Origin of the sequence: Streptomyces sp. NPDC058632, assembly GCF_042717095.1 — a bacterium.
In the GTDB taxonomy this organism is placed as follows: Bacteria; Actinomycetota; Actinomycetes; order Streptomycetales; family Streptomycetaceae; genus Streptomyces.
The window spans coordinates 1-48,900 of the sequence record NZ_JBHXQZ010000001.1 but is presented as its reverse complement, the minus strand read 5'-3'; the positions used below and the strand labels follow the sequence as shown (position 1 = coordinate 48,900).

Here is a 48,900-nt window from a genome sequence, read left to right as displayed (position 1 = left end):
GGTTCTGGGCGCGCTGGGGGGCAAACACCTCTTAAATTTTTTTATACACTCTCTCCCCCGTTCGGGGGGGGGTGGGCCCTACCTCCCCACCCGCGCCCGACGACACGCCGACGACAGGCCCCTATAGTTCCCCCATGCGCGATCTTGGGGTGGGTTTCCGGTATCTCCTGAAGGGCCAGCGATGGGTGGCCCGGCACGGCAAGCAGTACGGTTTCGGCCTGCTGCCGGGGCTGGTCACGCTGGTGCTCTACGCGGCGGCGCTGGTCGCGCTGGCCCTGTGGGGGCCGGACTTCGTCGGCTGGGCGACACCGTTCGCGGACGACTGGTCCAGTCCCTGGCCCGGTCTGTTCCGCGGCCTGCTCACCGTTCTCCTCTTCGCGCTCGGCCTGCTGCTCTCCGTCATCACCTTCACCGCGGTGACGCTGCTCATCGGCCAGCCCTTCTACGAGAGCCTCTCCGAGAAGGTCGACCGGGACGTCTCGCCCGACGGCACCGCCCCCGAGTCCGGTCTGCCGCTGTGGCGGGAGCTGTGGATCTCCGGCCGGGACAGCCTCCGTATCGTCGTACGGGCCCTGCTCTGGGCGGTGCTGCTCTTCGCGCTCGGGTTCGTCCCGTTCGTCGGGCAGACCGTCGTACCGGTGATCGGGTTCATGGTCACCGGGTTCTTCCTCACCGAGGAGCTGACGGCGGTGGCCCTGCAGCGGCGCGGGGTCGAGCTGCGGGCGCGGCTGGCCCTGCTGCGGGGCCGCAGGACCCTCGTCTGGGGCTTCGGCACGCCGCTGGGGCTGGCCTTCCTCGTTCCCTTCGTCGCCGTGTTCCTGATGCCGGGCGCGGTCGCCGGCGCCACCCTCATGGCGCGGGACCTGCTCGGCGAGGAGACCGGGGACGACGACGGAACCAAGGCGCCCGTAACGCCGGTGGCGTCGTCGCAGCCGCCTCCGCCGATCCGCCGGGACGGGTACTGAGCGCGGGGCGTGGTGACCACATCGTGGTCCTTTGTGAAGGGTTCGTACGAACCCCTGACCGAGTGCCCGATCGCGGACCGCGGGATCACCGCGACGATTACCGTCTGAACCGGGGTAGTTCCCGCAGGCCGGGGTATTCCTCCGCATGAGCAGCCCCGGTCCGGGACCCTGACCCCGGACCGGGGCTCATGTGTGTCACCCCGAGGCCCGCTAGCGCCGCACCGCGAAGCCGTACACCGTCTCCGAGCGGAACGTCCCGCCCGGCCGCAGGACCGTGCTCGGGAAGTCCGGCCGGTTCGGGGAGTCGGGGAAGTGCTGCGTCTCCAGCGCGATGCCGGCGCCGGGAGCGAAGGGCTCCCCGATGTGGTCGGCGGTGTAGAGCTGCATCCCGGGTTCGGTGGTCGCCACCGTGAGCACCCGCCCGGACGCCGGGTCGTACAGTTCGGCGACCTCCACCGGCGTCGGCGTCACACCCTTGTCGAGCACGAGATTGTGGTCGTACCCGGTGCCGGTCCTGCGCGCCTCGCGGAAGTCGAAGCGGGTCCCGGTCACCTCCTGGTGGTCGCCGGCCGGGATCAGGTCCGCGTCGACGGGCGTGAACCGGGAGGCGGCGATCCGCAGTTCGTGCCCGGCCGCGCTGCCGGAGCCGGCCAGGTTCCAGTACGAGTGGTTCGTCGGGTTGACGACCGTCGGCGCGTCGGTCACCGCCTCGTACGCGATCCCCAGGGCGCCCCGCTCGTCCAGCGTGTACGTCACCGACATCTCCAGGCGGCCCGGGAAGCCCTCCTCGCCGTGCGCGGAGACCAGGGTGAGGCGCAGACCGTGCGTGACCGGCGCCACGTCCCACACGCGCTTGTCGAAGCCGCGCTCACCGCCGTGCAGCGAGTTCGGCCCGTTGTTCGCCGCGAGCGTGTGGACCCGGCCGTCCAGCGGGAAACGGGCGCCCGCGACGCGGTTGGCGTACCGCCCGACCAGGGCGCCCAGGTACGGCTCCGGATGGGCGAGATAGCCGTCCAGGCCGGGGAAGCCCAGCACCACGTTCCCGGACCGCCCCTGACGGTCCGGTACCTCGACGGACTGCACGATCCCGCCGTACGACAGCACCCGCACCCGTACGCCGGCCCGTTCCAGGGTCCAGCGGTGCACCGGAGTGCCGTCGGAAAGTGTGCCGAAGAGTTCGTTCATGTGCGAAACAATAAGTCACGGCTTCGCCGCCGTGACCGTACGGTGGGCGATCTCCGCCAGCCGGGCCTGACCGTCGACGCTGGGGTGGAACCAGTCCCAGCGGCTCAACTGCGCGGTGCCGAACCTGTACTCGTACACCGCGCCACCGTCGTAGCGGCACCGCTCGTCCGCGGCGCAGACCTCCTCCAGCGCCTTGTTGTACTCCTCCACCCGGCCCCGCACCGTCTCGCGCCGCTCGTTCGCCGCCGCGTCCAGGGCGTCCGGATCGCCCAGCATCGACGGGCAGATGCCGAGCTTCCACACCTCCTTGCCCATCGCGCTGGTCCGCCCCTGCGACCACAGCCGCTTCAGGTCCGGCACGCTCGCCACGTACACCTGGGTCTTGGGCAGCGACGTGCGCAGGGTGCGTATCGCGTCCTCGAAGTCCGCGCGGAAGTCGGCCACCGGCGTCATCGCCGACGCCGTGGCCCGGCAGGCGTCGTTCGCCCCGGCCATCACCGCCACCAACTCCGGTGCGCGGCCCACCGCCCGGGCCATCTGACCGGGCAGATCCGCCATCCGCGCCCCGGTGACCGCGTAGTTCCAGCTCCGCTCGGCCGCCCCCGCCGGGCCCAGCAGCCGCACCGCCAGACTGTCGACCTTCTCGCTGCCGCCCGTCGCCCACGACACCTCGGGGCAGTCCGCCAGCACCGAGCACGCGTCGAAACCGGTCGTGATCGAATCGCCCACGGCGGCCACGGAGGCGGGGCTGGTGTCCCAGACCGGCGTGGGCGACGGAGCCGGCGCGGACTTCTTCGCCCCGGTGCCGGACGGAGCGGCCTCGTCACCGCCGACGGCGTCACAGCCCGCGACCCCCAGCACGGTGGCGGCCGCCACGGAGGCGAGCACGGCTCGCGACCGGCCGCCCCGCGCGGACCGCACCCTCCACCGCGTCCCCTGGTCCATCCCGCAGCCTCCCCGCACATCGTCGTCACCGTCCCCCATGCATAACAACGCACGGGAGTTCCCGCCTGCCCGGGACGACCGGCCGCCCGCCCGGAACGGCTCATGCGGAACGGCTCGGACGGAACGTCACCCGTGGACCGGCTCACACGATCCGGAGCCGCCCCCCGGGGTTGTCGTCCTGCCGGGTGAATGACGGAAGTTTCCGGGTACCGGGACGGACGGTACGTCACACTCCTTCCCCCACCACACGGTAGCCTCGGCCACGACGGGGCCCTCCCGGCCACCCGCTGATCGGCCCTTTCCGACCTGTCCAGCTCTGCCCGGAGGTTCCGGTGACGACACGTGGAGTCCTGTACGTGCACTCCGCGCCGCGCGCGCTGTGCCCACACGTCGAGTGGGCCGTCGCGGGGGTGCTCGGCGTGCGCGTCGGCCTGGACTGGATCCGGCAGCCCGCCGCCCCCGGCACCTGGCGCTCGGAGTTCTCCTGGAAGGGACAGGCAGGCACCGCGTCCAAGCTCGCCTCCGCGCTGCGCGGCTGGCAGCTGCTGCGCTTCGAGGTCACCTCGGAGCCCTGCCCCACCGCCGAGGGCGAGCGCTACAGCTGCACCCCCGACCTCGGCATCTTCCACGCCGTCACCGGCATCCACGGCGACATCATGATCCCCGAGGACCGGCTGCGCGCCGCCCTGGTCAGGTCCCAGCACGGCGAGACCGACCTGGAGGCCGAGATCGCCAAGCTCCTCGGCAAGCCCTGGGACGACGAACTGGAACCCTTCCGCCACGCGGGCGAGGGCGCCCCGGTCCGCTGGCTCCACCAGGTCGTCTGACCACCGCCGTCCCGTGTAGTACCGCGCACCCCCCGACACGCCGAAGGGGCCCCACCTCGTGAGGTGGGGCCCCTTCTCACGTACGCACGTGGCGCACCGGCGCCGGTCAGACCGACCGGAACGCCAGCACCACGTTGTGCCCGCCGAACCCGAACGAGTCGTTGAGGGCGGCGATGCGGCCCTCGACGGGCAGCTTGCGCGCCTCGCCGCGGACCACGTCCGCGTTCGCCTCGGCCTCGGGGTCGATGGCGGCGACGTTGATGGTCGGCGGAGCCACCCGGTGGTGCAGCGCGAGCACCGTCGCCACCGACTCCACGCCGCCGGCACCGCCGAGCAGGTGCCCGGTCATCGACTTGGTCGCGGAGACCGCCATGTGGTCGACGTCGTCGCCGAACACCTTGCGCAGTGCCTTCAGCTCGGCGATGTCACCGGCCGGCGTCGAGGTGGCGTGCGCGTTGACGTGCACGATCTCGGACGGCGCCAGGTCGGTGGCGTCCAGCAGGTTCTGCAGGGCGTGCGAGATGCCGCGGCCCTCCGGCTCCGGCTGCACGATGTCGTGGCCGTCGGCCGAGATGCCCTGGCCGACCGCCTCCGCGTAGACGCGGGCGCCGCGCGCGGCGGCGTGCTCGGCGGACTCCAGGACGATCACACCCGCGCCCTCGCCGAGGACGAAGCCGTCCCGGCCGACGTCGTACGGACGCGAGGCGCCCTGCGGGTCGTCGTTGTTCTTGGACATCGCCATCATGTTGCCGAACGCGGCGATCGGCAGCGGGTGGATCGCCGCCTCCGTGCCCCCCGCGACGACGACGTCGGCGCGGCCGGAACGGATCATCTCGATGGCGTAGCCGATGGCCTCCGCGCCCGAGGCGCAGGCCGAGACGGGCGTGTGCACGCCCGCCTGGGCGCCCACGAGCAGGCCGACGTTGGCCGAGGGGCCGTTCGGCATCAGCATGGGGACGGTGTGCGGGGAGACGCGCCGGACGCCCTTCTCCCTCAGCACGTCGTACTGGTCGAGCAGGGTCGTCACGCCACCGATGCCGGAGGCGATGACCGTGCCGAGCCGCTCCGGGGCGACCCGCGGGTCCTCACCGGCCCTGCCCTCGTAGCCGGCGTCGGCCCACGCCTCCTTGGCCGCGACCAGCGCGAACTGCGCCGAGCGGTCCAGGCGGCGGGCCTGCGGCCTCGGCAGGGTCTCGGTGGGCTCCACGGCCACGCGGGCCGCGATACGGACCGCCTGGTCGGCGGCCCACTCCTCTGTCAGGGCCTTGACACCGGAGCGTCCGGCGACCAGACCCTCCCAGGTCGAGGCCGCGTCGCCACCCAGCGGTGTGGTTGCGCCGATACCGGTGACGACCACGGTGCGATTGGTCGAGCTCATCGGAATTCTTTCTCCAACGGATTACGAGGATTCATACGGCGCCACCGCCGGGTGGCGGGGCCGGGGCTCCCGGCCCGAGCGTTGCTCAGGCCTGGTGCTTGAGGATGTACTCGGTCGCGTCCCCGACCGTCTTGAGGTTCTTGACGTCGTCGTCCGGGATCTTGACGTCGAAGCGCTCTTCGGCGGCGACGACGACCTCGACCATGGACAGCGAGTCGACGTCCAGGTCGTCGGTGAAGGACTTGTCCAGCTGGACGTCCTCAACCGGGATGCCGGCGATCTCGTTCACGATCTCCGCGAGACCGGCGACGATCTCTTCCTGAGTGGCGGCCATGATGGCTCCTTCGCTGTGATTCATGAGGGTGTGGCGCCTGCCGCGACAGCGGCAGGTGGTGCGGTTCCCGTACCGGACCGTGGTGATCCGGCACGGAGTGCCTAGGGGAGAGTAACGACCGTTGCGGCGTAGACGAGACCCGCCCCGAAGCCGATGACGAGCGCGGTGTCGCCGCTCTTCGCCTCGCCGGTCGCCAGGAGCCGCTCCATCGCGAGCGGGATCGAGGCGGCCGAGGTGTTGCCGGTGGTACGGATGTCACGGGCGACCGTGACATGCTCCGGCAGTTTGAGGGTCTTCACCATCGAGTCGATGATCCGCACATTGGCCTGGTGCGGGATGAAGACGTCCAGCTCGTCCGAGGTGATCCCGGCCGCGTCCAGCGCCTGCTGGGCGACCTTCGCCATCTCGAACACGGCCCAGCGGAACACCGCCTGGCCCTCCTGGGTGATCGCGGGGAACTTCCCGACCTCGCCGTCACGGTAGTCCGTCCACGGCACGGTCTGCTTGATGACCTCGGACTTGTCGCCCTCCGAGCCCCACACGGTCGGGCCGATCGCGGGCTCCTCGGACGGGCCGACGACGACCGCGCCCGCGCCGTCACCGAACAGGAAGGCGGTGGCCCGGTCCTCCAGGTCGGTCAGGTCGCTCAGCCGCTCCACGCCGATGACGAGCACGTACTCGGCGGAACCCTCCACCACCATGCCCTTGGCGAGGGTGAGGCCGTAGCCGAAGCCCGCGCAGCCGGCCGAGATGTCGAAGGCGGCGGCCCTGTCCGTGCCCAGCAGGTCGGCGATCTCGGTCGCCACGGCCGGGGTCTGCTTGAAGTGCGACACGGTCGAGACGACCACGGCGCCGATCCGCCCGGCGTCGATGCCCGCGTCCGCGATCGCCTTGCCCGACGCCTCGACGGACATCGCCGCGACGGTCTCCTCGGGCGACGCCCAGTGCCGGGTCTCGATGCCGGAACGCGAGCGGATCCACTCGTCGGACGAGTCGATCGTCTCCAGGATCACCTCGTTCGGCACGACCCGGGTGGGCCGGTATCCGCCCACACCCAGGATGCGGGCGTACGGAGCGCCCTTGGCGGGCTTGATCTTCGCCATGCGGATTCTGCTCCTAGGGCGTCAGGCGTGCTCGGCTACGAGCGTGCGGGCGGCGTCGAGGTCGGCGGGGGTCTTCAGGGCCAGCGTCTTCACGCCGGGCAGCGCACGCTTGGCGAGGCCGGTCAGGGTCCCCCCGGGGCACACCTCGATCAGCGCGGTCACCCCGAGCTCCTTGAACGTCTCCATGCACAGGTCCCAGCGGACCGGGTTCGCCACCTGGCCGACCAGGCGCTCCAGGACCCCGGCACCGGTCGCGACCGCCGCGCCGTCCTTGTTCGACACGTAGACGGCCTTCGGGTCGCCCGGCGTCAGGTCCTCGGCCGCCTTCGCCAGCGTGTCGACCGCGGGAGACATGTGGTGGGTGTGGAAGGCGCCGGCCACCTTGAGCGCGACGACCTTGCGCACGCCCTCGGGCTTGTCCGCCTCCAGCGCCGCCAGCTGCTCCCTGGTGCCGGCCGCCACGATCTGGCCCGCGCCGTTGACGTTCGCCGGGGTCAGCCCCAGCTTCTCCAGGTGCGCCACGGTGACGTCCGGGTCGCCGCCGAGCAGCGCCGCCATGCCGGTCTCGGTGACCGCGGCGGCGTCGGCCATGGCCAGGCCCCGCTTGCGGACCAGGCTCAGCGCGGCCGTGTCGTCGAGGACCCCCGCGAACGCGGCCGCGGTGAACTCGCCGACGCTGTGACCGGCGACCGCGCCGGGCGCGACCTGGGCGACCGCCGAGGCGGCGTCGGCCGCACCGGCACCCAGTGCCGAGACGGACAGCAGTCCCGCCGCGACCAGCAGCGGCTGGGCGACGGCCGTGTCACGGATCGCGTCCGCGTCGGCCTCGGTGCCGTAGTGGGCGAGGTCGAGTCCGATGGCGTCGGACCAGGCGGCGACGCGGTCCGCGGCACCGGGAAGGTCGAGCCATTCAGTCAGGAAGCCGGGCGCCTGAGCACCCTGGCCGGGAGCGACGAGTACGAGCACTCTCACACTCTCTCTTGACGACGGCCGAAGCCGCCCGTGGGGACAGGGACGAAGAACACGAGGGGGTTTTGTGGAACCCCGACAAGAAGCTAGAGCTGAAGATCGCCGTCGACCAGACGCCCCAGGATCAGAGCGATCCGCAGTGTGAACGCAGAGCGTACATCGGAGGGTGACCATCCGGTGACGTCTGTCACACGTCGGAGCCGGTAACGCACGGTATTGGGGTGCACGAACAGCATCCGTGCGGCCCCCTCGAGACTGCTCGCCTGCTCCAGATAGACGCTGAGCGTCTCCAGCAGTGCGGCCCCGGCCTCCTCCAGCGGTCTGTAGATCTCCTCCACCAACTGTTCGCGGGCCGCGGGATCACCGGCGATCGCCCGCTCCGGCAGCAGATCGTCGGCCAGCACCGGACGCGGCGCGTCCTCCCAGGCGGAACACGCCTTCAGACCCGCCGCGGCGGCCTGCGCGGACCGGGTCGCCGCCTGGAGGTCCGGCACCACCGGCCCCGCCACCACCGGCCCCTGCGCGTACGGTCCGATCAGGGACTTGGCGACGGCCAGCGGGTTGTCGCTGCCGCCCGCGATCACCACCAGCCGGTCCCCGAGCACCCCCGTCAGCACCTGGAGCTTGGCGTGCCGGGCGGCCCGCCGGATCGCCTCCACGGTCAGTTCCGAGTCGCCGTTGGGCGCGGTGCCGAGCAGCACGCACACGTGCTCCGGCGAGTTCCATCCCAGGGCGGCGGCCCGGGACACGGCACCCTCGTCGGCCTCGCCGCTGAGCACCGCGTTCACGACCAGCGACTCCAGCCGCGCGTCCCAGGCACCCCGTGCCTCGGCGGCCTGCGCGTACACCTGCGCGGTGGCGAACGCGATCTCCCGCGCGTACACCAGCAGTGCCTCGCGCAGCACCGACTCGTCGCCCGGCGCGGCCACCTCGTCGATGGCGGTCTCCATGACCTCGATGGTGGTGCGCACCATCTCCACGGTCTGCCGCAGCGTGATGGCCCGGGTCAGCTCGCGCGGCGCGGTCCCGAAGACGTCGGTGGAGATGGCCTGCGGCGCGTCCGGGCGCCGGAACCACTCGGTGAAGGCGGCGATGCCCGCCTGGGCGACCAACCCGATCCAGGAACGATTCTCCGGGGGCATCGCCCGGTACCAGGGCAGTGTCTCGTCCATCCGCAGGATCGCCTGCGCGGCGAGGTGGCCGGACGACCTCTCCAGCCGCTTCAGCGTCGCGGCGTGCGGGTGGGCGGGGCCTGCGGCGGCTTCGGGCATGCTGGTCTCGGGTTCGGGCACGGGGACAAGACTGCCTTATCCGGACGGGTGAACGGGCCGCCGGGTCCACGGGGCAGGTCTACGGTGGACCGGTGATGCACGTACGGCGCGCGCACGAGCGCTATCAGGGCGGCGATCCGGCGGCCGGAATCGAGACCCGGCACGCCTTCTCCTTCGGCCCCCACTACGACCCCGACCACCTCCGCTTCGGCGCGGTGATCGCCTGCAACGAGGAGCGGCTCGCCCCCGGCGCCGGCTTCGACGAGCATCCGCACAGCCACACCGAGATCGTGACGTGGGTGGTGGAGGGCGAACTGACCCACCGCGACTCCACCGGCCACGAGAGCGTGGTCCGCCCCGGCGACGTGCAGCGCCTGAGCGCCGCGTCCGGCGTGCGGCACGTGGAACGCAACGACGGCCCCGGGCCCCTGACCTTCCTCCAGATGTGGCTGGCTCCGCTGGAACCCGGCGGCCACCCCTTCCACGAGGTCGTCCGCGGCATCGCCGACTCCACCCCGTACGCCCTCCCCGGGGCGGGCGCCATGCTCCACGTCCGCCGGCTGACGCCGGGGGAGCGGACCGCCGTACCGGACGCGGCGTACGTGTACGCCCATGTGGTGCGCGGTGAGGTCCTGCTGGACGACACCCGGTTGGGTCCGGGGGACGCGGCCCGTCTCACGGACACGAAGGACACCGAGGCGGTCGCGGTGACCGGGGCCGAACTGCTGCTGTGGGAGATGCGCGGTGTGTGACTAGTGCGCGGGCACCGTACTGGGTGAGTGTCTCTGCCCTGCGGATGAACGACTCTGATTGATCTCGCTGGTTCAGCGCGATTGTCAGAGGCATGAAGTACACCTGTGTCCATGGGGACCGACGCATACAAGTTGAACGAGGACGAGACCTGCAAGCGATTCGTCCTTCCTGCTCTGCGGGCAGCGGGGTGGAGCGAGAAGCAGATCCGTCCGCAGTACCGGATCAATGATGGTCGGTTGGTGCCGACGCGTAGGCGCCACAAGCGGGGGGTGGCCCTGGCCGCCGACTATGTGCTCGAATACATCCCCGATGTGCCGATCGCCGTGGTGGAGGCCAAGCGCTACCGGCTCAGCGAGGAGAACGGGGTGGAACAGGCTCGCCGTTACGCGCGCAAGCTGGGCCTGTCCTTCGCGTACGCCACCAACGGCCGCAACATCGTGGAGATCGACTTCAGCGGGGACAAGCCGGCCATCCGGCCTGTCGACCGGTTTCCGTCGCCCGCCGACCTCTGGGCGCGCTTCCTGCGTGATCAGGGAGTCCGTGGCACCGAGGCGGGCGAGGAGCTGATGTCGGCTCCGTACGACTACACCCTCCGGAACACCGACAACTCGGTGAAGCGCCCGCGTTACTACCAGCGGGTCGCCATCACCCGGGCACTCGCGGCGCTTGCCCGTGACGAGCGCCGCATCCTGCTCGTGCTGGCCACCGGTACGGGCAAGACCATGCTCGCTCTCCAACTGGTGGCCCGGCTCTCCAAGGTTCCCGGAGCGTTCGGAGGGCGCAAGCCCCGGGTGCTCTACCTCGCGGACCGCAACATGCTGGTCGACGACCCCAAGGACCGTTACTTCCTGCCGGTGTTCGGCGAGGACGACGTCCACAAGATCGGTGGCGGTGAGGCCAAGCGCGGCCGGAAGATCTACTTCGCGCTCTATCAGTCTCTGGAGCAGGGGGAGGTGCAGACCGAGCTGTTCCGGGAGTACCCGCCGGACTACTTCGACATCGTCATCGTCGATGAGTGCCACCGGGGCAGTGCGAGCAGCGACTCGCGGTGGCGCAAGGTGCTGGAGCACTTCTCGCCCGCTGCGCAGATCGGGCTGACTGCCACGCCGGTCAGGGACAGCGGAAAGAAGACCGACACCTTCGACTACTTCGGCAACCCCGTCTACACGTACTCGCTCCGGGACGGTATCGAGGACGGTTTCCTCTCGCCCTACCGGGTGCGCAGGGTCCGGTTGAACGTGGATGTGGAAGGTTACCGACCCGATCCGGGCAAGAAGGATGTCTACGGCCGCGAGATCCCCGACGATCTGTACGGCCCGAAGGAGTTCGAGCGGGTCATGGTGATCCTGGAGAGGACCGAGACGGCGGCTCAGTACCTCATCGACTACCTTCGCAAGAACGCCGAGGAGGGACGGCTGGGCAAGACGCTCGTGTTCTGCGAGAACAATGACCACGCCGGCCGGATGCGTACCGCTCTGCACAACATCGCCTCCGACGAGGTCGCCGTCCTTCCGGACTTCGTCAAGCGGATCACCAGCGCGGACTGGCCCCATGTCGGTGAGTCCCTGGAGGAGTTCCGGAAGGCGGATTCCAGCCAGCCGGTCATCGCGGTGACGTCCAAGTTGCTGTCCACGGGTGTGGATCTGCCCGCGGTGCGCAACGTGGTGCTGTTCCGGCGGATGGCCTCCATGCCGGAGTTCAAGCAGGTCATCGGGCGTGGCACCCGGCTGTGTCCGGAGATCGGCAAGGAGTCGTTCGACATCATCGACTTCGTGGAGGCGACCCGGCTCTTCGAGGACAAGGCGTTCGACGGCCCGCCGTTGAAGCTGCTCCAGGAGACGGCCGATGAGCAGGGCGAGCTGGTGGATGTCGAGGACATCACTCCGCCGGCCGAGGAGGCGGACGACCGTGACGGAGAGTCGGTCGCCGAGCCGCAGGCGGAGTACGAGCAGCAGGACGGCGGCTCGTTCGACCTGGACGGAGGCGACGGCGACACGGTCACCGACCAGGACGAGGTCGATCGCATCCAGGCGCGCGGCAAGCGCTACCGGGTGCGTGGTGTGGACGTCTACAAGCTGGGCGAGCGGCGTTATCAGCTCGCTGACGACGGCGTGACCATGCGGCTGGTGAGCGTCGAGCAGTGGGTGCACAACCAGGTGCTCGAACTGGACCTGGATCCAGCACAGTTGCGTACCCAGTGGGCGCGGGCCAAGAGCCGTGCCGTCCTGATGGAAGCCCTCCGGGAGGCCGACATCGATGTGGAGGAACTGCCCGAGGAACTGGGCAAGCCCGACGTGGACCCGGTGGACCTGCTGGTGAGCGCGGCCTGGGAAGGGCTCGCCGTGGTGAGCCGGGACGAGCGGCTGACCTGGTTCCGCCGGGAGCACGGAGAGTTCCTGGACTCCTTCGGGGAGCAGGCCCGGGAAGTGCTGGAGGCGATGCTGGTGAAGTTCGCCGAGGCGGGGTCCCCGCAACTGAAGGTGGACACATTGAAGGTGCCGCCCTTCGACTCGATGGGCCGCGTGGTCGACCTGACCCGGCGGTTCGGTGGCCCCCGCGAGGCGCATGAGGCCATAGACCAGTTGGCGGCCCGCCTTCTGTCGGCTGTGTAGGCGGCACGCTCGGGAAACAACAAAAATACTTTAGTTCTGCGTCAACATTTCTCGTCAAACTGAAGTGGTGTTTGAGTTATGTGATACTGCTAGGGTGGCATGGTGCTCAGAGACCGTACGGACAGCCGCGCAGCCCTCTGGCGGACCGCCGCCGGACAGCGCGGCTACTTCACCGCCGCGCAGGCGCTGGAAGCCGGCTACTCGTACCAGGCTCAGCGTTATCACGCCCAGCACGGCAACTGGCTGGTGATCGACCGGGCTCTCTACAGGTTCCGGGAGTTCAGCGATCTGCCGGGTGAGGGGGATGAGCAGCTGGTGCGCTGGTCGCTCTGGAGCAAGGGGAGGGCGGTCGTGTCGCACGCGACCGCCCTCGCCGTCCATGACCTCGGTACGGCCAACCCGTCTCGCATCCACCTCACCGTGCCGCGTCGCTTCCGGCAGAAGTCGGACGTGGTGATCTTGCACCGTGCGGAGCTGGTGGATTCGGACGTCGAGGACCGGGCGGGCTACCGGGTGACGGTCCCGTCTCGTGCGATCGCCGAGTGTGCGGCGGACGATGACGACCAGGACGTGATCGACGGTGCAGTGGCCGATGCGCTGGAGCAGGGGATCGTGACCCGCCGGAGACTGCTGCATGCGGCACAGCTGCTGGGCGCACGTGCCGAACTGGGTGTGGAGCGAGCTTTGGGGGCACTGTCGTGACCGGCCGCTACCGCGACGCCACGGACCTGCGCCGGGCGCTGGAGGCGCGGTTGAAGCAGGACGCGGACGTATCCGGCACCGATCTGAGCCGCCGCCGTCGCCTTGTCGTCTTCGACCGGATGGCGGCGCGTCTCGCGGAGGACCCGGTCGGCGGCTGGGTCCTCAAGGGCGGTGCGGCGATGGAGTTCCGGCTGACCGGCCGCGCTCGCACCACCAAGGACTTGGACCTGGCGCTGCGGCCCGAGGACGGTTCGGGCGCCGACGGCGACGAGGTCCGGGAGCTGCTGATCGAAGCCCTGTCCGCCGACCTCGACGGGGACTGGTTCCGCTTCCGTGTCGGTGCGCCCGTCCCGCTGACCGCGGACACGGCAGGGCGGGGAGGCTGGCGGTTCTCCGTCGAGGCGCATCTCGGGGGAAAGCTCTTCGCGGGCGTCCGCGTGGACGTGGTGGACCGGGGTGAGGAGATCGCCCGGACCGAGCGCCTTCCACTCCCCCACGCCCTTGCTTTCGCCGGCATGCCACAGCGGACGATAGAGGCGGTGGACCGCCGCCAGCACTTCGCGGAGAAGCTGCACGCTTTCACCCGCGACTACGGCGGCCGGCCCAATACGCGCGTCAAGGACCTCGCGGACCTCGTCCTGCTGGCCGAGGACGGCCTGCCCGGGGACGCGGCGCTGGTCACGGCGGTGCGGCATGTCTTCACCGTCCGGGGCACCCACGACGTCCCGCACGAGCTCCCCGACCCGCCGCCCCGGTGGCGCGACAGCTACCCGGAGCTGGCGCAGGAGCTGACCACGGGTATCCCGCCGACGCTGGACGCGGCACTCGCGCTGGTGCGCGGACTGTGGGCGGCGGCCCTCGCCGATGAAGCACGTTGACGAACCATCTACCTCTTCCCGACCCGAACAGAGAGACCGGCTGAGCTGACATGGCAGCGACCACGAAGAAAACGGCGGAGAAGTCCCCGGGCACATCCCAGGCACGTCTCGCCTCCCTGATCAAGTCCGCGCGCGACACGATGCGCAAGGACGCCGGGATGAACGGCGACCTGGACCGGCTGCCCCAGCTCTCCTGGCTGCTCTTCCTCAAGGCGTTCGACGAGCGCGTGGAGCAGGAGGGCGAGGCGCTGGACCCGGACGGCTACCGGCGGGCGATTGAGGAGCCGTACCACTGGGAGGGCTGGGCGACCGACCCGGACTTCAGCGGTGACGAACTGAAGTCGTTCGTCAACGAGAAGCTCATCCCGTACCTGGCGGGGCTGGTCGGCGATGACGCGGAGGACCCGCGCAACGTCATCTCGACCATTTTCAAGGACGTCGTCAACCGCATGCAGTCGGGCACGCTGCTGCGGGATCTGGTCAACATCGTCAACCAGATCCACTTCGTCTCGACCGACGACATCCACACCATGGCGTTCGTCTACGAGTCGATCCTCAAGGAGATGCGGGACGCGGCCGGCGACTCGGGCGAGTTCTACACCCCGCGTCCGGTCAACCGCTTCATGGTGCAGCAGTCCTTCCTCGAACTGGGCGAGTCGATCCTCGACCCGGCCAGCGGCACCGGCGGGTTCCTGGTCCAGGCGTACGAGCAACTGAAGGGCCAGGTCAAGACGGACACCCAGCGCAGGCGTCTGCACAGGGACATCCGGGGCATCGAGAAGAAGCCGCTGCCGTACCTGCTGGGGTCGATGAACCTGCTGCTGCACGGCATCGACGCACCGCATGTGCGGCGCGGCAACTCGCTGCTGGAGATGCGGAACTCCAACGCCGCCGACAAGGTGAACGTGGTCCTCACCAACCCGCCCTTCGGCGGGGAGGAGGAAGCGACGGTCGTCAAGGCGTTCCCGGACGGCTTCCGCACCCAGGAGACGGCCTGGCTCTTCCTCTACTCGATCCTCGACCAGCTCAAGCTGGGTGGCCGGTGCGCGATCGTCCTGCCCAACGGCAGTCTCTTCGCGACGAGGGAGAACTCCATCGGCGCGAAGATCAAGAAGAAGCTGATGAAGGACTGCAACCTGCACACCGTCGTCCGCCTCCCGCAGGGCGTCTTCGCTCCCTACACGCAGATCCCGTCCAACATCCTCTTCTTCGAGAAGACCGGACCGACGCAGGAGGTCTGGTTCTACGAGGTCCCGCTCCCGGAGGGGCGCCGGGGCTACACCAAGACGAAGCCGATGCGGTTCGAGGAGTTCGAGCCGTGTGTCGAATGGTGGGGCGGCAAGGAGCGCGCGGGGCGCGAGGTGGGCGAGCAGGCGTGGGTCGTTCCCGCGTCGGACATCGTCGCCTCAGGCTTCAACCTGGACATCGCCAACCCGCACGTCGGCGACGACTTGCAGCACCGGACACCGGAAGAGCTGGTGGGCGAGCTGGTGAAGACGGAGACGGAGATTCTGGGACTGCTGAAGGAACTGCGTGCGGGGCTGGGGGAGCAGCGATGACTCTCACCGAGTACGCCGTGGACGACGTGATCACCCTGGTTCGGCGTCCTGTCCTCCCGGAAGGGGACAAGGAGTACCGCGAGATCGGTATTCGTTCGTTCGGTAACGGGATCTTCCACAAAGAGCCCGTCGCTGGTCACGAGATCGCCACTAAGAAGGTTTTCATTATTGAACCCGGCGACCTTGTTTTCAGTAACGTCTTTGCGTGGGAGGGTGCAGTTGCGCTTGCGTCCGACAGCGAGGAGGGAATGATCGGTTCGCACCGCTTCATGACGTACCGCGTTAATGAAGAAATTGCCGATGTGCGGTATCTGCTCCCGTACTTCTATGGAGGGCCGGGGGTTGATGTGATCCGCCAGGCGTCTCCGGGGTCGGCAGGGCGTAACCGGACGCTCGGCATCAAGGTATTCGGTGGTAAGCGTGTAGCTCTGCCTGATCTGGCTGAGCAGCGGCGCGTTGCTGACAAACTCGACACTGCCATGAGTCGGATTGCGCAAGTGGTTCACATGAAAAATACGTCGACTGCGTTGAATCTTCAATACTCCGACGTCCTGTTTCGTGCCATTGAGCGGACTGCGCCGTTGGCTGAGGCTCTGCTTGTGGACAACGATTTTATTGATGTCGAGCCGAACTCTAGTTACCCCATTACTGGAATCTATAGTTTCGGGCGTGGCTTGATCGAGCGACCGGCTATTCAGGGGAGTGATACGGCGTACACGCGCTTTGCGCGTATTCGGTCGGGTCAGATTGTCATGAGTAAGCTGAATGCTTGGGAGGGAGCGCTTGCTGTGGTCGGTAAAGAATTCGCCGACACGTATGTCTCGCCTGAGTATCCTGTCTTCAGTTTGATCGAAGAAGCAGCTGACAGTGAGTACATGGAGCATCTGCTGGCGTGGCCCGAACTGTGGGCCAGACTGACGCCACGCGGGTCCATGGTCCGACGCAAGCGGACTACTCCCTCCACGCTGCTGGCAACCGAGGTCCCGCTTCCGAGCCTCTCCGAGCAGCGACGCATCGCGAAACAGCTCACCCTCGCCCGCAGGGTGGCTGACGGCGGCGCGGCGCAGGTGGAGCAGCTTGCTGCGCTTCGGCGGGCGTTGCTCGACGCCGCTTTCTCCGGGCGGCTGTAGCCAGAGACACGCTTCACTCGGGCGACACCCTTCGCCACGCCCCGTCCGTGACCACCACGTGGTCCAGGAAACGCAGGCCGACCGCCGCAGCCCCCGCCGCCAGGCGAGTTGTGGCGAGGCGGTCGGCCGCGCTGGGGTCGGTGCAACCCGTGGGGTGGTTGTGGGCCACGCCGAAGGATGTGCCGCCCGCCGCGAGAACCAGGGCCAGGACATCGCGGACCGGGATCAGGCTGCGGTCCGTCGCGCCCTCCGTGAGGACGGTCGTGCGCAGGACCGAACCCGACCCGTCGCAGACGACCACGACGACGCGTTCGTGCCGCAGGCCGTGGAGGAGGGGAGCCGCGATTATCGCCAAGTCGGCGGATCCACGTACCTGTTGCCGGGCCGAAGGCGATGGCGGCGCGGCCCGACGGCCCAGCTGGAACGCCGCAGCGACCCGTGCCGCCTTCGCCGAGCCGATTCCGGGCAGGCCGGCTGCCAGCTCGTGCGCGGGGAGCCGGGACAGCGCGTACAGGCCGCCGTGCCGGTGGATCAGCCGCCCGGCCAGTTCCACCGCGTCCTGGCCGGGGACTCCCGCGCCCAGCAACAACGCGAGCAGTTCACGGTCGGACAACGCCTCCGCGCCCCGGGCCAACAACCGTTCGCGCGGCCGGTCCCGGGCCGGAACGTCCCGCATGCGCACCATCGCCCCGCACCTCCTCAGTCCACCGAGTCCCGGTCGAGGGGCTCTGAGCCGGCGGCTACCGGCGGGTCGGACTCCAGGTCGGGCGAAGGAGCGAACACGTCTCCGTCTCCGCTGCTTCCCGCCGCCGAGCCGATGAGCTCCATGAGCCGCCGATGCAGCGTCTTTGACCGGGCCCGCAGGAAAGCGTCGTAGTCGTCACGCAGTGCGGCCTGGTAGGCGTCCTCTTCGATCAGGCAGGTGCGCAGGCGCTCCCGCAGGACGTCCTCGCCGTGCCAGACGGCGAGGTCCCTGAGGTAGGCGGAGGGGCGGCGGTCGGAGATCCAGTTGTTGGTGATCGCGCTGAGCATGATCAGGTTGCCGCAGACGTTGTCCTTCCCCGATTTCACCCCTTCCTTCTTCAGGTACGCGCGCGGGAAGAAGTGGTGGAACTGCTTACCGTTCTGCCAGGACAGCGCGTCGGCCACGTCGATGACGAGGCCCGTGTTCAGGTCGACCGGCTTCTCGTACGACATCAGCAGCACCAGAAGCTTGCTGGGGGCGTTCTGCCGGGAGAACTGCGCACGCTGCCAGAGGAGGGCTCGGGGAAGGGCGGCTGCCGTCTCGACCTCCGCCGAGCGCCCCGCCGCGAACTCGGTGACGGCCGACAGGTCCGGCCCCATCTGCGACTCCCGCCACCCCTTGAAGTACTCGCTGCTCGCCGTCAGCCAGAACCAGCGCGTCACGGCCTCGTACTGGGCCGCCGTCGGCTTGGGCAGCTGCCTGAACAGCTCGACCAGGACGGCGAACTGGTTGTAGTAGGGCAGTGCTTCGGCCTGCGGTGTGCGGATCTGGGTGGAGAGGAAGTCCACGGCTCGTGCGGCCGCCTTCCCCGCGTCGGCGACGGCGGCCTGGAGCTGCTGACGGCTGAGGCCGCGCAGCTCGTGGATGGACTTGGTGGAGAAGCCGAAGCCCGCCGCCGCCGAGATCGTCCGCAGCATGGTCTTGGCGTCGACCCGGCCGTACTTCTTGGCGTCGAGCACTTGGAGAAGCTGCTCGATCTCGTCCTTGAGGTCGAACTCCTTCGACCAGGTGCCGGCCCGGATCAGGTCGACGATGTCCATGGACGTGCCCGTGCTGTTGATCCGCTCGAAGATCCGGGCCGAGTCCTCCTCGGAGACATCGAGCAGCGTCACCATCGGCACCTGGTAGTGCGCGAACTGCTCACTCAGTGCTTGGGCACGGCGTTGAAGCTCGCTGCTGGGGTTGTACCGCTGAATCCACGCGAGGATCGCGCCGACCGAGGTGAGGTCCCGGACCGGGAGGATGTGCGGCCCGGTCGGGGCCTCCTCCGTGAGGTGCAGGAACTCCTCGCGCTCCAGGTCGTACGCGATCTCCCATATCGCCCCGGAACCGTGCAGCGCGCCGACCAGGCTGGCCAGCCGCTGCTGCCCGTCGAGGACGTAGTGCACCGGGGCGCCCTCGTGCTGGGGCACGGTGTCCAGGCCCGCGATCTCATGCCCGCTGGCCAGCTTGGCCGTCGTACGCCACATGAGAAGGCTGCCGATGGGGTAGTTCCGGCGCACCGAGTCGAGCAGGTACAGGATCTGCTGCGGGGTCCACACGAACGCCCGTTGGAACTTGGGTAAAACGATGTCGCCCGACAGAACCCGCGAAGCGAGTGAGGTGATGGGCGCGATCGTGGGCTCGGGCGCGCGCACCCGAGCCGCAGACGTCGATGACGTTCCCAACGTGTTTCCCCCTACCTGATGGCCTCCGCCGCACGAGCGACCACGCAGTCGAGAGTAGGGGGTGCCACTGACAGTCGAACGGGTCTGTGGATTACCGCAGACCGTCGACGAATGCTCGCCAGGCGTCGACGCCGACGGTGACGACCGGGCCGGACGGGTCCTTGCTGTCGCGGACGGGGACGGCGCCGGTGGGGCAGCCGTCGGCGACCTCGACGCAGTCGCCGCCAGTGTTGCCGCTGTAGCTGGACTTACGCCACTGGTTGTTCCTCGGGCTGGGGGCGGTCTCCATAGCGGTCCTCCATCAGGCGGGCGATCAGTTCCGCCGAGTCCTCCACGGAGAGGGCAGCGGCCTGCACGCGAGCGTAACGGAGCGCGGCCTCTTTGATGGTTTCGGAGTTGGCCGTCATGTGGCCGGAGATGACGTCCTCTGTGTAGACCACATCCGGATCTTCTTCGAAGCGGAGGAAGTTGAACGAGCCAGCGAGGCTGGCGTGTTCGCCAGCCTTGTTCGGCAACACCTGCACATGCACCCATCGATGACCGGTGAACCTCAACAAGTGAGCCAGTTGGCGTCGCATGACACCAGTGCCGCCGATCGGCCGGTGCAGCACCGCCTCATCCAGGACCACCCAGACCAGCGGCGGCTGTTCTCGTTCCAAGATGCGCTGGCGTTCCATCCGGGCGGTCACCAGACCTTCCAGATCGTCCGGCGCTCCGGTGGCGAGCACCGCCCGCGCGTACTCCTCCGTCTGCAACAGCCCGTACACCACCTGCGCCTGATACGTGGAAATGTACGCCGCCTTCGCCTCCATCTCCGCGTACGGCTGGAACCACGTGGGCAGTTGGCTGCGCAGGACCAGGCCGATCAGGCGGGAGAAGAGACCGTCCGTGCCGAGGGCCGCGTCCACGCGTTCGGAGAAGTCGCGGGTGGGAACCTTCTTCGTGGTCTCGATCTGGCAGATCAGCGAGCCCGTACAGAAGATGATCTCGCCGAGCTGTCCCTGCTTGAGGCCGTGGGCCTCGCGTTGGCGGCGCAGTTCCCAGCCGTAGTAGTCGAGTGGGGACGCCGTGGGGTCGAGCGTCTGGATGTTGGCCACGGTGGTGCCTCCGGCCTGAAACGCCTCTCGGCGTTGATTTCTTTGCGTAGCCGATCGTATGCGCTGCGTTGCAATCTGGTGATGTGAATCACGCAACTGGTCCGCGTATGACGGACTTCGAGACGCACTATCGGGCCGAGTTCGCGTTGGGTGAGCACTCGGTCCGGCATCTGCGCCGCATCCTGCGGCTCTATCTCAAGGGTTCGGGCCTGCTGGAGGTGGCCGACGCGGCCGAACTCGCGGTGTCGGAACTCCTCGCCAACGTCGTCCGGCACGTACCCGGCCGTCGTTGTGGCATCTGCTTCCTTCTGCTGCCCGGCGTGGTGCGGGTGGAGGTCTCCGACAGTTGCCCGCGACTGCCCGTTCCGACGGCGGGGGACACGCTTGCCGACGGTGGGCGCGGGCTGCTGCTCGTCCAGGCGGTGACCGACAGGTGGGGCGTTACGCCATCTCCGGCCGGTGCCGGCAAGACCGTGTGGTTCGAGTGCGACGTCAAGCCGACGTTTGGGACGGCAGTGTCGCGCGAGCATTGCCGTACTCTGCCGGGATGACGCAGCACCCCGTGCCGGACCCGCGGCGGCCCGCGAACGACGGGCCGAAGGCCGCCGCCCGCAACCGTGCCGCGCTGGTCACCGCCGCCCGGGAGATCTACGCGGAGCACGGTCTGGACGCCCCGCTGTCCGCGATCGCGCGCCGCGCCGGGGTCGGGCAGGGCGTCCTGTACCGGCACTTCCCCGACCGGAGCGCGGTGACGACCGCCGTACTGGAGGAGAACGTCCGGGAGGTCGAACAGGCGGCCGCGGCCGAGGACGCGACCCTCGCCGGTGTGCTCGGTGTGCTGACCTGGCACCTGAAGGAGTCGGCGGCGTTCATCGGTCTCCTGCACGCCGACGGATCGGACAGCCGTTCCGCCGTCCGCACGCACGCCCTCGCCCTGGCCCTGTCCCGGCGGGTCGAACACGCCCTGCGCGCACACCTGCCGGACGCCGGCCACCGGCTGGCCACGGCGGACGACCTCATGCTCGCCGTCGCCATGGTCTCCGGCGCCGTCACCGGCCCCTCCCACGAGGAGCGGGAGCGCAGGGCGCTGGCGGCCTGGCGGCTCCTCGGCGTCGAAGTGGGTCCGGTGCGGCCCTTCTACGGGTAGAGGGTCTTTCCGGCCGGGAGCGTCAGCCGCCGTTGGACTGCCGGGTGCCTTCCGCCAGCGCGTCGAAGGCGTAGAGGTACCCGCCCGCGGGCCCGCTGACGGTCATGTAGGCCCTGGTCCCGCCGGGCGTGATCGCCACGTTCGTCGCCGACTCGAGGCCCGCGGCGGCGCGCGCGGGCACCTCGACCGTCGCCAGCCGCTCACCGTGCCGGTCGTACACGGCCATCGCGGGCCGGCCGTGCAGCCCCTGGTAGAGGTTGCCGTCCGCGTCCACGGCGATCGAGTCGGTCTGCGCGATCCCGCCGTCGACCCGGATCGCGGTGTGCCGGGCGGTGACCCCGCCCTCGCGGCCGACGGGGAGGTAGGAGATCCGGTTCTCCGTCAGTTCGCTGAACCACAGCCCGCGGTACTCCGCGTCGAAGGAGATCCCGTTCGTCGCGGCCAGTCCGTCGGCCAGGACGGTGGCCTGCCCGCCGTCGCGGTCGATCCGCACCACACGGCCGAGCGCCCTGCCCTCGGTCAGGCCGCGCGAGTCGCTGACGTACAGGTGGCCGTCCTCGTCGAAGGCGAGGTCGTCGGGGTTCATCGGGGCTCCGTCGACCTCACCGGAGAAGAAGGTCCGCAGGTCGCTGCCGTCCGGGTTCAGGCTGACCACCTCTCCGTGCGCGAAGTCGGTCAGGTAGAGCCGCCCGTCGTACGGGCTGAACTGCGCGGAGGTGTACGCCCCGCGCCCGTCGGTGTGGACCGCCCGCTTCGTCTTCCTCCGGACATCGACCCGCATCACCTTCGGCTCGCCCTCGGGCGCGGTGACGTCGACGACGAACAGACCGCCGTCCGCGCCGAAGACCGGCCCCTCCAGCAGCGTCATCCCGGTCTGCTCGTGCACCTCGGTCAGTTGCATCACCTGCTGCGCGCGAAGGGTCCGGCCGCCCGCACCGGGGGCCCCGGCCGTCTGCTCGCCGACGTCACCCGTCTGCGTACCGCATCCGGTGAGGGCGAGGGCGCCGACGGTGGCGAGCACGGCGAGGGAACGGAGGGGGAGTCGTCGCATGGGGGTCACTCTTCCTGTCGGCTGTCGGCTGTCGGCTGTCGGCTGTGGGGGTGGGGCGGGAGGTGCCGGCGGCAGTGAGGCGGAGACGGGTCAGTACGCGCCACTGCGCGTCCGAATCTCAACCGGACAGTGTTGTCCGGTAGTTGCTACCGTAGCGGAGCCGACGGCCGCACAGGTCGATGCGGCCGGAACAACAGAGGATTGAGGCAGGCCCCCCACATGACGATCCCTCGCACGATGTCCCACCAGGCGCCCTCCTCCGAAGAACTGGAGGCGCTGAGGCGGCGCTACCACGCCGAGCGCGAGCGACGCGTACGCCCGGACGGTGCCGCCCAGTACCAGGCCACCGAAGCAGAGTTCGGCTACTACGCCGCCGACCCGTACGTCGGTGAAACCGCCGAGCGCGAGCCGCTGCACGACACGGTCGACGTCGCCGTGGTCGGCGGCGGATTCGGCGGCATCCTCGCCGGGGCGCGGCTGCGGCAGCAGGGTGTGCGGTCCGTCCGCGTCGTCGAGACGGGCGGCGACTTCGGGGGCACCTGGTACTGGAACCGGTACCCGGGCATCCACTGCGACATCGAGGCGCACGTGTACCTGCCGATGCTCGACGAGACCGGATACGTCCCGGAGTGGAAGTACGCCCCGGGGGAGGAGATCCGCCGCCACGCGGTGCGCGTCGCCCGGCAGTTCGACCTCTACGAGCACGCCCTGTTCTCGACCTCGGTCACCTCGCTGACCTGGGAGGAGGCATCCGGGACGTGGATCGTGGCCACCGATCGCGGTGACGCCTTCCACGCCACGTACGTCGTCACCTCCACCGGCACCCTCTCCACGCCGAAGCTTCCCGGGATCCCCGGCATCCAGGACTTCGAGGGGCACACCTTCCACACCTCGCGGTGGGACTACGCCTACACCGGCGGAACCCCGGACGGCGGGATGACCGGCCTCGCGGACAAGCGGGTGGGCGTCGTCGGCACCGGCGCCACCGGCATCCAGGTCATCCCGATGCTGGCCGAGGACGCCGCCCACGTCCACGTCTTCCAGCGCACCCCGTCCACCGTGGACGTGCGCGCCAACCGCCGCACCACCGCCCGGGACGTCGGCGCCGACCGCGACGGCTGGGCGGCCGAGCGCCGTGACAACTACCTCCGCATCGTCTCCGGCGAACCCGCCGACGAGGATCTCGTCGCCGACCGCTGGACCGAGTCGGCCGGCCTCCTGGAAAAGCTCCTGCCGAGCTTCCGCCGCCAGGGCGACCGGGCAGCCTTCGAAGCCGCCTACGAGGCCGCCGACGCCGCGAAGATGAACGAACTCCGTGCCCGCGTGGAGGAGACGGTCACCGACCCGGACACGGCGGAGAAGCTCAAGCCCTGGTACCGGTACGCCTGCAAGCGCCCCACCTTCTCCGACCGGTACTACCAGGCGTTCAACCGCGACAACGTCACCCTGGTCGACACCGCGGACACCCACGGCATCGAGCGCGTCACCGAGAACGGCGTCGTGGTCGGCGGCGTCACGTACGAACTCGACTGCCTGATCTTCGCCACGGGCTTCTCCGTCGGAACCTCGGGCGTCCTCTCCGGCAAGCTCCCCGTCCACGGCCGCGGCGGCACCCAGCTCCTGCACGCGTGGGCGCAGCAGGGTCCGCGCACCCTGCACGGCTTCACCAGCAACGGTTTCCCGAACCTCATCCAGATGGGATCCCTGCAGAACGCCAGCAGCGTCAACTTCACCCACATCCTGGACGAACAGGCCGTCCACGCCGCCGCTCTCGTCGCCGCCGCCGAAGCCGGGGGCGCCCTCGTCGAACCGCCCCGCGAGCTCGAGGACGCCTGGCTCGCCACCCTGGCGAAGGACGCCCCCGACCACGAGTGGTTCCACGCCGACTGCACCCCCGGCTACTACAACCGCGAAGGCCGGGGCCGGCCCAACGGCCCCACCGCCTATCCCCACGGCGCCCACGCCTTCCACCAACTCCTCAAGCAGTGGCGCGAGGACTCCCTCGACGACATCCTCCGACCGAGGACGCCGGCCCGGGACCGGTGAGCCGACGGGTGGGGGGACGCTATGAAGTACGCCGGTTCGTGCGCCCCGCGGCGCGTGCGGCGCGGTAGGCCCGGGCCGGGTCGGCGGACGGGCCGGGGACGGGCTGCCAGACGCCGTACGGGGCGCGGTAGGGGTGCCAGCGCCCGTCCGGCCCGTACCTGAGCTGGATGCCGGCGGCGTCGTCGGTGAGCCGGTTGTGCTCGCACCCGATGGGAGCCGTGGCGGCGGGGCGCAGCGGCTGGATGCGGGCCTGGGCGTCGGCGAGGACGTCGTGGTCGACGGTGAACGGCTCGAGGTAGGCGGCTGCTCCGCCCGGTCCGCCGTGGGTGTGGGCGAGTTGGTAGTGACCGAGGCCGATGAGGTCGAGGCCGAGACGGTCCATGGCGGCCTGCCGGAACGGCGCCCCGTGCGGCAGGGCCAGGAAGCGCGCGATGTCGCTGCCGGGGTCGGTGCCGGGGCCGCTGCCGGGGCCGGCCGGGAGTTCCTGCCCCTCGGGGAGGGCGCCGTCGAGAAGGGCTCCGGCGCGGTGGGCCGCGTCCGTCGCCAGCGCGTCCAGGGCCTCGGCCGCGGGCAGCGGGGCAGGGGGCTCGGGGAGTGAACCGGTCGGCACCGGGCGTGCTCCCGTGAGGTCGAGGTCGACCGGGTCGGGGACCTGCGGGGCGGGCGGGCCCGGCGGGTCCGGCTCGGTGGCCTGGGCCGGGACCAGGGTCGGGGCCGTGGCGGCGGGTGGCGCCCCGGACACCGGGGTCCCGGCCTGCCCGGAGTCCGCGCCGTTCGAGCGCAGGCGCTTCTTCACGTACTGGTGGGGGCGGCCGCGCAGCGTGAACAGCGGGGCGGGCGTGGTGCGCAGCCGTTCGGCGAGGAGCATGCCGAGGGCGACGGAGTGCGGACACGCGGCGTTCGCGGCGTCGAGGGCGCAGGTGCAGGTGTGGGAGATGTCCTGCGGGCCGGGGACGAGGGCGACGCCGCCGGTGTGTGCCGGGTCGGTGAGCCGGTCGCTGACGGCGGCGGTTCCGGCGACGGCCGCGGCGTCGGGACGTGCGCGGATCGCGGTCTCGACACGGTCCCATTCGGCGTCCGTGAGTTCGGCGACGAGCAGCCGGGGCCGGGCGACGCGACCGCCGGGCAGGGGGAACTTGGTCGTGGCGAAGCCCCGGTTGACGTTGAGCGGGCCCGCCTCGTCGGTGAGGAGCAGGCGCCGTGCCGCGTCCAGGAGCGCGGGGTCCCCGGCGGCCCGGGCGAGGGCGGCGGTCAGGGCGTGGGCCCATCCGGCGGTGGTGTGCGGGACGCTCATCGGCGTTCCCCCAGGGCCACGAGGTCGGCCGGTTTCCGGTTGGTGAGCCGGGTGGGTGCTTGGTGCCCGCCGGTCGGGGCGGCGGTGGGGGCGTGGGCCCATTCGGCGGTGGTGTGCGGGACGCTCATCGGCGTTCCCCCAGGGCCACGAGGTCGGCCAGCTCCCGGTCGGTGAGCCCGGTGAGCGCCCGGTCCCCGCCGGTCAGGACGGCGGAGGCCAGGGCGCGCTTACGGGTGAGGAGCTCGTCGATGCGGTCCTCGACGGTGTGCCTGGTGATCAGACGGTGCACGGTGACGGTCCGGTGCTGGCCGATGCGGTGGGCGCGGTCGGTGGCCTGGTCCTCGACGGCGGCGTTCCAGCTGCGGTCGTAGTGGACGACGTGGGCGGCACGGGTGAGGGTCAGACCGGTCCCGGCCGCTCTGAGGGACAGGACCATCACCGGGTGCCGGCCGGCCTGGAAGGCGTCGACCATACGCGTCCGTTCGGCCAGGGGCGTCGCCCCGTGCAGGAAGAGCGGGTCGTGGCCGAGATGGGTGAGGTGGGCGGTGAGCAGGTGGCCCATGGCGACGTAGCTGGTGAAGAGCAGTGCGGCCTCGCCGCTCGCCCGGATCGTCTCCAACAGGTCGACGAGGGCCGCGGTCTTGGCCGAGCGTGCCGTGAACGCGGGTGACTCGCCGCTGGTGGGCGGCTGTTCACGCAGGTAGTGGGCGGGGTGGTTGGTGATCTGCTTCAGCGCGGTCAGGAGCTTGAAGACCAGGCCGTTGCGTTCGATGCCGCGGGCGTCCTCGATCTGCTGCAGGGTCTCGCGGACGACCGCCTCGTACAGACCGGCCTGCTCGGTGGTCAGCTGCACCGGGCGCGGCCGGTCGATCTTCGCCGGGAGCTCGGGGGCGATGCCGGGATCGGTCTTGCGGCGCCGGAGCAGGAACGGGGCGACGACCCGGCCCAGTTCGGCGGCCTCTGCGCCGTCGGGGTTCTTCTCCGCGGCGTTCGCCCACCGGGACCGGAACGCCGTCAGCGGGCCGAACAGGCCAGGGTTGGTCCAGTCGAGCAGCGCCCACAGCTCGGACAGGTTGTTCTCCACCGGGGTGCCGGTCAGTGCCAGGCGGGTGGTGGAGGGCAGGGCGCGCAGCCGGCGGGCGGTGGCGGAGGCGGGGTTCTTCGCGTGCTGGGCCTCGTCGGCGATGACCAGGGCCCAGTGCCGCTCGGCGAGGCGGGCGGCGTCGCGGCGCAGCAGGTCGTAGGTGGTGACCACCAGCGTGGTGTCGGTGACCGTTTCCAGCGTGCGTTCGGCGCCGTGGTAGGCGACGGCCGGCAGGTGGGGGGCGAAGCGGGCGGCCTCGCGGCACCAGGTGGCCACCAGGGAGGCAGGGCAGACCACCAGTGCCGGGCCCGGACCGTACCGCTGGTGGTGCAGGGTGAAGGCGAGCGCGGTGAGGGTCTTGCCCAGCCCCATGTCGTCGGCGAGGACGGCGCCGAACCCGAGGCGTGTGGTGTGCGCGAGCCAGGTCAGGGCCCGTTGCTGGTAGCCGCGCAGGGCGGCCGTCAGCCCGGCGGGGACGGGCACCGCCTCGGGATGGTGTTCGCCCCGACGCAGCACACCGATCATGTCGGCGAGCGGTCCGGCGGGCCGGCAGGCAACCGTGTCGTCGGCGACGGTGACGGTGCCCGTCAGGGCGGCGGTCAGCGCCTGCGTCCCGGGCAGCCGGCCCAGGAGCCGGTGGCGGGCACGGCGCCGGAGCACCGGGTCGGCCAGCACCCACTGTCCGCGGACGCGTACGAGCGACCGGGCCGCTTCGGCGAGGGCGTCCATCTCCTCCTCGCTGAGGTCGGCGCCGTCGAGAGCGACCTGCCAGCGGAAGTCGAGCAGCGCCGTCACGCTGAACCGCGGCCGTTCCCCGGACACCCGGCCGGGCCCGCCTTCCTCCTCCCCGTCCGGCGTGCCGACGACCGCGGCCGCCGACAGGGCGGTGCGCAGCCGTTCGGGCCACACCACCCGTACACCCGCTCCGATGAGTCCGGCCTCCTGCTCCAGCAGCGCGGCGATGCCGCCGGAACGCAGGACGCACTGCCGCGGGTTCTCCTCACCGGCCAGTGCGGCCAGCGCGGCCAGTGCCGGATTCAGCCGCGCGGCCCGGCGCAGGACCCGCCGTACCCGCGGCCGGACCGTATCGGCGCCTTCTCCGCCGACGCGCGCGGCGCCGGCCCACACCTGGGCGGCGGCCACCTCGTCCGGTGTGCCTGGGGCGGAGTCCGCGGAGGTGCAGGCCGCCGGGGCCAGGTACAGGTCGGCGGTGAGCCGGCCCGCGGCGGCCTGCTCACCGCCGGGCGGCCGGATCCGCAGGACCAGCCGCGGGGCCGGGCCGCCGTCGGCCAGGTCCTCCACCCCGTCCAGCCAGCCGCGCACCGCCCCCTGCGCCCCGGCGGTGACCGGGCCCGGTACGGGCGCCGTCCAGGGGCCGGCCCCGCACAGGACGGCAGCCGGGGTGCGTACCAGCGCGTCGGCCACCGCGTCGCAGCAGGCGAGGATGGCCTGGCGCGCGCTCATACCGGACCCGGGACCGGGGGGACCGGACGACAGGACGGCGCCGGGCGGCGCCGCGGCGGCGAGCGCCGTCAACGCGGCCTCGGCGTCCGCCGGGACCGGACCCACGCGCCATACCGCGTGCCCATGCTCGTCGAGTGCGGGATGGACGAGCCGGGCGCGGACGAGCTGCAGGGCGATGTGCACCGCCCGCTGCCAGAACACCGCGGTCGGGTCCGCTCCGGCACCGGCCCGGTGCACCGCGGGCAGGCCGTCGGCGAGCCCTACCCGCCACCCGGCGGCGGGCGGGGCGGACAGGCCGGTCACCGGCAGCGCACGGGAGCCACCGTCCCGCACCCACCACACCGCCGGGCCCGCGCCCCGGGCGGGCACGAACGACACCGGGCAGCCCGCGGCAACCGCCTCGTGCAGCCGGGCCGGCGAGGGGGCGGCGGGCGGCGTGGCCGCGGGGCCCGGCCCCGGGGAACGCCGGTCATCCGCGCCACCGGGGCCGCCGAGGGTGCCTACGGCGTCGGCGGCGTCGACGGAGGCGAGCTTGCGCAGCAGTTTCAGCGCCGCGGCTCCGCGTGCCGCGTTCTTGTCCGGGCCGACCGCGGTGGCCTGGACCCGCAGGCCACTGGCGCGGTGGCGGCAACGGTAGGTGCACTCCACACGCGATCCCAGGACCCGCAGCGTCGACTCGGGCTTGGTGATCGCCTCCCGCTGACAGTGCTTGTTGAGCGTCTTGACCGGGTCCTGGCCCTGCGCGGGGACCGTGATGCGTACGGTCCCGGCCCGCTCGTCCTCGACCTGCGGGGCGGGTTCCGGCAGGCCGGCCAGTTCGGCGAGCAGCGCGCAGCAGGCGTAGTGCTTGGCCGTCCGACGTGACCGGGCGGTCCGTTCCGGTCCGGTCCGGGTGCGTTCCGCCCGCAGTAGGGCCCGCACGCGGTGGCGGCCTCCGGCGGGGTCCGGCTCCTCCTCGTAGGACAGGCAGTCCCCATCACCCCCGCCGTGCTGTTCGGCGTACCAGTGCAGCAACCGGGCCGGAGCCGGAGGCATCGCCGCGGCACGCCGAAGTGCCGCCGTACGCGTCTTCGTCCACTCCTTGCCCCGGGCGGTGAGGAGCAGCAGGTACAGGTCGCGGTGGCGCAGCCGTCCCGTGCCGGCCCGGCGCAGGGCTTCCTCCTCCAGCTCCGGACCGGGCCCCCGCCCGGCCGACAGGGCGCGCAGCAGGCGGTGTTCGAAGACTTCCGTCAGCATGCCCGGCAGGACAAGGCGCCCGGCCGCTCCGTCCCGGCCCGGCTCCCGGCCCGGCTCCCGGCCCGGCTCCCGGCCCGGCGGTTCGACGCCGGCCAGAGCTGCCAGCAGGGCGAGCGCCGCCCGGTCCTTCGCCTCCCGGCCGGTACGGGCCTGCCGGGCGGGCCCGGTGACCTGTGCGCCCGCGGGACCGACCACGGCCGCGAACGCGGCACCGGTGCCGCCGCGTTCCGGTGGGACCTCTTCGTACCGAGGGGGCGGCAACACCTCGACCTGGGTGTGGGTGAGAAGAACGTGCCGCGCCGACTCCACGTCGTCGGCCAGGACGTCGATCACGGCTCGGCGCACCGGCTGCCAACCCGGCAGGTGCGCCGTCCCCAGGAGCACCAACCGCATGTCACGCGCCGTCAACAGCCCGGCGCGGAGACGCCGCACCGCCTCGTCGGCCACCGCGGGGTCGTCCCCCGCCGACCCGACGAATCTCCCGAGTGTCTCGTGCCACGGGTCGGCGTCCGGCGACCTCACGTCCCGACCGGTCGACGCCGCCTCCACGCGCGAACCGGCTGCAGCCGTAGAACCCACTCCCACTCCCCATCGCCCCGGCCTGGCAGCACCGGACCCGATCACTTTAAGCGAGTGGCTCGTTACCGTGAGCCAGATCGCCGACACTGTCGCGCCCGACACCGCCCCCGCCTCCGGCACCGGCCGGGCCGGGCCGGTGGGGGACCGCAGCCGTGTCCATGGCTTCGCGTCCGTGTCTGACGCGGCGGTGTGCCAGAGCGGGTGGGCGGTACGGTGAGGCGCCCACGTGCCCGAGGGGATGCCGAACTCGCCGACGACCACATGCGCCACGGCCAGGGGCATGCCTGTCTGACGGTCAACCGCCACCCCTTCGTGCTCCCGCCGAAGCTCGCCCGCCTCATGGGCGAGCAGCTCCAGCGCGGCCCCCGCCCGGCGCGGCAACACGGCCGGGCGCAGATGCCTCTTGCCCGGTCACAGCCCTGGACGTCCGCGCAACCCCCTCGGCCACGCCGGCCCTCTGAGACGCCACGGTCTGCCCGCCCGCGCAGCACGGAGCACCGCCATGACGGACGGCCCTGGTGGACCTGCCGCCCATGGTCGTCGCCGACCTGCTCGGCATCCACCCCGAGCCGGCCGAACGCGGGGCCACCCTCGTCGGCGGGGACCGGTCCGAATGCTGGGCGGTGCTACGGGCCGCACCGCGGGGCCGGCTGGGCAGGGCGCATGGTTTCTCCGTCTGGCCGCAGGTCGGCGTGGCGGAGTCCGGCGAGTGCCACAGCCAGGGCGCGCCGCCACCGGTGGGGGGCGTGTTGCCGTGAGGCGTCCATCACGGCGCCCACCATGAGGTGGACGGTCTCGAGGTCGCCGGGGGTCACTCCGGGCGGCAACCGGCCGGCGCGGACCGCGCGTTCGACGAGCTGTGCGACCAGTTCCGCGATGCGGGCGCAGCCCTGCGCCAGGTGGGCGGTCCCCTGCTGTCCGCCGCGCAGCAGTTCACCCAGGGCGCGGTTGTCGGCTTCGAGTTCGAACTGCCGCTCCATGAACCAGGTGAGGCCGCTCCAGGGGTCGTCGGTCCGGCACGCCTGCTGGGCAAGGGCGACCACGGCATCGACGTGTTCGGTGAACAGGGCGTCCACGAGATCCTGGCGGTCGGGGAAGCGGCGGTACAGGGTGCCCATGCCGCTTCCGGCCGTGCGGGCGATCTCCTCGTACGGCACCCGCAGCCCGTCGCGGGCCATGAGTTCCCGTGCCGCCTCCAGCAGGCGCTGCCGGTTGCGCTCGGCGTCACGGCGCAAGGGACGTTCGGTCATGCGGCCGACCCTACCAAGTGGAGACCACTCTCCTAAGTTGAAGAGTTCTTCCACTTTGTGGTTTGGTGGCACCGACCACACCACTACGAGGAGGCGGTCATGCCCTCACTGCCCACGACAGTCGAAGCCTTCCCGATTGAGGTCGACGAGCGGGAACTCGACCGGCTCGCCCGTCGGCTGGCCGATACCCGCTGGCCGGACCGGGAGACCGGCCCCGACCAGGGCCCGGAACTGGAGCGCATCCGCGCGCTGTGCGCACACTGGGCCACCGATTACGACTGGCGCCGCTGCGAGAAGGACATCAACGGCATCGGGTCGTTCCGTACCGTCCTGGACGGCGTCGGCGTGCACTTCCTGCACGCCCGCTCGCCCGAGCCGTCGGCGATGCCCCTCCTGCTGTGCCACGGCTGGCCCGGGTCCGTCCTGGAGTTCCGGCACCTGGTCGGGCCGCTGACCGATCCCGTCGCGCACGGCGGCCGGGCCGAGGACGCCTTCCACGTCGTGATCCCCTCAATGCCCGGCTTCGGTTTCTCCGACAAGCCCACCGTCCCCGGGTGGGGTGTTTCCCGTACCGCCGTCGCCTGGATCGAGCTCATGGACCGCCTCGGCTACCGCGAGTGGGTCGCACAGGGCGGCGACTGGGGATCGGCCGTCGTCGAGGCGATCAGCCGCAAGGCGCCCGAGGGGCTTCTCGGCATGCACGTCAACCTGCCGCTGGTGTTCCCCACCGACCAGGAGATCGAGGAGGCGACACCCGACGAGCAGCGCATGCTGGACAAGGCGGAGCGCTACCGGAGCGTGCTCGACGGCTACTCCCGGGAGCAGGCCACCCGGCCGCAGACCATCGGCTATTCCCTGGCCGACTCACCCGCCGGACTGGCCGCCTGGATCTACACCCTCTTCCAGGACGTCACCGACAGCGGCGGCAACCCCGAGGCGGTCGTCCCGCGCGACGAGATCCTGGACGACATCATGATGTACTGGCTGCCCAACGCGGGCCCCTCCTCCGCACGGCTGTACTGGGAGGCACGCCAGGAACCGGGAGGCGTACCCGGGCCGAACCCCACGCCGGCCGGGTTCAGCATCTTCCCCGGCGAGGCCGTGCAGGCATCGCGCCGTTGGATCGAGCGGCGTTACTCCAACGTCCTGCACTACCGCCGGCTCGATCACGGAGGACACTTCGCGGCTCTCGAACAGCCCGCCGTCCTGACCGACGAGATCCGCACCACCTTCCGGTCGCTGCGCCGCGGATGAACCAGCCCGGCCCCTGCCTTTCGCGAGGCACGCGGCGGCGCAGCCGCGTCCCGGCCGCTCCGCCCGTACTCCGGTCCGGGCCACCACGACTGGCAGCCCCCGCGCGGTCGGGGTCTTGCGGGTCCGGTGAAGAAAGTCCGTCGCTCTTCCGCGTGAAAACAATGCTGCAGGGCGGGCCGGCGGCAACGGCAGCCGGCTGCGGCACTCGCCGGATTTCGGCAAGTCGTTCCGACCGGCCGATCACGAGCCGTTGATCAGCAGTGCAGCTCCCCGAACACCCATGAAGGAGAAGGTGTCTTTATCGTGCCCCTGTCGAATGGCCTGCTCGAGGTGCTGCAGTCCCCGGCCCAGTGTTTCCTGACCACCCTCATGCCGGACGGTTCCCCTCAGATCACGCAGACCTGGGTGGACACGGACGGAGAGAACATCGTCATCAACACGGTGAGCACCCACCAGAAGGTGCTCTTCTCCGCCTCGATGAACGCGTAGACCGCGGTCATCGATCGCTCTCCTTCGCGAAGGAGACCGCCGCTTTTCGCAGCACCTCGATCGTCTCGGCCTGCTCACGGTTCTGCCGACGCAGCCGGCGCAGTTCCTCCCGCTCGGCCGTCGTCAGCTCGCCCGGCGCCCCCTGACCGCGGTCGGCCTGGTCCTGCCGGACCCAGTTCCGCAGCCCTTCGGCGCTGACCCCGAGCTCCCGGGCCACCTCGGTGACGGTCTTCTTGGAGGAGTGCACGAGCGCGACCGCGTCCCGTTTGAACTCCTCCGTGTACCGCCTGCTGCGGTTGCTCTTGCTTCCCACCTGACACTACTTCCTCTGGAACCTCATGCCCCAGTTTCCAGGTGTCCAGCATCAAGGGGAAGCTTCACGCGGGGTGCTGCGCGAAGCCAAGACAAGCCCTGGGTTGTACGGCCGGCCAGAGGGTGACGCCATGGCCGGAGACCGTGTCGCCGGCCGCTCTGGCCTCTGGCGGACCGCACGGGCACGCCGGCGGGCGCCGGCGTCGTCGACGGTCAGGTTGCCGCGCCGGTGCTTCCGCGGAGTTCCGCCAGCACCGCGTCCGTGAAGGGCGGCCAGGCCTCGACCGCCCACGGGCCGAAGGCGCGGTCGGTCAGGGCCACGCAGGCGACGTCCGCCGCCGGGTCGGTCCACAGGAACGTGCCCGACTGGCCGAAGTGGCCGAACGTGCGGGGGGACGAGGAACCGCCCGTCCAGTGAGGGGACTTGGAGTCGCGGATCTCGAAGCCCAGGCCCCAGTCGTTGGGGTTCTGGTGCCCGTAGCCCGGCAGGACGCCCTTCGTACCCGGGTACTGGACCGTCATCGCCTCGGCGACGGTACGGGCGTCCAGCAGGCGCGGGGCCTGCACCTCGGCGGCGAAGCGCAGCAGGTCGTCCACCGTGGACGTGCCGTCCTTCGCGGGGGAGCCGGTGCCCTCCAGGGAGGTCGACGTCATCCCCAGCGGCTCCAGCACCGCCTGCCGCAGGTACTCGGCGAACGGGATCTCCGTCGCCTTCGCGATGTGGTCCCCGAGCTGCTCGAACCCGGCGTTGGAGTAGAGGCGGCGCTCACCGGGGGCGGACGTCGCCCGGTGTTCGTCGAAGGCGAGGCCGGAGGTGTGGGCGAGGAGGTGGCGGACCGTCGAGCCCTCCGGGCCCGCCGGTTCGTCCAGCTCGATCGCGCCCTCCTCGTACGCCACGAGTACCGCGTACGCCGCGAGCGGCTTGGTGACCGAGGCCAGCGGGAAGCGGCGGCCGGTGGGGCCGTGGGTGCCCAGGACGGTGCCGTCCGCCCGGACGACGCCCGCCGCCGCGGTGGGAACCGGCCAGTTCTCGATCAGCGCGAGGCTCTTGAGCGACATGCCGTCGAGCCTAAGCGCTCACAGGGTCAGCTCCAGCAAGGGGTCCGGCTTTCGCGTGAAGCCCATCGAGGCGTACAGCGGCTCGGCCTGCGCGGACGCGGTGAGGCGGACGCGGCGGGCGCCCCGCTCGCGGAACCACTTCAGCAGTTCCTCCATGCAGGCACGCGCGTAGCCCCGGCGGCGGGCGTCCGGGTCGGTGGCGACGCTGAACACGTAGCCGTCGGTGCCGTGCGGGCTGTGTGCGCCGCCGATGCGGTACTCGATCGTGCCGGCCACCAGCGCCGACAGCCCGCCCCGCTCCGGGAGGCCCGGTCGGTCCACCACGAACGCCGCGAACGGGCCCTCCGGCTCCGCCAGCTTCGCGCGCAGTACCGGCAGTGCGTCGGCGTGCCAGTCCGTGGCGGGGGAGGAGCGGGGCATCGAGTCGATCATCACCTGGCGCAGGCGCAGTACTTCCTCCGCGTCCCCGGGCGCCGCACGGCGTACGAGTGTCATGACCGGCATCGTAATCGGGCAGGACGTCCGCCCTCCTGCCGTTTTCCCGCCGGTCGTGCTTGCCTGGAGTGCACTCCAGGGATTTAGCGTGGGTGCATGACGGTGACGGAGACCACGGGTGAGAGCACGGGTGCCACGACCGACACCTGCGCGGGTCCGCCGCAGGGCGACCGGCGGCCGGACGGCGCGGACAAGTACACGATCAGTGAGGTGGCCGCCCTCACCGGGCTCAGCGCCCACACCCTGCGCTGGTACGAGCGCATCGGGCTGATGCCGCACATCGACCGGTCGCACACCGGGCAGCGCCGCTACAGCAACCGCGACCTCGACTGGCTCGCCCTCGTCGGCAAGCTCCGCCTGACCGGGATGCCGGTCGCGGACATGGTCCGGTACGCGGAGATGGTGCGGGAGGGCGACCACACCTACGCCGACCGTTTCGAACTCCTCAAGGCGACCCGCGAGGACGTGGTGGCCCGGATCGCCGAACTCCAGGGCACCCTCGCCGTGCTCGACCGGAAGATCAGCTTCTACGCGGACGCCGGGCGGGCCCTGGCGTCGGAGAGGTCCCGATGACCAACGGCACGAACGGCACGAACAGCGCGAGCGGCAGGATCACGACGGCGGTACTGGGCGCGGGCGGCCCCGAGGTGGGTGTGCAGGGCCTGGGCTGCATGGGCATGAGCTTCGCCTACGGCCCCGCGGACGCGGACGCCTCCCGGGCGGCCCTGGAGCGGGCCCTGGAACTGGGCGTCACGCTCTACGACACGGCGGACTCGTACGCGGCGGGGGAGAACGAGCGGTTCCTGTCCCCGTTCTTCAAGGCGCACCGGGACGAGATCGTGATCGCGACCAAGTTCGCGCTGTCGATCCCGCCCGACGAGCCGACCCGGCGGATCGTCCGCAACGACGCCCCGTACATCCGGCAGGCCGTCGAGGCGAGCCTGAAGCGCCTGGACATCGACACCATCGACCTCTACTACATGCACCGGCGCGATGTGAACGTGCCGATCGAGGAGACCGTCGGCGTCATGGCCGAGCTGGTGCGCGAGGGCAAGGTCAAGCAGCTCGGGCTGAGCGAGGTCACCGCCGGCGAACTGCGGGCCGCGCACGCCGCGCACCCGATCGCCGCCGTGCAGTCGGAGTGGTCGCTGTTCAGCCGCGACATCGAGGCGAACGTCGTACCGGCCGCCCGGGACCTGGGCGTGACCCTGGTGCCGTACTCGCCGCTCGGGCGGGGATTCCTGACCGGTTCCTTCGTCGACGCCGGCCAGGACCTCACACCGGACGACTTCCGCCGCCTCATGCCCCGGTTCACCGGCGAGAACGCGGCGGCCAACGCGGCCCTGCTCGCCCCGGTCCGCGTCGTCGCCGACGCGCACGGCGCCACGCCCGGCCAGATCGCCCTGGCCTGGGTCCAGCAGCGGGCTGCCGTGTGCGGCCTCCCGGTCGTCCCGATCCCGGGCACGCGCAAGCCGTCCCGGGTGGAGGAGAACACGGCGGCGACCCGGATCACCCTCACGGACGCGGAGCTGGCCCGACTGGACCCGATCGCCGCCAAGGTGGCGGGCACCCGCTACGCGGACATGGCCTTCACGTCCGCCGGACGGGAGTAGCGCCCCCACACGTCCGAACGGCGGAGCCCTACAGCTCCGCCAGCAACTCCGCCTTCTTGGACGAGAACTCCTCGTCCGTCACCAGTCCCGCCTGGTGCAGTTCCCCGAGGTGGCGTATGCGGTCGGCGATGTCCGCGGGGTCGCGGCGTACGGCGGCCGCGGCGACCGCGGGTACCGGCGCGGTCGTCCGCGCCGCCGCCAGGACGGCCGCCGCGAACGGCAGCGACTCGTGCACCGGGCCGTAGCCCAGCCCGAACACCACGGCCGCCGGGTCCTGGTCGGCGTGCGGCGGCCGGTCCGGCTCGTCGCGGCGCAGCAGCCGCAGGTGTCCCTCGAACACCTCCGGCGACCGCCACTCCACACCGCTCAACTCGCCCACGGGGAAGCGCTGGTCGCCCGCCTTCCACTTCGTCGAGGAGGCACCCGTCCAGGACCAGCGGAAGGAGACCGCCTTCCCGTCGAAGGAGGCCCGCCCGTCGTACGCCTTGAAGTGCAGCGGCCCCTCGGGGGCGGGCACCAGATGACGCTCGGCGGGACCCGACTCGGTGAGCAGGGCGAGGAGTTCGTCGGCGTAGTACTCGGCGAGCGTCTCGCGTTCGGCGGGCAGCACGAGCCGGTAGGGGTCGCAGCCTTCCTTCAGCTGCCCGGCCGCCGCCTCCATCAGCGGATCGGCGCCGGGCCGCGGCTCGATGCGCAGCACGACGGTGTCGCGTCTGCCGGGGGTCAGTGTCACTCCGGCGACGGCCTCCAGGGGGATGCGGCGCTCCCCGAGTACCTGAAACAGCTTGGGTGTTCGAATCCCCCTTTCGTACCGGATGAGCACGGAGTCGGAATCGAACTCCCAGGCAGCGTGAGATCCGGCCAGTACGTCACCCATGCGGCTCATCGTATGTGGCACGAGCTCTTTCGTCCCCTCCCCGTGCATACCGCAGTTCTCCCGTTCTCTACGCGCGTTCCGATGCGGCGGCACCGGACAGACCCGCCCGGCATACGCCGGTCTCGTGTGCGCAGTCCACCGCGCGGTATGCGCCAACGCCGATCTCGGCGAAGTTGCGCAGGCTGTCGGTGCCCGGCACGAAGTACCCGCCGTGTCCCCGCGCCTCACGCGCCGACAGCACGCGCGCCCCGAAGCCCGGGGACACCGGGTCGGCGCCGTGCCCCAGGCCGCCGACCTCCAGATAGGGCACGTCCTGGATCCAGTCGTCGGCGTCCCGCATCGCCCACACCCGTGCGTGCGTCCGCAGTCCGGAGACGGTCTCGGCCCGCATGCCGGGACTGCCGGCCACCGCTATGTCGGTCACCCGGCCGGGCAGCGTGGGCGCGGCGAGTCCGCACACCACGGAGCCGTAGCTGTGGCAGAACAGGGAGACGCGGGCCTCGCCGGGCAGGGCGCTCAGCAGCGATTCGAGGCGTACCGCGCCGCCCTCGGCGCGCATCGCCGTCGCCGCCTCCATACCCAGCCCGCTGGGCGCGGTGTAGTCGGCCCAGGCGATCACGGCGGTACGGGTCGAGGGGGCCGCCGTGTGCTCGGCCGCGTACAGCGACTCGGCCATGCCGACGGGCGCCGACCAGCGGCGGTGGCTGCGCTGGAAGGTCAGCAGATCGGTGTCGACGCCGGGGACGACGACCGAGACCCGCTCGGCCTCGTGCAGGTCGCCGAAGACCTCGGCGGCCCGGCCGGACCCCGACGGGTCGAAGGCGAGGATCTGGCGGCCGGGGCTCAGCAGCGCCCCGAAGCGGTTCATCCGGCGGCCCGCCTGATGCTGTCCGGCGGGCGTGAGCCGTTGGTCGTGCATCCGTTGTCGCTCGGCCTCACGGGCCTCCACCAGTGCGAGACGGTTGGCGCGGTAGCGCAGCTCGACCGGGGCGCCGTTCATGTTGCCGACCGCGAGCGGGAAGCGGTGGGCGAGGCTCGCCCGCTGCGCCTCGGTGAGGGAGGCGAAGAAGCGGGCCAGTGCGGCGGGCGCGGACTGGGGGTCCGGCAGCCGGTGGCCTCCTACGCGGCCGTGCTCCCAGGCGCTGAGCGAGGCCGGGAGCGGGGCCGCGTTCCGCTGCTGGCGCAGGGCCGTCCAGCCGGTGGTCGCCAGCATCACGAAGACGACGGCGAGTGCGAGGAGCGCGCGCCACACATTCAGTTGCGGGGAGGCGTCGAAAGAAGTCACTGACAGGACACACTAGGAGAACAAGAGGGTCTCGCGTCAACCGAGTGACAGGTATCACGTTTCGGTGCGTCGGCGAGGGGTAGGGCTCAACCGGCGACGGATCAGGTGCCACTCGGAAGACGGCTCAGGCGCCGCTCCAGGATCCCGCCAGGGCGGGCCCCAACTGGTCCAGGTGGGCCGTCATCAGCTCACGCAGGGCGGGGAGGCCGGCGTCGTCCCCGGCGGACCAGGACCGCTCCGCCACCCGGATCACGCCGCAGACGGCGGCCACCAGCACGCGCGGCCGGGGGTCGGTGTCCGGGTCGAGGCCCTCGCGGTCGGCGATCACACGGGCCAGCCGCTCCTCCAGTTCGCTCGAGCGCCGCAGATGGGCGGCGAGCAGCGCGGGCGTCGACTCGATCACCCGGTACACCCGCAGATGCAGTTCCAGGGGCACGATCTGCTCGACGACCTGGTTGACGCCGTCCCAGCTCTCCCCCAGGGCGCCGCGCAGCGCGTCCAGCGGCGGCTCGCCGGGCGGGCGCCCCCGTACGGCCTCGACGACGAGGGACTCCGCGAGGTGCGGGACGTGGAACGCGACCTCCTCCTTGCTGGCGAAGTAGCGGAAGAAGGTGCGCTGCGAGACGTGGACGGCCGCCGCGATGTCGTCGACCGTCGTCCCGTCGTAGCCGCGGGTCGCGAACAGTTCCAGGGAGGAGCGGACCAGTGCGTCGCGGGTGAGCCGCTTCTTGCGTTCCCGCAGGCCCGTACCCGGCGCCGCGCCGACGACTGTCCCGATCGTCTCCATCGTTCCTCCCGTGGTGCCCCCGATCGTTTCCCGGACCGGTTCCCCGGTGGCTCCTCCGTGGCTCCCTGAGGGCCCTTCCGGAACTGTTCCCCCAGTTCAGGCTATACGGGCATGTCGACTCAGTTACTGGTCGGTGAATTGGTTTGTCAACTGTCAGTGGCTGTCATTAGCCTCGAAGGTATGACTAGTCAGACCACCATCGACACGACAGGACCCGGGGACAAGACACCTCCGGGCGTCCCGTCGGACGCGGCACCCGGCAGAGGGCTGCGCGGCCACCCCTGGCTCACCCTCTTCACCGTCGCCGTCGGCGTCATGATGGTGGCCCTCGACGGCACCATCGTCGCCATCGCCAACCCCGTCATCGCCAGTGACCTGGGAGCCAGTTTCGCCGAGGTCCAGTGGATCACCAACGCGTACTTCCTCGCCCTCGCGGTCTCCCTGATCACCGCCGGCAAGCTCGGTGACCGGTTCGGCCACCGGCAGACCTTTCTCATCGGCGTCGTCGGCTTCGCCGCCGCCTCGGGCGCGATCGGCCTGTCCGACAGCATCGCGTCGGTCATCGTCTTCCGTGTCCTGCAGGGCCTGTTCGGCGCGCTGCTGATGCCGGCCGCGCTGGGCCTGCTGCGGGCGACCTTCCCGGCCGAGAAGCTCAACATGGCCATCGGCATCTGGGGCATGGTCATCGGTGCCTCCACCGCCGGCGGCCCGATCCTCGGCGGCGTCCTCGTCGAGCACGTCAGCTGGCAGTCGGTCTTCTGGATCAACGTCCCGGTCGGCGTCGTCGCGCTCGCCCTCGGCATGTGGATCCTGCTCGACCACCGCGCGGAGAACCGCCCGCACTCCTTCGACATCCTCGGCATCGGCCTGCTGTCCGGCGCGATGTTCTGCCTCGTCTGGGCGCTGATCAAGGCCCCCGAGTGGGGCTGGGGCGACGTCAAGACCTGGGGGTTCATCGCCGCCGCCGTGGTGCTCTTCGTCGTCTTCGCCCTCTGGGAGAAGCGGGTGAAGGAGCCGCTGATCCCGCTGGAGATGTTCCGCTCCGTCCCGCTGTCCGCGGGTGTCGTGCTGATGGTCCTCATGGCCATCGCCTTCATGGGCGGCCTGTTCTTCGTCACCTTCTACCTGCAGAACGTGCACGGCCTGAGCCCGGTCGACGCCGGTCTGCACCTGCTGCCGCTCACCGGCATGATGATCGTCGGCTCCCCGCTGGCCGGTGTGATCATCACCAAGGCCGGTCCGCGCATCCCGCTGGCCGGCGGCATGGCCTTCACCGCGATCGCCATGTTCGGCATCTCCACGCTCGAGAAGGACACCGGCAGCGCCCTGATGTCCCTCTGGTTCGCCCTGCTGGGCCTCGGCCTGGCGCCCGTCATGGTCGGCGCCACCGAGGTCATCGTGGGCAACGCGCCGCTGGAGCTCTCCGGTGTCGCCGGCGGCCTCCAGCAGGCCGCCATGCAGGTCGGCGGCAGCCTCGGTACGGCCGTGCTGGGCGCGGTGATGGCCTCCAAGGTCGACAGCGACCTCGCGGACAACTGGGCGGCCGCGGGGCTCCCGCCGCTCACCCCGGAGCAGACCGCGCAGGCCGCCGAGGCCGTCCAGGTCGGCGTGCCCCCGGTGAGCGAGCAGATGCCCCCGGAGATGGTCGCGAAGGTCACCGAGGTGGCGCACGACACCTTCCTCTCCGGCATGAGCACGGCTTCCCTGGTCGCCACCGCGGTCGCCGTCGTGGCGGTGGGCGTCGCCCTCCTCGCCAAGCGCGGTGAGAACGCGGAGGCCGGCGCGGGCGTCGGCCACATCTGACGGACCCGGTGGCCGAGTTCGCTCATCAGGGTGAACCGCTGCGGTGACCCCTCCCGTTCGGAGGGCGCCGCAGGTCACAGTGGGTCAAGCCCTCCGCAGGGCCTGGAGGATGCCGGCTGCGGCGCGCTGCTGGAGGGGGGCAGCACGCCGCAGCGGCTCGTCCGTCATCGCCCCGGGGGCATTCACACCCCGAGTCGGGGTACTCGCATGTCGAACCCCACTACACCCCAACCGACTACCGGGTTCAGGGAGTTGATGATGGCGAGCTTCGGAAGCGGCACGCGCAAACACCCCCGTTCACGTGGCCTGACGGGGTCACGATGGGGGTCCCCCCTGCTCGAGCGAAGCCGAGAGCTCGGGGGAGGGCCGGACCGCGCGACGCTCGGAATCATCGGAGTCGTCTGCGCGGTCGCCGGATTCTTCGTGCTGGGGATCGTCCTCGGCCCGGTGGCGATGGTCTGCGGCTGGCTTGCCATGGGCCGCAGCTGGGCCGGGTCCCGCCCGGTCCCGGCGGTGGTCGCCCTGGTCCTGGGCGCCATCGACACGCTGCTGGCGATCATCTGGCTGGCCTCGGCCACCGGCCCGGGCTACGGGATGTTCTGACGACCAGGACACCAGGGCCCGGACGGAAGGCTCCGGAACGGAACGGCAGAGGGGCCTCCGGCGAAACGCCGGAGGCCCCTCCTCATGTGCCGCCCCTGTGCCGCCCGTCGGCGGGTCAGGCGTCGCCGCCCGCCGCACCCGGGTCGGCCGCGGCCACGTCGAGCAGCTGGTAGCGGTCGATGGCCTGCTTCAGCACGGACCGGTCGACGTGCCCCTCCCGGGCCAGCTCCGTCAGCACCCCCACGACGATCGACTGCGCGTCGATGTGGAAGAACCGGCGGGCCGCCCCACGCGTGTCCGCGAAGCCGAAACCGTCCGCGCCCAGCGACTGGTACGTCCCCGGCACCCAGCGCGCGATCTGGTCCGGCACCGACCGCATCCAGTCGGACACCGCCAGGACCGGCCCCTGCGCCGAGGCCAGCTTCCGCGTCACGTACGGCACCCGCTGCTCCTCCTCCGGGCCCAGCAGGTTGTGCCGCTCGCACTCCACGGCCTCGCGCCGCAGCTCGTTCCAGGAGGTCGCCGACCAGACGTCGGCCCGCACGTCCCACTCCTCGGAGAGGATCCGCTGCGCCTCAAGGGCCCAGGGCACCGCGACACCGGAGGCGAGGATCTGCGCCGGCTTCGAGCCGGCCGTGCCCTCACGGAAGCGGTACAGGCCCTTGAGGATGCCGTCCACGTCGACGTCCTGGGGCTCGGCCGGGTGCTGGACGGGCTCGTTGTAGACGGTCAGGTAGTAGAAGACGTCCTCGCCGTGCGGGTGCTGCTCGTCGCTGCCGTACATCCGGCGCAGACCGTCCTGCACGATGTGCGCGATCTCGAACCCGAAGGCCGGGTCGTACGCGACGCACGCCGGGTTCGTGGACGCCAGCAGCTGCGACTGGCCGTCCGCGTGCTGCAGCCCCTCACCGGTCAGGGTCGTACGCCCCGCGGTCGCGCCGAGGACGAAACCGCGCGCCAGCTGGTCGCCCATCTGCCAGAACTGGTCGCCGGTGCGCTGGAAACCGAACATCGAGTAGAAGACGTACACCGGGATCAGCGGCTCGCCGTGCGTGGCGTACGCCGAGCCGGCCGCGATCAGCGAGGCCGTGCAGCCCGCCTCGGAGATGCCGTCGTGCAGCATCTGCCCGTTCGGGGCCTCCTTGTACGCGAGCAGCAGCTCGCGGTCCACGGACTCGTACTGCTGCCCGAGCGGGTTGTAGATCTTCGCGCTCGGGAAGAAGGAGTCCATGCCGAACGTGCGGTACTCGTCCGGCGCGATCAGCACGAACCTCCTGCCGATCTCCTTGTCCCGCATGAGGTCCTTGAGGAGCCGGACGAACGCCATGGTCGTCGCGATGGACTGCTGGCCCGAACCCTTCTTCACGTTCGCGTACGTCTTGTCGTCGGGCAGTGCGAGCGGCTTCGAGCGCACCACACGCGTCGGCACGTACCCGCCGAGCGACTTGCGGCGGTCGTGCATGTACTGGATCTCCTCCGAGTCGCGGCCCGGGTGGTAGTACGGCGGCAGGCCGGACTCCAGGTCCTTGTCGGAGATCGGCAGGTGCAGCCGGTCGCGGAAGCCCTTGAGGTCGTCGACCGTCAGCTTCTTCATCTGGTGCGTGGCGTTGCGGCCCTCGAAGTTCGGGCCGAGGGTCCAGCCCTTGACCGTCTTGGCGAGGATCACCGTCGGCTGGCCCTTGTGGTCCATGGCCGCCTGGTACGCCGCGAAGATCTTCTTGTGGTCGTGGCCGCCGCGCCCCAGGTGCAGCACCTGGTCGTCGGTCATGCTCTCGACCATGGCGCGCAGCCGGTGGTCGTCACCGAAGAAGTGGTCGCGGATGTAGGACCCGGACTCGGTGGCGTACGTCTGGAACTGGCCGTCCGGCGTGGTGTTCATCCGGTTGACCAGCACGCCGTCCCGGTCCTGGGCGAGCAGCGGGTCCCAGGAGCGGTCCCAGACCAGCTTGATCACGTTCCAGCCGGCGCCCCGGAAGACCGACTCCAGCTCCTGGATGATCTTGCCGTTGCCGCGCACCGGCCCGTCGAGGCGCTGCAGGTTGCAGTTGACGACGAAGGTCAGGTTGTCGAGGTTCTCGCGGGCCGCGAGCGTCAGCTGGCCCAGCGACTCCGGTTCGTCCATCTCGCCGTCGCCGAGGAACGCCCATACGTGCGACTTCGAGGTGTCGGCGATGCCGCGCGCCTGCATGTAGCGGTTCATCCGGGCCTGGTAGATCGCGCTGATCGGACCGAGGCCCATCGACACGGTCGGGAACTCCCAGAAGTCCGGCATCGAACGCGGGTGCGGATACGACGCCAGGCCCTCGGGGGCCTTCGACTTCTCCTGCCGGAACCCGTCCAGCTGCCGCTCGCTCAGCCGGTCCAGCAGGAACGCGCGGGCGTAGATGCCCGGCGAGGCGTGGCCCTGGAAGAAGACCTGGTCGCCGCCGTCGCCCTCGTCCTTGCCGCGGAAGAAGTGGTTGAAGCCCACGTCGTACAGCGACGCCGAGGACGCGAAGGTGGCGATGTGGCCGCCGACGCCGATCCCGGGCCGCTGGGCGCGCGAGACCATCACCGCCGCGTTCCAGCGGGTCGCGTTGAGGACCTTGCGCTCGATCTCCTCGTTGCCCGGGAAGAACGGCTCCGCGCGGGTGGGGATCGTGTTCACGTAGTCCGTGCTGCGCATCTCGGGCACGGCCACGCGCCGCTCACGGGCCCGCTCGATCAGCCGCAGCATCAGATAGCGGGCCCGCTCCCGGCCGCGCTCGTCGACGGCGGCGTCGAGGGAGTCGAGCCACTCCTGGGTTTCCTCGGGATCGAAGTCAGGCACCTGACTCGGAAGGCCACCAATGATGATCGGGTTGCGATCGGATGCGGAAGCCACGCTGTTCCTTACCTGTCGAAGGGCCGTGAGGAGGCCGCTGCTTCACTGACGTAGCCGGGTCTGCGCGCTCCCCATGGTCCACCCCGGGGCCGCACACGTCATCTCTACCGATAGGTAACCGGCACGCGACACCGGTACGGTGGCGTACGGAGCGAATCTCGCGTTCATGCGAGTCTCGTACCCGTATACAGTTCCCAAACGCCCATTCGGGGCACAAGGGTGTGGTGTGAGTCACTGTGGGTCAGGATGATGTGCCTGAAGTTGCGGTGACCCGGTCAGGATCGTCACCGTTTAGGCGGTCCGGGCGGCCGGGTACTTGCGCGATCCGCCCCGCCCGTGTGGACTACGGCCAACGCCGCGCGCCCGCGCGTGGCTGAGATATTCCCAAACCATGATCAGGAGGCACCCCGTGAGCGCGACCGCGGACCACGCGGAGGAGCGGACGAACCCTGCCGCCAGGCTGGGGTTCCAGCCCGGGCAGGTGGTCCAGGAGATCGGCTACGACGACGACGTCGACCAGGAGCTCCGCGAGGCCATCGAGGGCGTCATCGAGAGCGACCTTGTCGACGAGGACTACGACGACGTGGCTGACGCCGTTGTGCTGTGGTTCCGCGACGACGACGGCGACCTGACGGATGCGCTGGTGGACGCCGGCACGTACATCGAGGAGGGCGGGGCGATCCTGCTCCTCACGCCGAAGACCGGCCGCTCGGGGTACGTGGAGCCGAGCGACATCTCGGAAGCCGCCACCACGGCCGGCCTGACCGCCGCCAAGAGCGTCAGCGTCGGCAAGGACTGGAGCGGCAGCCGGCTGGCGACGCCGAAGGCGGCCAAGTCGCGGAGGTGACCGCCTCCCGGAGGTGACCCCGACGGCCCCGCCCTCGTGGGCGGCCGTATCCCGCTTTTCCACCGGACGGGCTGACCGGTTCAGCCCGTCCGGACCGTTGTCGTACCCCCTGCGTAGGGTGTTCCCAGGGAACAGGCCGGGCACAGCACCCCCCGAAGGGACGAACCAGGCGATGACGATCCAGGCGACGGCGCTCCAGGCCGGCGATCACGCCCCCGACTTCGAGCTCAAGGACAACCACGGCGCGCCCGTGCGGCTGTCCGACCACCGCGGCCGTCACCACGTGGTGCTCGTCTTCTACCCCTTCGCCTTCACCAGCGTGTGCACCGACGAGCTGCGTGCCCTGCGCGACGGCCTGGACCTCCTCGCCGACCGCGGCACCCAGCTGCTCGCCGTCTCCACCGACTCCATCCACACCCTGCGCGTCTTCGCCGAGCAGGAGGGCCTGGAGTACCCCCTGCTGTCGGACTTCTGGCCGCACGGGAACGTCTCGCGCGCCTACGGCGTCTTCGACGAGGGCAAGGGCTGCGCCGTTCGGGGGACCTTCGTCATCGACCGCGAGGGTCTCGTACGGTGGACGGTGGTCAACGCGCTGCCCGACGCACGCGACCTGAACGACTACGTCGAGGCGCTCGACGCGCTGTGAGCACGCCCGGCAGCGGTGGTTCCCCGGCGCCGGGGACTGCGGTGGCCGGGAACCCGTTACTAGGATCGACTCGTTGATCCGACATCCGACGCACGACGGGGCTTCCCGCCCCCGGACATCAATGGAGGACTCGTGGGAGTCAGCCTCAGCAAGGGCGGCAACGTATCGCTGACCAAGGAGGCGCCGGGCCTGACCGCGGTCATCGTCGGACTGGGGTGGGACGTCCGCACCACGACCGGCACCGACTTCGACCTGGACGCCAGTGCGCTGCTGGTGAACAACACGGGCAAGGTCACCAACGACGCCAACTTCGTCTTCTTCAACAACCTCAAGAGCCCCGACGGCTCGGTCGAGCACACCGGCGACAACCTCACCGGTGAGGGCGAGGGCGACGACGAGCAGATCAAGGTCAACCTCGCGGGTGTCCCCGCGGAGATCGAGAAGATCGTCTTCCCGGTGTCCATCTACGACGCCGAGAACCGTCAGCAGTCCTTCGGCCAGGTGCGCAACGCGTTCATCCGCGTCGTCAACCAGGCCGGCGGCGCCGAGATCGCCCGCTACGACCTGTCGGAGGACGCCTCCACCGAGACCGCCATGGTCTTCGGCGAGCTGTACCGGCACGGCGCCGAGTGGAAGTTCCGCGCCATCGGCCAGGGCTACGCCTCCGGTCTGCGCGGCATCGCGCAGGACTTCGGCGTGAACGTCTGAGACGCTCGCGTCCCGGGCACTCCCGCCCGGGCCCGGCCGTCCCGCACGGCTGTTCCGTCCGGCGCCGCACGGTTTACGTGCGGCGCCGGACGTGCAGGAGACCACCTGAGAAACATCACCCGGGGAGGGACCAGCAACATGGGCGTCACGCTCGCCAAGGGAGGCAATGTCTCCCTGTCCAAGGCCGCACCGAACCTCACACAGGTGTTGATCGGGCTCGGCTGGGACGCGCGCTCCACCACCGGAGCCCCCTTCGACCTCGACGCCAGCGCACTGATGTGCAGCGGCGGCCGCGTCATGGGGGACGAGTGGTTCATCTTCTACAACCAGCTCCACAGCCCGGACGGCTCGGTGGAGCACACCGGTGACAACCTCACCGGTGAGGGCGACGGCGACGACGAGTCCCTGCTGGTCGATCTCTCCAAGGTGCCGGACCGGTGCGACAAGATCGTTTTTCCGGTCTCCATCCACCTGGCCGACGACCGCGGCCAGGCTTTCGGCCAGGTCAGCAATGCTTTCATCCGGGTGGTGAATCAGGCGGACGGTCAGGAACTCGCCCGCTACGACCTCTCGGAGGACGCCTCCACGGAAACCGCGATGATCTTCGGCGAGCTCTACCGCCATCAGGGCGAGTGGAAGTTCAGGGCCGTGGGACAGGGGTACGCGTCAGGGCTTCGGGGCATCGCTCTAGACTTCGGAGTCAATGTTTCGTAAAGCCGACTACGGCGACGGGGAGAGTCTCCTCCGGAAAACGTCCGGGGGAGCCCCCCCACACATGATGGGGTAGCCAGTGGTTCTGAAAACCTTCGGCTGGTCGTTCGCGGTCACCGCGCTCGGCCTGGTCGCAGCGATCCTCTTCGGGGGGTGGACCGCCTTCGGCATCGTGGCGATCCTCTCGATCCTCGAGATCTCGCTGTCCTTCGACAACGCGGTGGTCAACGCCGGAATCCTGAAGAAGATGAATGCCTTCTGGCAGAAGATCTTCCTCACCATCGGCATCCTGATCGCCGTCTTCGGTATGCGACTGGTCTTCCCCGTCGTGATCGTCGCCGTCAGCGCCTCGCTCGGACCCATCGAGGCGGTCGATCTCGCCCTCACCGACAAGGACCGCTACCAGGAACTGGTCACCGACGCCCACCCGTCGATCGCCGCCTTCGGTGGCATGTTCCTGCTGATGATCTTCCTGGACTTCGTCTTCGAGGACCGGGACATCAAGTGGCTGACCTGGATCGAGCGCCCGCTGTCCAAGCTCGGCAAGGTCGACATGCTGTCGGCCTGCATCGCGCTGATCGTCCTGCTGACCGCTTCCCTCACGGTCGGGGCCAACGCCCACCAGCACGGCGGCCTGCACGTGGACAAGGCGGAAACCGTCCTCCTCGCCGGTATCGGCGGTCTGATCACCTACATGATCGTGGGCGGGCTCTCCGGCTACTTCGAGAACCGGCTCGAGGAGACGGAGGAGCGTGAGCACGAGGAGGAGGAACAGGCCGCGCGGGCCGGCAAGCCCAAGACGGCCCTCGCCATCGGCGGCAAGGCCGCGTTCTTCATGTTCCTCTACCTCGAGGTCCTGGACGCGTCCTTCTCCTTCGACGGCGTGATCGGCGCCTTCGCCATCACCAACGACATCGTGCTGATGGCCCTGGGGCTCGGTATCGGCGCCATGTACGTCCGTTCGCTGACGGTCTACCTGGTCCGCCAGGGCACCCTCGACGAGTACGTCTACCTGGAGCACGGCGCGCACTACGCGATCGGCGCCCTCGCCGCGCTCCTGCTCATCACGATCCAGTACGAGGTCAACGAGCTCATCACCGGTTTCATCGGTGTCTTCCTGATCGGCCTGTCCTTCTGGTCCTCCGTGCGCCGCAACAAGGCCCACGCGGCGGCCGAGGGCGGCGCGGGAGAGAAGACCGAGGTCTCCTCCGGGGTGTGACAGCCCTCCGGGTGAGGAACGCTCTGTTCGGGGCGGCCGTCGAGGACCAGTCCTCGAC

45 protein-coding genes are annotated in these 48,900 nt (G+C 70.6%); 22 read left to right on the top strand and 23 right to left on the bottom strand.

The features are described from left to right. Positions 1 to 134 precede the first annotated feature (134 nt). Positions 135 to 965, top strand: a complete 831-nt coding sequence (locus ACFWVE_RS00225) for an EI24 domain-containing protein (protein ID WP_384006524.1) — start codon at positions 135 to 137, stop codon at positions 963 to 965. 210 nt (positions 966 to 1,175) lie between these two features. Here ACFWVE_RS00225 and ACFWVE_RS00220 read toward each other — a convergent pair whose 3' ends face one another. Both ACFWVE_RS00220 and ACFWVE_RS00215 read right to left on the bottom strand, forming a co-directional pair. Beyond that, entirely contained in the window at positions 1,176 to 2,150 is a 975-nt protein-coding gene (locus ACFWVE_RS00220) for an aldose epimerase family protein (protein ID WP_384006522.1), read from the bottom strand. Between the two features lie 15 nt (positions 2,151 to 2,165). Next, on the bottom strand, positions 2,166 to 3,095 hold the full coding sequence (locus tag ACFWVE_RS00215) for an SGNH/GDSL hydrolase family protein (RefSeq protein ID WP_384006519.1): 930 nt from the start codon (positions 3,093 to 3,095) through the stop codon (positions 2,166 to 2,168). Positions 3,096 to 3,427: 332 nt separating this feature from the next. On the opposite strand from ACFWVE_RS00215, the gene ACFWVE_RS00210 reads away from it, so the two are divergent. Continuing rightward, positions 3,428 to 3,922: a DUF3145 domain-containing protein gene (locus tag ACFWVE_RS00210; protein ID WP_384006516.1), complete on the top strand. Its 495-nt coding sequence runs from the start codon at positions 3,428 to 3,430 to the stop codon at positions 3,920 to 3,922. Positions 3,923 to 4,028: 106 nt separating this feature from the next. Here the strand turns inward: ACFWVE_RS00210 and ACFWVE_RS00205 are convergent, their stop codons facing one another. The 5 genes from ACFWVE_RS00205 to fasR all read right to left on the bottom strand — a co-directional run bounded on the left by ACFWVE_RS00205 (position 4,029) and on the right by fasR (position 8,998). Next, positions 4,029 to 5,300: a beta-ketoacyl-[acyl-carrier-protein] synthase family protein gene (locus ACFWVE_RS00205; protein ID WP_384006514.1), complete on the bottom strand. Its 1,272-nt coding sequence runs from the start codon at positions 5,298 to 5,300 to the stop codon at positions 4,029 to 4,031. Between the two features lie 85 nt (positions 5,301 to 5,385). Continuing rightward, positions 5,386 to 5,634 carry an acyl carrier protein gene (locus ACFWVE_RS00200; RefSeq protein WP_004988657.1) on the bottom strand — a complete coding sequence of 83 codons (249 nt, stop codon included), beginning with the start codon at positions 5,632 to 5,634 and terminating at the stop codon, positions 5,386 to 5,388. A gap of 101 nt (positions 5,635 to 5,735) precedes the next feature. Further along, the gene (locus ACFWVE_RS00195) at positions 5,736 to 6,737 is read right to left on the bottom strand and encodes a ketoacyl-ACP synthase III (protein ID WP_384006511.1); all 1,002 of its coding nucleotides are present in this window, start codon (positions 6,735 to 6,737) and stop codon (positions 5,736 to 5,738) included. A gap of 21 nt (positions 6,738 to 6,758) precedes the next feature. Then, positions 6,759 to 7,703, bottom strand: a complete 945-nt coding sequence (locus tag ACFWVE_RS00190; protein WP_384007051.1) for an ACP S-malonyltransferase — start codon at positions 7,701 to 7,703, stop codon at positions 6,759 to 6,761. Positions 7,704 to 7,792: 89 nt separating this feature from the next. Further along, positions 7,793 to 8,998, bottom strand: coding sequence for a fatty acid biosynthesis transcriptional regulator FasR (fasR, locus tag ACFWVE_RS00185; protein WP_384006508.1), 1,206 nt, complete (start codon positions 8,996 to 8,998; stop codon positions 7,793 to 7,795). 74 nt (positions 8,999 to 9,072) lie between these two features. Between fasR and ACFWVE_RS00180 the strand changes: the two genes are divergently transcribed. The 6 genes from ACFWVE_RS00180 to ACFWVE_RS00155 all read left to right on the top strand — a co-directional run bounded on the left by ACFWVE_RS00180 (position 9,073) and on the right by ACFWVE_RS00155 (position 16,611). Next, positions 9,073 to 9,729: a pirin family protein gene (locus ACFWVE_RS00180; RefSeq protein WP_384007048.1), complete on the top strand. Its 657-nt coding sequence runs from the start codon at positions 9,073 to 9,075 to the stop codon at positions 9,727 to 9,729. 111 nt (positions 9,730 to 9,840) lie between these two features. After that, positions 9,841 to 12,342 (top strand): EcoAI/FtnUII family type I restriction enzme subunit R, encoded by a 2,502-nt coding sequence (gene hsdR / locus ACFWVE_RS00175; protein WP_384006505.1) that lies wholly within the window; start codon positions 9,841 to 9,843, stop codon positions 12,340 to 12,342. A 99-nt stretch (positions 12,343 to 12,441) separates the two neighbouring features. Further along, positions 12,442 to 13,044 (top strand): hypothetical protein, encoded by a 603-nt coding sequence (locus ACFWVE_RS00170; RefSeq protein WP_384006503.1) that lies wholly within the window; start codon positions 12,442 to 12,444, stop codon positions 13,042 to 13,044. Next, on the top strand, positions 13,041 to 13,922 hold the full coding sequence (locus tag ACFWVE_RS00165; RefSeq protein WP_384006500.1) for a nucleotidyl transferase AbiEii/AbiGii toxin family protein: 882 nt from the start codon (positions 13,041 to 13,043) through the stop codon (positions 13,920 to 13,922). Before ACFWVE_RS00170 ends, ACFWVE_RS00165 begins: the two co-directional genes overlap by 4 nt. A 50-nt stretch (positions 13,923 to 13,972) precedes the next feature. Beyond that, positions 13,973 to 15,481 (top strand): N-6 DNA methylase, encoded by a 1,509-nt coding sequence (locus ACFWVE_RS00160; RefSeq protein ID WP_384006497.1) that lies wholly within the window; start codon positions 13,973 to 13,975, stop codon positions 15,479 to 15,481. Further along, positions 15,478 to 16,611, top strand: a complete 1,134-nt coding sequence (locus ACFWVE_RS00155) for a hypothetical protein (protein ID WP_384006494.1) — start codon at positions 15,478 to 15,480, stop codon at positions 16,609 to 16,611. Before ACFWVE_RS00160 ends, ACFWVE_RS00155 begins: the two co-directional genes overlap by 4 nt. A 13-nt stretch (positions 16,612 to 16,624) precedes the next feature. On the opposite strand, the gene ACFWVE_RS00150 is transcribed toward ACFWVE_RS00155, so the two are convergent. The 4 genes from ACFWVE_RS00150 to ACFWVE_RS00135 all read right to left on the bottom strand — a co-directional run bounded on the left by ACFWVE_RS00150 (position 16,625) and on the right by ACFWVE_RS00135 (position 20,120). Continuing rightward, positions 16,625 to 17,296: a RadC family protein gene (locus ACFWVE_RS00150; protein ID WP_384006492.1), complete on the bottom strand. Its 672-nt coding sequence runs from the start codon at positions 17,294 to 17,296 to the stop codon at positions 16,625 to 16,627. Positions 17,297 to 17,310: 14 nt separating this feature from the next. Beyond that, a complete protein-coding gene (locus tag ACFWVE_RS00145) occupies positions 17,311 to 18,993 on the bottom strand; it encodes a DUF262 domain-containing protein (protein ID WP_384006489.1) in 1,683 nt (560 codons plus the stop codon). Between the two features lie 121 nt (positions 18,994 to 19,114). After that, on the bottom strand, positions 19,115 to 19,312 hold the full coding sequence (locus ACFWVE_RS00140; protein ID WP_384006486.1) for a DUF397 domain-containing protein: 198 nt from the start codon (positions 19,310 to 19,312) through the stop codon (positions 19,115 to 19,117). Next, positions 19,272 to 20,120, bottom strand: a complete 849-nt coding sequence (locus tag ACFWVE_RS00135; RefSeq protein ID WP_384006484.1) for a helix-turn-helix domain-containing protein — start codon at positions 20,118 to 20,120, stop codon at positions 19,272 to 19,274. Before ACFWVE_RS00135 ends, ACFWVE_RS00140 begins: the two co-directional genes overlap by 41 nt. Before the next feature lie 107 nt (positions 20,121 to 20,227). On the opposite strand from ACFWVE_RS00135, the gene ACFWVE_RS00130 reads away from it, so the two are divergent. Both ACFWVE_RS00130 and ACFWVE_RS00125 read left to right on the top strand, forming a co-directional pair. Beyond that, entirely contained in the window at positions 20,228 to 20,671 is a 444-nt protein-coding gene (locus tag ACFWVE_RS00130) for an ATP-binding protein (protein WP_384006481.1), read from the top strand. Then, positions 20,668 to 21,267, top strand: coding sequence for a TetR/AcrR family transcriptional regulator (locus tag ACFWVE_RS00125; protein WP_384006478.1), 600 nt, complete (start codon positions 20,668 to 20,670; stop codon positions 21,265 to 21,267). Before ACFWVE_RS00130 ends, ACFWVE_RS00125 begins: the two co-directional genes overlap by 4 nt. Positions 21,268 to 21,289: 22 nt before the next feature. Here the strand turns inward: ACFWVE_RS00125 and ACFWVE_RS00120 are convergent, their stop codons facing one another. Continuing rightward, a complete protein-coding gene (locus tag ACFWVE_RS00120; RefSeq protein WP_384006475.1) occupies positions 21,290 to 22,318 on the bottom strand; it encodes an SMP-30/gluconolactonase/LRE family protein in 1,029 nt (342 codons plus the stop codon). A gap of 219 nt (positions 22,319 to 22,537) precedes the next feature. Between ACFWVE_RS00120 and ACFWVE_RS00115 the strand changes: the two genes are divergently transcribed. Further along, complete coding sequence (locus tag ACFWVE_RS00115; protein WP_384006472.1) at positions 22,538 to 24,364, top strand: flavin-containing monooxygenase; 1,827 nt, start codon at positions 22,538 to 22,540, stop codon at positions 24,362 to 24,364. Positions 24,365 to 24,383: 19 nt separating this feature from the next. On the opposite strand, the gene ACFWVE_RS00110 is transcribed toward ACFWVE_RS00115, so the two are convergent. The 4 genes from ACFWVE_RS00110 to ACFWVE_RS00095 all read right to left on the bottom strand — a co-directional run bounded on the left by ACFWVE_RS00110 (position 24,384) and on the right by ACFWVE_RS00095 (position 31,271). Then, a complete protein-coding gene (locus ACFWVE_RS00110) occupies positions 24,384 to 25,658 on the bottom strand; it encodes a hypothetical protein (RefSeq protein ID WP_384006469.1) in 1,275 nt (424 codons plus the stop codon). Further along, positions 25,655 to 25,786, bottom strand: coding sequence for a hypothetical protein (locus ACFWVE_RS00105; RefSeq protein ID WP_384006466.1), 132 nt, complete (start codon positions 25,784 to 25,786; stop codon positions 25,655 to 25,657). The genes ACFWVE_RS00110 and ACFWVE_RS00105 overlap by 4 nt, the downstream gene beginning before the upstream one ends. Then, positions 25,783 to 29,964 carry an SNF2-related protein gene (locus ACFWVE_RS00100; RefSeq protein ID WP_384006463.1) on the bottom strand — a complete coding sequence of 1,394 codons (4,182 nt, stop codon included), beginning with the start codon at positions 29,962 to 29,964 and terminating at the stop codon, positions 25,783 to 25,785. Before ACFWVE_RS00100 ends, ACFWVE_RS00105 begins: the two co-directional genes overlap by 4 nt. A gap of 683 nt (positions 29,965 to 30,647) precedes the next feature. Beyond that, a complete protein-coding gene (locus ACFWVE_RS00095) occupies positions 30,648 to 31,271 on the bottom strand; it encodes a TetR/AcrR family transcriptional regulator (RefSeq protein ID WP_384006460.1) in 624 nt (207 codons plus the stop codon). A gap of 99 nt (positions 31,272 to 31,370) precedes the next feature. On the opposite strand from ACFWVE_RS00095, the gene ACFWVE_RS00090 reads away from it, so the two are divergent. Both ACFWVE_RS00090 and ACFWVE_RS00085 read left to right on the top strand, forming a co-directional pair. Further along, entirely contained in the window at positions 31,371 to 32,525 is a 1,155-nt protein-coding gene (locus ACFWVE_RS00090; protein ID WP_384006457.1) for an epoxide hydrolase family protein, read from the top strand. Positions 32,526 to 32,828: 303 nt separating this feature from the next. After that, positions 32,829 to 33,014 carry a hypothetical protein gene (locus ACFWVE_RS00085; protein WP_384006454.1) on the top strand — a complete coding sequence of 62 codons (186 nt, stop codon included), beginning with the start codon at positions 32,829 to 32,831 and terminating at the stop codon, positions 33,012 to 33,014. A gap of 7 nt (positions 33,015 to 33,021) precedes the next feature. Here the strand turns inward: ACFWVE_RS00085 and ACFWVE_RS00080 are convergent, their stop codons facing one another. The 3 genes from ACFWVE_RS00080 to ACFWVE_RS00070 form a co-directional block, all read right to left on the bottom strand. After that, positions 33,022 to 33,327: a transposase gene (locus ACFWVE_RS00080; protein ID WP_384006452.1), complete on the bottom strand. Its 306-nt coding sequence runs from the start codon at positions 33,325 to 33,327 to the stop codon at positions 33,022 to 33,024. 212 nt (positions 33,328 to 33,539) lie between these two features. Further along, complete coding sequence (locus ACFWVE_RS00075) at positions 33,540 to 34,385, bottom strand: serine hydrolase domain-containing protein (protein WP_384006450.1); 846 nt, start codon at positions 34,383 to 34,385, stop codon at positions 33,540 to 33,542. A gap of 18 nt (positions 34,386 to 34,403) precedes the next feature. Then, the gene (locus ACFWVE_RS00070) at positions 34,404 to 34,880 is read right to left on the bottom strand and encodes a GNAT family N-acetyltransferase (protein WP_384006448.1); all 477 of its coding nucleotides are present in this window, start codon (positions 34,878 to 34,880) and stop codon (positions 34,404 to 34,406) included. Positions 34,881 to 34,976: 96 nt separating this feature from the next. Between ACFWVE_RS00070 and ACFWVE_RS00065 the strand changes: the two genes are divergently transcribed. Both ACFWVE_RS00065 and ACFWVE_RS00060 read left to right on the top strand, forming a co-directional pair. Continuing rightward, entirely contained in the window at positions 34,977 to 35,453 is a 477-nt protein-coding gene (locus ACFWVE_RS00065; RefSeq protein WP_384006445.1) for a MerR family transcriptional regulator, read from the top strand. After that, on the top strand, positions 35,450 to 36,493 hold the full coding sequence (locus tag ACFWVE_RS00060) for an aldo/keto reductase (protein ID WP_384006442.1): 1,044 nt from the start codon (positions 35,450 to 35,452) through the stop codon (positions 36,491 to 36,493). The genes ACFWVE_RS00065 and ACFWVE_RS00060 overlap by 4 nt, the downstream gene beginning before the upstream one ends. A gap of 28 nt (positions 36,494 to 36,521) precedes the next feature. Here the strand turns inward: ACFWVE_RS00060 and ACFWVE_RS00055 are convergent, their stop codons facing one another. The 3 genes from ACFWVE_RS00055 to ACFWVE_RS00045 form a co-directional block, all read right to left on the bottom strand. Beyond that, the gene (locus tag ACFWVE_RS00055; protein ID WP_384006439.1) at positions 36,522 to 37,370 is read right to left on the bottom strand and encodes a DUF4429 domain-containing protein; all 849 of its coding nucleotides are present in this window, start codon (positions 37,368 to 37,370) and stop codon (positions 36,522 to 36,524) included. Between the two features lie 67 nt (positions 37,371 to 37,437). Then, positions 37,438 to 38,655, bottom strand: coding sequence for an alpha/beta hydrolase (locus ACFWVE_RS00050; RefSeq protein WP_384006436.1), 1,218 nt, complete (start codon positions 38,653 to 38,655; stop codon positions 37,438 to 37,440). Between the two features lie 124 nt (positions 38,656 to 38,779). Continuing rightward, a complete protein-coding gene (locus tag ACFWVE_RS00045) occupies positions 38,780 to 39,442 on the bottom strand; it encodes a TetR family transcriptional regulator (RefSeq protein ID WP_384006433.1) in 663 nt (220 codons plus the stop codon). Between the two features lie 180 nt (positions 39,443 to 39,622). Between ACFWVE_RS00045 and ACFWVE_RS00040 the strand changes: the two genes are divergently transcribed. Continuing rightward, a complete protein-coding gene (locus ACFWVE_RS00040; protein WP_384006430.1) occupies positions 39,623 to 41,245 on the top strand; it encodes an MFS transporter in 1,623 nt (540 codons plus the stop codon). 255 nt (positions 41,246 to 41,500) lie between these two features. Continuing rightward, entirely contained in the window at positions 41,501 to 41,848 is a 348-nt protein-coding gene (locus ACFWVE_RS00035; protein ID WP_384006427.1) for a small hydrophobic protein, read from the top strand. A gap of 115 nt (positions 41,849 to 41,963) precedes the next feature. Here the strand turns inward: ACFWVE_RS00035 and aceE are convergent, their stop codons facing one another. Beyond that, positions 41,964 to 44,711, bottom strand: coding sequence for a pyruvate dehydrogenase (acetyl-transferring), homodimeric type (aceE, locus tag ACFWVE_RS00030; protein ID WP_384006424.1), 2,748 nt, complete (start codon positions 44,709 to 44,711; stop codon positions 41,964 to 41,966). A 409-nt stretch (positions 44,712 to 45,120) separates the two neighbouring features. Between aceE and ACFWVE_RS00025 the strand changes: the two genes are divergently transcribed. The 5 genes from ACFWVE_RS00025 (at position 45,121) to ACFWVE_RS00005 (ending at position 48,842) form a co-directional block, all read left to right on the top strand. After that, complete coding sequence (locus tag ACFWVE_RS00025) at positions 45,121 to 45,558, top strand: DUF3052 domain-containing protein (protein WP_042170042.1); 438 nt, start codon at positions 45,121 to 45,123, stop codon at positions 45,556 to 45,558. A gap of 172 nt (positions 45,559 to 45,730) precedes the next feature. Next, complete coding sequence (locus tag ACFWVE_RS00020; RefSeq protein WP_384006421.1) at positions 45,731 to 46,204, top strand: peroxiredoxin; 474 nt, start codon at positions 45,731 to 45,733, stop codon at positions 46,202 to 46,204. 132 nt (positions 46,205 to 46,336) lie between these two features. Further along, positions 46,337 to 46,912 carry a TerD family protein gene (locus ACFWVE_RS00015; RefSeq protein ID WP_042170048.1) on the top strand — a complete coding sequence of 192 codons (576 nt, stop codon included), beginning with the start codon at positions 46,337 to 46,339 and terminating at the stop codon, positions 46,910 to 46,912. 138 nt (positions 46,913 to 47,050) lie between these two features. Further along, positions 47,051 to 47,626 carry a TerD family protein gene (locus ACFWVE_RS00010; protein WP_384006418.1) on the top strand — a complete coding sequence of 192 codons (576 nt, stop codon included), beginning with the start codon at positions 47,051 to 47,053 and terminating at the stop codon, positions 47,624 to 47,626. 76 nt (positions 47,627 to 47,702) lie between these two features. After that, positions 47,703 to 48,842, top strand: coding sequence for a DUF475 domain-containing protein (locus tag ACFWVE_RS00005; RefSeq protein ID WP_384006415.1), 1,140 nt, complete (start codon positions 47,703 to 47,705; stop codon positions 48,840 to 48,842). Positions 48,843 to 48,900 lie beyond the last annotated feature (58 nt).

Bases quoted from the DNA above. Each gene is read 5' to 3' on its own strand.
- ACFWVE_RS00225 (WP_384006524.1), top strand. From the start codon at position 135: ATGCGCGATCTTGGGGTGGGTTTCCGGTATCTCCTGAAGGGCCAGCGA.
- ACFWVE_RS00220 (WP_384006522.1), bottom strand. From the start codon at position 2,150: ATGAACGAACTCTTCGGCACACTTTCCGACGGCACTCCGGTGCACCGC.
- ACFWVE_RS00215 (WP_384006519.1), bottom strand. From the start codon at position 3,095: ATGGACCAGGGGACGCGGTGGAGGGTGCGGTCCGCGCGGGGCGGCCGG.
- ACFWVE_RS00205 (WP_384006514.1), bottom strand. From the start codon at position 5,300: ATGAGCTCGACCAATCGCACCGTGGTCGTCACCGGTATCGGCGCAACC.
- ACFWVE_RS00200 (WP_004988657.1), bottom strand. From the start codon at position 5,634: ATGGCCGCCACTCAGGAAGAGATCGTCGCCGGTCTCGCGGAGATCGTG.
- ACFWVE_RS00195 (WP_384006511.1), bottom strand. From the start codon at position 6,737: ATGGCGAAGATCAAGCCCGCCAAGGGCGCTCCGTACGCCCGCATCCTG.
- ACFWVE_RS00180 (WP_384007048.1), top strand. From the start codon at position 9,073: ATGCACGTACGGCGCGCGCACGAGCGCTATCAGGGCGGCGATCCGGCG.
- hsdR (WP_384006505.1), top strand. From the start codon at position 9,841: ATGGGGACCGACGCATACAAGTTGAACGAGGACGAGACCTGCAAGCGA.
- ACFWVE_RS00170 (WP_384006503.1), top strand. From the start codon at position 12,442: ATGGTGCTCAGAGACCGTACGGACAGCCGCGCAGCCCTCTGGCGGACC.
- ACFWVE_RS00160 (WP_384006497.1), top strand. From the start codon at position 13,973: ATGGCAGCGACCACGAAGAAAACGGCGGAGAAGTCCCCGGGCACATCC.
- ACFWVE_RS00155 (WP_384006494.1), top strand. From the start codon at position 15,478: ATGACTCTCACCGAGTACGCCGTGGACGACGTGATCACCCTGGTTCGG.
- ACFWVE_RS00150 (WP_384006492.1), bottom strand. From the start codon at position 17,296: ATGGTGCGCATGCGGGACGTTCCGGCCCGGGACCGGCCGCGCGAACGG.
- ACFWVE_RS00140 (WP_384006486.1), bottom strand. From the start codon at position 19,312: ATGGAGACCGCCCCCAGCCCGAGGAACAACCAGTGGCGTAAGTCCAGC.
- ACFWVE_RS00130 (WP_384006481.1), top strand. From the start codon at position 20,228: ATGACGGACTTCGAGACGCACTATCGGGCCGAGTTCGCGTTGGGTGAG.
- ACFWVE_RS00125 (WP_384006478.1), top strand. From the start codon at position 20,668: ATGACGCAGCACCCCGTGCCGGACCCGCGGCGGCCCGCGAACGACGGG.
- ACFWVE_RS00120 (WP_384006475.1), bottom strand. From the start codon at position 22,318: ATGCGACGACTCCCCCTCCGTTCCCTCGCCGTGCTCGCCACCGTCGGC.
- ACFWVE_RS00115 (WP_384006472.1), top strand. From the start codon at position 22,538: ATGACGATCCCTCGCACGATGTCCCACCAGGCGCCCTCCTCCGAAGAA.
- ACFWVE_RS00110 (WP_384006469.1), bottom strand. From the start codon at position 25,658: ATGAGCGTCCCGCACACCACCGCCGGATGGGCCCACGCCCTGACCGCC.
- ACFWVE_RS00105 (WP_384006466.1), bottom strand. From the start codon at position 25,786: ATGAGCGTCCCGCACACCACCGCCGAATGGGCCCACGCCCCCACCGCC.
- ACFWVE_RS00095 (WP_384006460.1), bottom strand. From the start codon at position 31,271: ATGACCGAACGTCCCTTGCGCCGTGACGCCGAGCGCAACCGGCAGCGC.
- ACFWVE_RS00090 (WP_384006457.1), top strand. From the start codon at position 31,371: ATGCCCTCACTGCCCACGACAGTCGAAGCCTTCCCGATTGAGGTCGAC.
- ACFWVE_RS00075 (WP_384006450.1), bottom strand. From the start codon at position 34,385: ATGTCGCTCAAGAGCCTCGCGCTGATCGAGAACTGGCCGGTTCCCACC.
- ACFWVE_RS00070 (WP_384006448.1), bottom strand. From the start codon at position 34,880: ATGACACTCGTACGCCGTGCGGCGCCCGGGGACGCGGAGGAAGTACTG.
- ACFWVE_RS00065 (WP_384006445.1), top strand. From the start codon at position 34,977: ATGACGGTGACGGAGACCACGGGTGAGAGCACGGGTGCCACGACCGAC.
- ACFWVE_RS00060 (WP_384006442.1), top strand. From the start codon at position 35,450: ATGACCAACGGCACGAACGGCACGAACAGCGCGAGCGGCAGGATCACG.
- ACFWVE_RS00055 (WP_384006439.1), bottom strand. From the start codon at position 37,370: ATGGGTGACGTACTGGCCGGATCTCACGCTGCCTGGGAGTTCGATTCC.
- ACFWVE_RS00045 (WP_384006433.1), bottom strand. From the start codon at position 39,442: ATGGAGACGATCGGGACAGTCGTCGGCGCGGCGCCGGGTACGGGCCTG.
- ACFWVE_RS00040 (WP_384006430.1), top strand. From the start codon at position 39,623: ATGACTAGTCAGACCACCATCGACACGACAGGACCCGGGGACAAGACA.
- ACFWVE_RS00035 (WP_384006427.1), top strand. From the start codon at position 41,501: ATGATGGCGAGCTTCGGAAGCGGCACGCGCAAACACCCCCGTTCACGT.
- ACFWVE_RS00020 (WP_384006421.1), top strand. From the start codon at position 45,731: ATGACGATCCAGGCGACGGCGCTCCAGGCCGGCGATCACGCCCCCGAC.
- ACFWVE_RS00010 (WP_384006418.1), top strand. From the start codon at position 47,051: ATGGGCGTCACGCTCGCCAAGGGAGGCAATGTCTCCCTGTCCAAGGCC.